This is a genomic window from Vibrio sp. 10N.261.51.F11 (genome assembly GCF_041471665.1).
In the GTDB taxonomy this organism is placed as follows: Bacteria; Pseudomonadota; Gammaproteobacteria; order Enterobacterales; family Vibrionaceae; genus Vibrio; species Vibrio crassostreae_C.
On sequence record NZ_JBFROW010000037.1, the window covers coordinates 115343 to 173013 of the forward strand.

Below are 57671 nucleotides of genomic sequence, written 5' to 3' on the forward strand. Positions count from 1 at the left end.
GTCAATCCGTCCTCGTCAATTTGAGAAAAACGACCAACATTTGGGCTATCAATATCAAGAACGCCCGCGATTTTTCCGCCAATCGAGAACGGAATAACGATTTCTGAGTTACTTGCAGCGTCACAAGCGATGTGACCTTCGAACTCATGAACATCATGAATGCGCTGAACTGTATTCGTCGCAACCGCAGTTCCACACACACCACGCCCGACCGGAATTCGCACACAAGCAGGTTGACCTTGGAAAGGGCCCAGTACAAGTTCGTCTTTTTCCTTAGCTTGGTCCTGCTTCATTAAATAGAAACCCGCCCAATTCAAGTCATCCAATTCCATGAATAATAATGAACTGATATTAGCAAGATTAGCAGTTAGATCGGTTTCTGATTCAATTAATGCAACGGCTTGTTTGGTTAAGCGTTGGTAATGTTCTATTTTCATATTAACTTCCAATTAAATTGAGACTTCCATTATCAAGAGAACGCAGTAGAATGCGGCCATCAAACTAAATAGGACTTATTCTCATTACAATGAACAGTTCAGAAGACACTATTAGCCGTTCTTGGTTAATAACTCAAGTAAAAAAACACAAGTCCAAATTACTGTTTGCTAACATTATTGCCATATTTGCAACTCTCATTAGTGTCCCTATCCCGTTGCTCATGCCATTAATGGTTGATGAAGTATTACTCGATAAGCCCGCTTCAGGCTTAGAGATGATGAACCACCTACTTCCATCTTCATTACAAACACCGACTGGCTATATAGCACTAACTTTGTTGTTAGTGATTATCATGCGCTCCGTTAGCCAAGCGTTGAACATTCTGCAAGGGCGTCAGTTTACGCTTGTGTCCAAAACAATTACCTATCAAATGCGCAGCAAGATGATAGATAAGCTTGGCCGCATCAGTATTCGACAATACGAAACCAAAGGCAGTGGCGGTATTAACGCCCACCTAATAACAGACATAGAGACAATAGATAAGTTCATTGGCTCGACTCTTTCTAAATTTATCATCAGCTTCCTGACCGTGTTCGGGACAGCGATCGTGCTGTTGTGGTTAGAGTGGCGTTTAGGATTGTTCATTTTATTGGTCAATCCTGTTGTAATTTATTTCTCCCGTAAACTAGGCAGCAGGGTCAAACACCTTAAGAAATACGAAAACCAATCTTTCGAGCGCTTTCAAAACCGTTTGGTGGAAACCTTAGACGGCATTTACCAACTGCGTGCGGCGAATAAAGAACGTATCTTTCTCGATGAACTTAAGGTTCAAGCAAACCAAGTAAGAATCGATGCAGACAAATACGCTTGGCAATCTGAAGCTGCTGGCCGTGTTTCGTTTCTGCTGTTCTTACTAGGTTTCGAGCTTTTCCGTGCCGTCGCTATGCTAATGGTGTTATTCAGTGACTTAACCATTGGTCAGATTTTCGCGGTATTTGGCTACTTGTGGTTCATGTTAGGCCCGGTCCAAGAGCTACTAGGGATTCAATTCTCTTGGTATAGCGCGAAAGCGGCACTACAACGCATCAACGATCTTCTTCAGTTAGAAGAAGAGAAGCGCCCTATCAGTAAAGTGAACCCATTTACTGAAGATCAAGAAGTGACAGTTGACATCGAAGACGTTACATTCTCTTACACATTAGAAAACACTGTTTTAAATAGGCTATCGCTGCACATCCCTGCAGGTAAAAAAGTCGCTTTGGTCGGTGCGAGTGGAGGGGGTAAATCTACGTTAATCCAGTTGCTGATTGGGGTTTACCAAGCAGACTCAGGTTGCATTCGCTATAACGGTGAAACAACCGACGACATCAGTTTTGATGTAATACGCAATCAAATTGCCGTTGTTTTACAACAACCTATACTCTTTAACGATACATTAAGGCATAATCTGACCCTTGGTGCTGAATACGACGAAATGTCGTTGTGGCGTGCGCTTGAAGTCGCTCAAATGCAAGATGTCATCAAGCAACTGAGCAATGGCTTAGATACACAAATTGGTAGGAATGGCGTTCGACTGTCTGGTGGTCAACGACAACGCTTAGCAATAGCTCGTATGGTGCTGAGCAATCCTAAGTTTGTTATTCTTGATGAAGCGACATCTGCACTCGATACAGCAACAGAGTCAGCACTGCATAAAGCGTTGAGCGAGTTTTTGAAAGATCGCACAACTTTGATAGTGGCTCATCGATTATCAGCGGTGAAACAAGCCGATCTAATCTATGTTTTAGAAGATGGACAAGTCACACAGACGGGAACACATGGTGAATTGGTTGAACAACAAGGACTCTATCAAACACTCTACGGCAGTGTGCAATCGCACGCCTGATGTTTGTGGCTCTGAGTCTTTAAGTCGGGTTGCTAACCTAACTTACGTTTCAACTTGGGAGGTCGCGTGACCTCCCCATCCGTAACCAACCCTTTATCAACAAAACACCAATGCGACAGCAGCTCAGTGCGTCTTTGCCAGGGCTGCGAACTTCCCGTAGATAAAATGGACATCCCTTTAGGGAAATCAGCTTACTGCCCAAGATGCGGAACTCAGCTTTATAGAGGCGGTACCCCTAGCCTCTCTGGAAACCTAGCAATCGCAATTACCTGCTTATTGCTGTTTATCCCATCGCACTTTTTTGAATTCATCAGTATTCGCCTGATTGGCGTCATGATACCCGCGACGTTACCATCGGGTGTTTTTACCTTAATGGGCGAAGGCTTTCCTCTACTTGGTTTGCTGATCCTGTTCTGCAGTTCGATCGCTCCGTTGCTCGTGTGCACCTCGGTACTCATCACTCATGCATCACTGCGTCTTAAGATCTTCACACCCTTTCGTTATGCATTAGCCATTATTCAGACTCTCAAACATTGGATGATGTTGGATGTGTTTCTGGTAAGTTTGGCGGTCTCATGTTTCAAACTGCAAGATTACTCTGACATTTTCGTCGGCCCTGGTTTGATTGGCCTGATTCTTCTGCAGCTTTTCAGCGTATTACTAGTAAGCCGTATCAGTGTACGTCGCTACTGGGAAGCTTGGGCAAAAGAATCCGAATACTCTTTTGCTGAGAGTAAGAACGTACACTGTCACAACTGTCACCTATCTCAGCCTGACGGTCATACTTGTGTGCGTTGTCACCATGACTTATACCACCGCAAGCCCTACTCTATACAGAAAACTTGGGCTCTGCTATTTGCCGCATCCGTGGCTATCGTGCCAGCCAATGTCATTCCTATTTCTATTCTTATTACCAACGGTCAAAGGCTAGAAGACACCATCATTTCCGGTGTGGCTTCGCTGATTAATAGCGATATGTATGGCATCGCTGCGATCATTTTCATTGCCAGTATCGTCGTGCCAGTCGCGAAAATACTGGGCCTCGCGTACATCTTAATCTGTATCAAGATGAAGCGCGCCGTTTACCACAGGCAACGTATGACCATCTATTTCATCGTGAAATGGGTGGGGAAATGGTCGGTAATGGATCTGTTCGTTATTTCGATCATGATGACCTTGGTCGACCGCGGACAAATTTTAAACTTTACACCAGGTTATGGTGCAGTCGCTTTTGGCGTCGTAGTTGTTCTCACGATGCTAGCAGCGGAAAGCTTAGATCCTAGGCTAATTTGGGATAACTACACCTCTAAAGATGAGTCAGTGAATGAACAACGATAACCAATCACAAACGTCATATTCACCAGAAGTAAGGAAAAACAAAGGCATCTCACCTTTGTGGATTCTGCCGATATTAACCGTCGCCTTAGCCGGTTGGTTGGTCATGAAATCGATACACGATGCTGGACAACGTGTGCAGATATACTTCTCAGATGCCGCAGGTTTAGTCGCAGGTCGAACAACGATTCGTTACCAAGGCTTAGAGGTGGGTATGGTGCGTGACATCACTTTATCCAAAGATCTATCGAGCATCTATGTCGATGCTGACATCTACCCAGAAGCGAAGAAGCTACTCTCAAAAGGCACACGGTTTTGGCTTGTAAAACCGACAGCAAGTTTGTCGGGTATCTCAGGATTAGACGCACTTGTTTCAGGTAACTATATTGCTATCCACCCGAGCGAAACCAAACAAGACCCAGAAACCGTTTTCCAAGCGTTAGAATCCTCCCCTTCTGACTTACTGGCTTCTGAAGGTTTGAACATTTCACTGACGACCAAAGATCTGGGCGGCGTGTCTGTTGGCTCTCAAATCGTTTACCGTAAAATCCCAATTGGTGAGGTTTACAACTACCAGTTAAACGACAACGCGAAATCCGTTACGATTCAAGCGTCGATTAAAGATGAATACAGCCATATCATTACCGACCAAAGCCGTTTTTGGAATGTCAGTGGCTTAGGTGCCAGTATTGGCTTTTCTGGTGTTGATGTTCGCTTAGAGAGCCTAAGTGCATTGCTTGGCGGTTCAATTGCGGTCGACTCTCCAGGAGAAGGCCAACCGGTTGAGATGAATACTAAGTTCAAACTCTACCCAGATCTGAAAACAGCGGGTCGAGGTATCTCTATCAAGATTGCCGTTCCCGATGATAATAAAATCAGTGCAACGGGTGCTCCGATCATGTATCGCGGCATTGAAATCGGTCAAATCACTGATTTATCGCTAAGTGAAGGGCGTGAAAACGTCGTTGCATCTGCCGCTATCCAACCGGCATTCAGTGACTTTTTAAACAGCGGCAGTAAATTCGTTCTAGAAGAGGCTGAACTGTCGCTTACTGGCATGAAAAACATTGCCAATTTAGTGACAGGTAACTTTTTAACCTTGGTACCGGGTGAAGGTGAAAAGGCGCGTCGATTTACTGCAATCCGCAAAAATGAATTCAGTCAGGAACAAGAGAAATCCGTTGCGATTCGCTTAACGTCGAACAATTCGTTCGGGTTAGATGTCGGTACACAACTTCTCTACAAAGGCATTGCCGTTGGCTCTATCATCCATGTGGGATTAGTTGATGGTGTTGGTACGGGCTCTGATAAACACGAAGTCTTCATGGATGCACTTATCGATAATGAGTACGCGCACCTTATCAAAAGCCACAACCGTTTCTTTGTGACAGGTAGTGCGACTGCAGAGCTAACCGAATCAGGCTTGAGTGTTACGGTCCCACCAGCAAAACAGCTTCTTACCGGCTCGATTAGCTTTGTGAGTGAAGGTAAATCTGAAGCTCGAGCGGACTACCAACTTTTCCAAAGTAAGTCGTTAGCAGAAATTGCTAAGTTTAATCAGTCTGGTTCAAAAACACTTTCTTTGTTTGCCAGTGAGTTACCTTCAATTTCTAAAGGCAGTCCACTCCTCTACCGCAACCTACAAGTGGGTAGTATTTCTGATTTTCAGCTTGCCGACGGTGGCGTAAGAATCAAAGTCACAATCGAAAATCGTTACACGCACTTACTCAACAAGCACACTGTTTTCTGGAACCGATCAGGCGTTGAGGTTGATGCGTCGCTATCGGGTATCAGCATTAAAGCGGCACCAGTTAAAACCCTTATCCAAGGCGGTATTGCTTTTGACTCTCTGCCGGGAATCGACAACAAACTTGGTGACGTGTGGAAGCTTTACAAAGATTCAAAATCTGCTCGAAAATTTGGCCGCGCGATTACTATCACCTCTTCTGGCGATCAAGAAGTCAACAAGGGCATGGCGATCAAATATCAAGGTGTCACTGTTGGTGAGGTTACTTTGGTGATTCCGAACTTCAACAAGGGCGGCATTGAAATTACTGCGCGTATTTTACCTGAGTACGTCGACAAGATTGCCGTGACGAACAGTCACTTCTGGTTGGCAGAACCTGAGATTGGCCTTAATGGCATCAAAAACGTCTCTGCGCTGCTCTCTAAACACATCAACGTAGACCCGGGCAAAGGTGAAAGAAACACGAAATTTGAGCTTAGCAAAGGACCGGTGCAGCCTGAAGGCAAGATATTCCAACTGCAAAGCGAAACGCGCGGCTCAGTATCTGAAGGTACACCTATCCTATTCCGTGAACTAGAAATTGGCAGTGTTATAGATGTTCAGCTGGGCGAGTTTGCTGATCGCATCATATCTACGATTCAAATAGAACCTGACTACGCGTATCTAATCCGCGCAAACACCGTGTTCTGGAACGTGTCGGGCGTCGATGTCTCTATCGGCCTGTCAGGCGCAAACATCAAAGCCGGAACGGTAGACAGCTTGTTAAGAGGTGGTATTACATTCTCAACGCCACCGACAAATGAACTTCAACCAGTAGCAAGCGAAGATCAGTCTTTCTACCTCTATCCTCAAGCCGAAGATGAGTGGAAATCATGGAGAACCGCAATTCCTCGTCCATAGAGTGAACTCTCTGACGTTTCTGGAAGATTAATTCTTCATCAAAATGCAGCCATTAGGCTGCATTTTTGTTGTTTGCTGCAAATATGGTTTAGGACGGCCTCATTTTGCTTTAAACTCCCCGCATTAATGCAATAAATCGAGATACTCTTTTGCACGCTAACGTATATATTCCTGAAGAATTCCTAACGCACATCGAAGCAATCATGCCTAGTCATCTAGATATGGCTTCTTTTGTTGCGTCATGCCAAAAACCACTTCGTAAAAGTATTCGAATCAACACATTGAAAATCAGTGTTGAAGACTTCCTAGTACGAGCAAAAGAGAAAGGCTGGGAACTGGAACCTGTACCTTGGTGTGAAACGGGCTTTTGGATTACAGCGGACGAAAGTGAAGCGCCACTAGGTAATACGGCAGAACACATGTCTGGTCTTTTCTACATCCAAGAAGCCAGCTCGATGATGCCACCCTCGGCACTTTTCCAAGGCGAAGCTGATTACCAAGCGGTGCTAGACACTGCGGCTGCACCCGGCTCTAAAACAACGCAAATCGCTGCGCTAATGAATAATCGCGGTGTATTGGTTGCCAATGAGTATGCAGCAAGCCGTGTGAAAGTCCTTCACGCCAACATCGAACGTTGTGGCGTTCGTAATGCCGCTCTAAGTAACTTTGACGGTCGAGTTTTTGGTGGTTGGTTACCAGAACAGTTTGATGCTGTGTTGCTAGACGCACCCTGCTCTGGCGAAGGCACCATTCGTAAAGATGCCGATGCGATGAAGAACTGGACGTATCAATCAGTGGTCGACATTGCCGACACGCAAAAAGATCTGATTGAAAGTGCATTCCATGCTCTTAAACCTAATGGTGTTTTGGTTTACTCAACGTGTACGCTTAGCACCGAAGAGAACCAACAAGTGTGTCATCACCTAAAAGAAACCTTTGGTGATGCGGTTGAATTCGAATCTCTGGAATCACTATTCGACAACGCAAAAGCAACCACGACAGAAGAAGGCTTTCTTCACATCTTCCCACAGGTCTATGACTCTGAAGGTTTCTTTGTTGCACGTATCCGTAAACTAGCGTCTGTTACTCCACCAGAAGTTAAAAAACGTATGGGTAAATTCCCATTTGAAAAAGCATCAAAGAAAACTCAGCAAGAAGTCGCTGAACAACTAATGAGTACTCTCGATATCGAATTGCCAAGCGATACTCAGGTTTGGATTCGCGACAAAGACGTTTGGCTATTCCCAGAAGCGCTAGAGCCGATGATCGGTGAGTTCCGTTTTTCTCGCATGGGAATCAAGATCGCTGAAACCCATAAAAAAGGTTACCGCTGGCAGCACCAAGTAGCGACAACGCTCGCAACAGGTAATGAAGCTAATGTTGTAGAGCTTAGTATTGAAGATGCTCGTGAATGGTTCATGGGCCGCGATGTTCGCCCTGAAAACTTGTCAGGAAAAGGTGAAGTACTAGTGAAGTACAATGGTGCAATCATCGGCCTTGGTAAGTGGGTTGGCAACCGAGTGAAGAACGGTTTACCACGCGAACTCGTGCGCGATAAGAACCTTTTCTAAAAGCGTTCGCACTGAATACACCTTAATAAACAAAAAGCCCAAACAACGTTAATTGTTTGGGCTTTTTCTATTCTATCGGCCATATAAGTCAGTGTGCGAGCGCTTGTAAATCAACAGCTAATTATATAAATATCAATTCAAGTCACTATTTCCAAAAAGAAAAATCGCACTTTAGAGAATCTAAACTAGACTTCAATCTAACAGTCAAAAGATTAAAACGATTAGCGTAGGCTCTTCGGAGCCCTTTCCCCTAAGCCCAAACAGGAAGGTTTGGGCTTTTTTTTGACCGAAAGGACCGCTTACTTAACTAAGCTGATACCTTCTTTGTCGATAGTGATCTTGCCAGATTTGTATAGACCACCAATTGTCTTCTTGAACGTACCTTTGCTGGTTCTGAATGCAGAGAAAATAACTTCAGGAGAAGACTTATCATTCAAAGGCAGGTAACCGCCTTTCTTCTCAAGCAGGTCAAGAACCTTAGTGCTTAGGTCATCCATCTTAGCCACACCAACCTTCTGAAGAGACAAATCAATCTTACCATCTTCTTCACGAACGTTTTTAATGTAGCCTTTTAGTGTTTTACCAATGAACAGCTTACCGATGATGTCAGATGGGAAAATCATACCCCAGTGTTCACCGTTCACGATCGCTTTGTAACCTAACTGGCTGCGCTCAGCGATAATGAGATCGACTTGCTCATTTTGCTTATAAGTCGCAGGCGTGTTGTCTAACCATTTGTTGAACTTCGTTGTACCAACGATACGGCTCGATGCTTTATCGATATACACATATACTAAGATTGACTGACCTTCGTTTAAACGGCCACGCTGCTCGCTGAAAGGAACAAGAAGGTCTTTACCTTTCACGCCCCAGCTCATGAATGCACCAGTGCTGTTAACACCTTCAACCGTCATCAAACCAAACTGGCCTACTTGAGCTATTGGTTTTTCAGTCGTTGCAGCGATCTGGTTGTCAGAATCTATGTATAAGAAAACATCTAGCTTTTGACCAATTTCAACACCTTCAGGAGTAAATCGTTTCGGCAGCAACACGGTTCCATAGTCGCTCGCGTCAAGGAATACACCGAAGTCTGCTTGTTTTACTACTTCTAAGTTGTTTATTTGACCAATATTAATCATCAAGGTTGTCTCTACTTTAAATTTGGCGGAGATTATACGTGATCTCTGATATGCTTTCGCTAGTTTCATTCATATTTTTACATTCTAGGAGACATCGTTGATCACCGTTGATAAACAAGATGCGATAACACTTAAAATTAACCATGCCATGGCTAAGACCAAAAAGCTCGACATGGACGTTTATCTATTCATTCCCGGTGAACTTGGACTGACTCCTGAAGTGCTTTCTGAAAGTGCCTTTTTCTACAGCTCAATCACTCAAAAACGTGCCTACTATAGTGACAAAACACTTTTACCTTTGGTACACAGTCGCTTGGCAAAACGTGGACGCTTATCTACAACACAGTATCGTGTCAGTTTGAGTCTGTTTGCCTACCAATATGTTATCGCGTTAGATAAAGCAGTCAGCAGCTTAAATAAAACTGATAGTGACGACGTAACGGCTGATGAAGTAGATGAAGTCATTGAATTGGCTTTAGATATCTTGAAGAAGCTACGCCGAAGCATCCCTTACGAAGAAAATCTCAAGCGCTACTACGCTAATATCGATAACTACCTATCTTGGTATACCGAGCAAAAGTTCCTATCGCTAGTTTCACACATGCCACGAGGTAGTGAGTATTCAACGATTAAAGAACGACTCTTAACGCTTTGTGATAAAGAGACCGCGCACCGTAAACTGAACCGCTACAACTCAGCAAGAGTTCGAGAGGACGTTACCCGCTTGAGTAACAAGATGCGTTTGCTGCGTCGTTTGATTGAACACCCTATCGTGCTTAAAGAAAAGACAACGTCGATGGGTAAGAACGTTAAGCGTGCCGTGAAAGGCATCGCGACCGGTTTGGTGATGGTTGTCGTGACCACTACTGTGATCTTGGCTCGTGACTTTCTTGGTGAGATTACCGCCTCTTTCATCGTGGCAATGTCTTTCATTTACGCACTGCGTGAGATCTTTAAAGATGACTTGAGAGACATCCTTTGGCGCTGGCTGCGTAAAGGCAAGCCAAAATGGAAGCGTCGTTACTATGATCCAACGACCAACAAGTCAGTAGGCCATAAACTGGAATGGTTGGACTACGCAAATTTTTCTAAGCTTGCAGATCGCATTCAGTCGATCCGTAAAAAGCGTGTGGTACAACGTGAAGAGCAAATCTTGCATTACCGCTCTCATACTGAGATGTCGACATCGACCTTTATGAGTGGTTATGAGGAGACTCGTGAAACGTTATCGATCAGCCTCAGAGCGCTGACACGGTTGATGGATAAAGGCTCAAACAAGATCTACCGCTTGAATGAAGGACAAGTGAGCCGCGAATCAGTAGAAAAGCGTCATCTTCTCAACCTGATCATTAAAGAGAACAACCATGATAACGAACCAACCTACTACCGTTGGAAGATCGTTATGAACCGTTCAAAAATAGTTGATATTGAGCAGATCACTCAAGAGTCATAGAGCCGTTATAAAGTTCTCTATAACGGTATGTGGAAACCATTCACATACCGTTGTTTTATCTCTTCAACGTTACCCATGACTTCTAAACCAAAATCTATTATTTAATCGCTATTTTCTTGAAGGGACTTTCTTAATTGAAAGCGTAAGCGTGAACTCCGCCATCGGCTCGTCACCATGTAAAGATGGGCAAGTCGCGATAATGGTTACGGGTTGATTGACCCGTTCTCCGGTCGACATGGTTTCTGCCAGCATAGTGTTGATCAGCTCACCGTCGTTACAAGTGAAATGCACATCACCTTCAGGGCGCTTCAAAAAGTTACCCGTCACCTCTTTAAATGCCAACGAGATCTTTTCACCTTGCTGCTGAGATTTGCTCATCGCAAGAAACCCACCCGCGACATCCGCACCTACAGCCAAAACGCCAAAGTACATACTGTTAAGGTGATTCTTAGTACGCCTTCTAAGCGGGATTTTCACTTCAACATGTTGGTTGTCCAACGCGAGTAGTTTTGGTCGGCACAACCAGATAAGTGGGACTTTGAAAAAGCCAAACATGCTTAAGTAGAAATTTGCTTTTTGTAGAGGGGTCAACATTCGGATTACCTAGTCAAATCAGTCATCAGACCAGTTAATCGATTAGCGATAGAGATGTCAAAAAAATGTTACAAAAAAGAGATATCATCGCATAATGATATCTCTTTCATTCTCAAAGCTTTAGCGCTTCAAATAAACGGATAGAGCCAGTTGACTTACTAAGACAACAAACCGATTTATGCAGTCACGACCGTTTCTACGCCTTCAAGATCAGCTATGTAACCTTGTAGACGTGGGTAATCCACTAAGCCTTGAGTTACTAGCAGCACTGGCTTCTTCGCGTTCAGGGTTGCTTTAACAATCATATCCAACAAAGTAATGACCGCCTCATTTTGTGGATCAAAAGCGTGTTGCTGAGCTTCATTGTGTTTGTCTACGCCTAAAGTGAAAGACGCTAAGCTATCAACGTTTACCACTACACCATCGAAGTAATGCAGTAAACGTTCGCTCAGTAGCACTGCAGACGGCACATCGCACGAGAACAGTACTTTCAAACCGTTAAGGCCGCGTGGTAGCCCTTGCTCGGCAAGCAGGTCAATAATCTTAGCGGCATCGCTTAACGCACGAACGTAAGGCACAACTACTTCAACGTTGATGCCCTGCTCACGTAATGCCTTAATAACCTGACATTCTAAAGCGAAAGCCTTGCTGTATTCTGGTGTCGCGTAACGAGCAACGCCACGAACACCTAGTGCAGGGTTAATCTCTTCTGCTTCACAGTTCCCGCCAAGCAGCGAACGGAATCCATAGCTGTCTGCACTGCTTAATGCGATACGAACAGAAGTGTGATTTGGCTGAACGGCAGCTTGAATGGCAATCACTAAGGTCGAAACAAAATGCTCATCGACTGTTTTATCGCCAAGGATCGCTTCTAAAGACGTTTTTTCAATATCAGTCAAAGTATCTAAGTGACTCTCGATACTTGGGTGGTAGAAGACACGATCCATCACTAATTCTGATAATGAAACGTATAAGTGGTTAGAATTATTATTATCGTTGTAAGAAGGCAGCACATCACCTAAGACGAGTTCTGGGTGCAAAGTGCTTTGATTTTCTTGAGTCATTGCTGCTCCAGCATTTTTATGTTGTGTTCAAACGAAAATACCGATAGCTGCCTGTTAATACAAGTGAAATTCCCTTATTTGACGCTGGCCTGCTGATAAAAATAAGAATATTAGCAATAACTGAGATAACTTTGACTCAATAGAGTTTATTCCTCTGTTCAATTCCGTTATCTTAACCACTTCGCAATAGAATAAAAAAGCTATCACATGCCATTAAAAACTGATGAGTTGAGAACCCAAGCTCTGGGTCCTATGCCAACTCCTGCCGAACTAGGCAATACACACCCTATTACTGACGACGTTGCTGAGCGCATTAAAAATTCTCGCCGCCAAATCGAAGATATCCTAACTGGTCGTGATAACCGCCTATTAGTTATCGTAGGCCCTTGCTCTGTTCACGATACAGATGCGGCACTTGATTACGCTGAGCGCCTAAGCAAAATTCAAGACCAGTACAAAGATGAACTGTTCGTTGTAATGAGAACCTACTTCGAGAAGCCTCGTACTGTTGTAGGTTGGAAGGGTTTGATTACAGATCCTAACCTTGATGGTTCATACGCACTTGAAACAGGCTTGAACAAAGCTCGTAAGCTTCTGCTAGATATCAACAAGCTTGGCCTAGCTACCGCGACTGAATTCCTTGATATGATCACAGGTCAGTACATTGCAGACCTTATCACTTGGGGTGCGATTGGCGCTCGTACAACTGAATCTCAGATTCACCGTGAAATGGCTTCTGCACTGTCTTGCCCTGTTGGCTTCAAGAACGCGACCAACGGCAACATCAAGATTGCTATCGATGCAATTCGTGCAGCACATGCTTCACACTACTTCTACTCTCCAGATAAGAACGGCCGCATGACGGTTTACCGTACTTCTGGCAACCCATACGGTCACGTTATTCTACGTGGTGGTGATAAAGGCCCTAACTTCGACGCTGAATCTGTAGATACTGCATGTAAGCAACTGGCTGAATTCGATCTACCTCAACGTTTGGTTGTAGACTTTAGCCACGCTAACTGTCAGAAGCAACACCGTAAGCAGTTAGAAGTTGCACAAGACATTTGTGAGCAAATTAAATCTAACAAGAACCAAATTGCAGGCATTATGGCAGAGAGCTTCATTATTGAAGGCAACCAGCCAATGACAGACATTAACAACCTAGAATATGGCAAGTCGATTACTGACCCATGCCTAAGCTGGGAAGATACTGCAACAATGCTAGACATGCTTGCAACAGCAATTAAAGATAGAAACTTAGCTTAAGGAAACAACACAATGCCATCATTTGACATTATCTCTGAAGTAGAAGCAGTAGAACTGCGTAACGCAGTAGACAACGCAAACCGTGAACTATCGACTCGTTTCGATTTCCGCGGCGTTGACGCAAGCTTTGATTACAAAGATGAATCAGTAAAATTGACTGCTCAAGACGATTTTCAACTGAAGCAAATGCGCGATATCCTTCGCAGCAACCTAACGAAGCGTAATGTTGATCCTAACGCGATGGAAGCGAAAGCGGCAGACCAAACAGGTCGCACTTGGCACCAAACGGTTATCTTTAAGCAAGGCATTGAAACTGATGTCGCTAAGAAGATCGTTAAGCTAATCAAAGACAACAAAGTTAAAGTTCAAGCTTCTATCCAAGGCGACAAAGTTCGTGTTACTGGTAAGAAGCGTGATGACCTACAAACTGTTATGGCTCTAGTTCGCGGCGGTGAACTTGGTCAACCTTTCCAGTTTGACAACTTCCGCGACTAATTTTTGAGTTTGAGTGACCGCCTATTTGGGTTGCTCATTCATCAGCACAATGTCGTGTTTGAAATAGCAAAAAGCCACTTCTTTTGAAGTGGCTTTTTATTTATCTGGTCCAGCTTTAGTTTTATTCCGAGCCTCTAGCCGATTTCAAACAACCAGAAAGCTCTCATTTCAACTAGAAGCAATTACCTCAACTGAGTACTTGGGCTGCTGACAATTTTAGGTCTTTGCCGACCAACAGATTAAACTCTACGCTTGCTGGTGGAATAAACACACACACTCGTAATTTCTCTGCTCTTGCTTGCTCAAGCTTTGTTGATAGCTCTCCGCTGTTGGCGTAGCTCTCTCTTTCTGCATCTCGGCGGCACAGGTCGATAAATTCAAATGGACAATCGCTCGGTGAAAGTACGAGCTCTGCCTCCTGCATCAAACGTAAAGCCTTCATAGACAACAGCTCGACATCTTGCTCGAATTCAATCCAAGTGACCTGCCCTTCGCTATCAATGCCTTCGGTTAGCGCTTGCTGGTAGTAAGACTCTAACTGCTCTCTGTCATTCACCTGCTCGATAAAGCTGGATGACAAGAAACGCTCCCAAAATTTACGACGCTCGTCGACGGTTGGGAATGACTCTTTGATTGAATTGCGTTTTGATGCACCGAAGTCTGCTATCAAACCTATGTTTTGTGGCAATACCGTTTCGAGTTTTTCTCTGATATTTCTTACTAAAACAGGTGATGCCCCGCCACTAGAGATGGCAATTTGGATTCTGCCGCGATTTATCATCGAAGGTGTGATGAAGTCGCAGTAAGGAAGATCGTCAACCACATTGACTAAAATGCCCAGTTTTTTCGCATCATTATACACTTGGTGATTCAAGCTTGGGTTGTCTGTTGTGGCCCAAACCTGCAAGTAATTTTTCGATATGATCTGTGACGAGTAAAAGTTTTGAACCCAGTGAAGCTTGTTCTCGTCCACAAGCTGCTTTAAGTAAGGCGCTACCTTGGGAGACACCAAAGTCACATCCGCTCCCGCTCGTAGTAAGCTATCGACTTTACGGCAAGCAACCTCACCCCCACCAACAACTAAGATTGGCTTATTTTCTACATCCAAAAACATTGGGAAATAACGCATGTTCTTCCTTGAGACTACTTCAATAACTATTCAGCCATGCTACCAAATTTGGAGCATATTCATAACTATCGAAGTGTAATAAAAATATTTATTGACCAAATTTCAACATTTCTTAAGTTTAATATTTCATCATTGTGATGTTGATTCAGAATATTTATCTAGTCGATTATCAATATAAAAATCTAAATCTCGTTGCACCAACAGTGTGAACCGTTGCACTATTTACATTCACTTAACATTTGGTCATTCTAATTGTGTTCGGATTTGTGATTTCATTCAAAATTCTTTTTAAATTATACATTTGTGAAACTACGGATCCTTTCCTAACCTTATAAACAGTTGTTTAAATCGCACACAGTTTCATTTGCAAAATGCAACTCGTTTAATTTGAACAACAAGGTCATAGAAAACACAACACATAAGAGAAACTCAAACGAGCACGAGTATCAGGTGTCACCTGGTTAACAAGGAAGGATACAAATGACAAATAAACTAACACTTCTTGCTTCAGTAGTAGCTGCATCAACTGCGATGATGGCAACATCGGCATCAGCGGCAGAAAGCACTCTGGACAAAGTCACATCTCAAGGTTTTCTAACTTGTGGTGTAAGTACCGGTCTTCCAGGGTTCTCTAACCCTAACTCAAAAGGTGAATGGGAAGGAATTGATGTTGAGTATTGTCAAGCTCTTGCAGCGGCTGTACTCGGTGACAAGACTAAAGTTAAGTATGTACCTCTAACAGCAAAAGAGCGTTTTACTGCGCTTCAATCTGGCGAAATCGACGTACTATCTCGTAACACAACATGGACATTACATCGTGACACTGCTCTAGGTCTGAACTTCGTAGGCGTTAACTACTACGATGGTCAAGGCTTCATGGTTAAGAAAGAACTTGGCCTAACAAGTGCTCAAGAGCTTGATGGCGCTTCTGTATGTGTTCAATCAGGTACAACAACTGAACTTAATCTAGCCGATTACTTCCGTAACAGTGGCATGTCTTACAAGCCAGTGGTATTCGATACGGCAGCACAAACATCGAAAGGTTTCGACGCAGGTCGTTGTGACGTACTAACAACTGACCAATCTGGTCTATACGCACTTCGCCTAAACCTAGCTGATCCTAAATCTGCAGAAGTACTTCCTGAAATCATCTCTAAAGAGCCTCTAGGCCCTGTTGTTCGTCAAGATGATGATCAATGGTTTAACGTTGCTAAGTGGACACTTTCAGCAATGATTAACGCGGAAGAATACGGCATCTCCTCTAAAAATGCAGACGAAATGCTTAAGTCAAAAGATCCAAACATCAAACGTATTCTTGGTGTAGACGGTCCTAAAGGTAAAGGCCTTGGCATTCGCGACGACTGGGGTTACCAAGTAATTAAGCAAGTTGGTAACTACGGTGAGAGTTTTGAGCGTACTGTTGGTACAGGTTCTCCACTTCAAATCTCTCGTGGTGTAAATGCATTATGGAATGCGGGCGGCTTTATGTACGCTCCACCAATCCGTTAATAAATTTTCAAGCATCAATTAGGGCGGAGTTTTCCGCCCTATTTATTAAATGGATTTGAGGTTATAGTAGTATGAAACCTAATGAAACTATTTCTCCAGCTCAGGCAAAGCCACAGCCCAAAAGTGCCAACTTATTTTACAACCCCACTTTTCGCTCCATCATTTTCCAAATTATCGCCGTCGGGGCGCTTTGTGCTTTCTTTTACACGATTGTAAATAATGCACTCACAAACTTAGATTCCCGTGGTATCACCACTGGTTTTGATTTTCTCTCACAAGAAGCTGGTTTTGGTATCGGCTTAACACTGATTGAATACGACGAGACCTACTCATACGGTCGTACATTCTTTATCGGTCTTCTCAATACCGCTTTGGTTTCAGTACTCGGCATCATGCTAGCTACAGTGCTGGGCTTTAGTATGGGTATCGCTAGGCTCTCTTCAAACTGGCTAGTTAGCCGATTTGCAGCTGTCTACATTGAGATATTCCGAAATATCCCTCTGCTATTACAAATCTTTTTCTGGTATTTCGCCGTTCTACAAGCCTTGCCTTCTGCTCGTCAAAGTATGAGTCTAGGTGAAGCAATTTTCTTGAACGTACGCGGGTTGTACTTCCCTGCTCCAGTCTTTGAGCAAGGCAGTAGCATTGTCATCGCATCATTGATTGTCGGTATTATCGCTACGTTTATTATCAACATCTGGGCTAAGAACAGACAGAAACTGACCGGCCAACAAACACCGATGTTGCGAATTGCAGCTGCGTTGATTTTAGGCTTACCGTTGATAACTTACTTTGTTATGGGCATGCCTATCTCTGCAGATTACCCTGTGTTGAAAGGGTTTAACTTCAAGGGTGGTGTTACGATAATCCCTGAGCTTGCTGCATTGATGCTCGCTTTAAGTATCTATACAGCAGCGTTCATTGCTGAGATTGTTCGTTCAGGTATTAACGCGGTAAACCATGGGCAAACTGAGGCTGCGATGTCTCTAGGCATCCCACGTTCTAGAACTCTAAAGCTTGTCATTATTCCACAAGCATTAAGAATCATTATCCCACCACTAACCAGTCAGTATCTAAACCTGACCAAAAACTCATCACTTGCGATGGCCATTGGTTATCCTGATCTTGTCTCTGTATTTGCAGGAACAACACTTAACCAAACTGGACAAGCTATCGAAGTAATCGCGATGACAATGGGCGTCTACCTAACCTTGAGCCTATTAACGTCCGCTCTAATGAACATATACAACCGCAAAGTAGCATTGGTGGAGAGATAAGATGAGTACACATCAATTTCAACCTGATCTTCCGCCTCCAGCGAATACCGTTGGGCCAGTCGGTTGGTTAAGAAAAAATCTATTTAATGGACCTGTTAACAGCGTCGTCACTGTGATTCTTGCTTACTTTGCTTTCACCCTATTATGGGCAATAGCGGATTGGGCATTCATCAGTGCCGACTGGATAGGAACCACACGTGATGCCTGTACTAGCGAAGGCGCTTGTTGGGTTTTTATCAGCGTTCGTTGGGACCAATTCATGTATGGCTTCTACCCAGAAGCTGAACTGTGGCGACCTCGCCTCTTCTATGCAACGTTGGCCATTTTTGTAGCCTTACTGGCTTATGAAAAAACACCTAAACGTACGTGGATTTGGTTGTTCTTCGTCAACATCTACCCATTTATCATTGCTGGCTTGCTATACGGTGGCGTCTTTGGGTTAGAAGTTGTTGATACCCATAAATGGGGCGGCCTACTGGTTACACTGGTCATCGCACTTGTTGGTATTGTAGTGTCACTCCCTATTGGTGTTGCACTTGCTCTTGGGCGCCGCTCAGAGATGCCGATCATTCGCAGTATGTGTACCGTATACATCGAAATTTGGCGTGGCGTACCGCTCATTACAGTTCTATTCATGGCTTCAGTAATGCTGCCACTCTTTTTATCAGAAGGGACAGAAACCGATAAGCTCATTCGAGCACTTGTAGGGGTAGTTCTATTCAGTGCAGCCTACATGGCCGAAGTAATTCGAGGTGGTCTACAAGCAATACCAAAAGGCCAATACGAAGCAGCTGATGCTCTGGGGTTAAGCTACTGGAAAAAGACTGGGCTTATCATTCTACCTCAAGCTCTTAAAATCACGATTCCTTCAATTGTGAACACCTTCATTGGTTTGTTTAAAGATACCAGTCTTGTTTTGATTATTGGTATGTTTGATGTACTAGGAATTGGCCAAGCCGCGAATACCGACCCTGAATGGCTTGGGTATTCAACAGAAAGTTATGTATTTGTCGCGTTAGTGTTCTGGGTGTTTTGTTTTGGCATGTCGAGATATTCGATATGGCTAGAAAACAGACTTCACACCGGTCACAAACGATAATTAACAAGATCAAGGACGTATTATGACGCAGCAGACAGAAAACAACTCTCAAGGTCTTATGATCGAGTTGAAAGACATGAACAAGTGGTACGGTGAATTCCACGTACTTAAGAACATCAATTTAGAAGTTAAAAAAGGCGAGAAAATCGTTATCTGTGGCCCTTCAGGCTCTGGTAAATCAACGATGATCCGCTGCATCAACCGATTAGAAGAGCACCAAAAAGGTCATATCTTCGTTTCAGGTAATGAATTAACGGAAGACCTAAAGAACATCGAAGCCGTGCGTAGAGATGTCGGCATGTGTTTCCAACACTTCAATCTGTTTCCACATCTGACGGTATTAGAGAACTGTACTCTGGCTCCAATCTGGGTCAAAAAGATGCCAAAAGAAGAAGCCGAAGCGATTGCAATGAAGTACCTAGAGCGCGTAAAAATCCCTGAGCAAGCGGACAAGTTCCCAGGTCAGCTTTCAGGTGGTCAACAGCAGCGTGTAGCTATCGCTCGCTCTTTGTGTATGAACCCTCAAGTGATGCTGTTTGATGAGCCAACGTCGGCGCTCGATCCAGAAATGGTTCGTGAGGTGTTAGACGTAATGGTTGAGCTTGCAGAAGAAGGCATGACGATGCTTTGTGTAACGCACGAGATGGGCTTTGCTAAAGAGGTCGCGGATCGCGTTATCTTCATGGATGCCGGTGAAATCATAGAAGAGAACAACCCTGTCGATTTCTTTGAAAATCCACAATCAGACAGAACGCAGAACTTCTTAAGCCAAATCTTACACCACTAATGTGTTATGATGCATAAACTACAGAGGCGGCTTAGGTCGCCTCTTTGTTTTCAGTGTTATAATTAGTTTTTCAAGATTATAAACAGCGATTCAGTGCGATTAAAATTGAACAACGAACCTTAACTGCACTTTAAGAAATGCTTTGTTACACCTTCAGAAACACTTAACCGACTATTTTGATTATTATTTTACGTATACAAGAGGAATGAGAGACTTGATTTTTCGAACTTTCACCCCCATAAATGTACTAATAACTATTGAAGTCACCTTACGAGGAAGATTATGAACAGCCCTATGTTTTCACGCACAGCATCTCAAGAAAGTGCTCTGCAAACCAATAAAGTGTTGCGTAACACCTACGCATTACTGTCTATGACACTACTTTGGTCTGCTGTTGTAGCAGGCGTATCCATGGCGATGAACCTTCCTCGCCCGAGTCTTATTATCATGCTAGTTGGCTTCTACGGCCTACTTTTCCTAACAGAAAAGAACCGTGACAACAGCATGGGTCTAGTCTTCACATTCCTATTTACAGGTTTCTTAGGCTACACCATCGGTCCAATCTTAAACATGTACGTTGGCGCAGGCATGGGTGATGTCATCCTAACTGCACTTGGCGGTACAGCACTGGCGTTTATGGGCGCATCAGCTTACGCACTAACAACTAAGCGTGACCTGTCGTTCCTTAATGGCATGCTATTAGCGGGTTTCGTAGTACTACTTGTAGGTATGGTTGCAAACATCTTCCTACAAATGCCTCTACTATCATTGGCAATGAGCGGTATGTTCATCCTGTTCTCGACTGGTGTTATCTTGCTTACAACGCAAAACATCATTCGTGGCGGTGAAACAAACTACATCTCTGCAACGATCAGCTTGTACGTATCGATCTACAACATCTTCATCAGCCTACTAAGCATCCTAGGCATCATGGGCAGCGACGACTAATCGTTCCCATCATTGAAGAATATCTAGCCCAAGAGCCTACCTCTTGGGCTTTTTTGTATCTATAAGTACGATATTTCATTGGATAGCTACAATTTCTGTTGAGAAAGACAAACTTGGTCATGTACCCTATCCGCATAGTTAATTGGATTCTGGATTAAACATGTTTGAATATAACGGCAAGCAAATCGAAACCGACGCTCAAGGCTACCTATTGGATTACACGCAATGGGAAGAAGGCATGATTGAAATTCTTGCTCAAGACGAGGCGATTGAACTTACAGATGCACACTTAGAAGTCGTACATTTTGTAAGGAGCTTTTACGAAGAGTTCAACACCTCACCAGCGGTTCGCATGCTCGTTAAAGCAATGGAAAAAGCTCACGGCCCAGAAAAAGGCAATAGTAAGTACCTTTTCAAGTTATTCAAAAAAGGCCCTGCAAAACAAGCGACCAAGCTCGCCGGTTTACCTAAACCAGCAAAGTGCTTGTAAAACCTAACCCGCTTTAGGTCATTAAGTTACGTTCAATATAAAATACTGTAGTGCTACAACTACAGTATTTTAAACGCCCCTATGCGTACGTCTTGGCGCTCACTATCTTTAACTTGATGCATCACAACGTTGTCTACTGTTGCGCTCGAAGGGCCAATATAGAGCCAAGCATGTAACTTCTCAATTTGCTGACTCTCTCCGACAACTAACACTTCAACTCGACCATCATTTAAGTTCTTTGCATAACCTGAGAGACCCATAGCTTGCGCCTGCCTACTGGTGTGGTAACGGAACCCAACACATTGAACTACGCCTGACACGACAAAAATATATTGTGAACTTTCCATAACGTTGCCTCATAAATTATATGAATGATATAGTCGAGTTTCTATTCATTCACCGCTTATTGGTGGACTTACTTCGAGTATAACGATTATGAAAGAAATCCCATTTCGTTGGATTGACAAATATCTCATTCACCTAAAAATCCAAGAAAAGTTCTATCTACTCTTCTTATTGCCTCTTCTCGCCCTGGTTATATTAACTCTCGTTTTAGATAGTGCCGCGGACTCTTTACTTGCTCACCTTTATCAAGAAGAAATGCTCTTGATGAAAGGGCTTATCGAAGCGGGTCAACTCACTAAAGATCAAGTAGCTCAGCTTGTCAGCAGCTCTGAAACCATCTCTTTAGGCTACGGTGCTGGTTCTGTTTCAGTGATGAATGGAGCGTTCAGCCTAGTTGCTAACCATGACCAAAACCTTTGGTCTGCTCTATCGACGACTCAGGTTTCTATCATCGCTGTAACCCTAACGCTTATCGCACTAGGTGTTTACTACATCATGACTTTCATTGGCGGCGCGATGTTCTCTATGAACAAAGCTTTGAACACCCTAGCGAATGGCGACTTAACTTGCCGTATGAACTACTTCTTAGTTCGTGACGAGTTTAGTGAAATCGCGATTACAATCGATAAAGTCGCTGAACGTGAACAAAACATGGTTCTATCAATCCAAGAGTCTGTCGCTCTCATGCAGCAAATCAGCTCGGACTTGAACCAGTCAACACAACAAAGTTCAGACATCTCAGGTAACCAACAGGAACACCTGAATAGCTTGGCAAGTGCAACGGAACAAATGGCGGCTACCATTCGTGAAGTCGCTACCCTTGCTCATGAGTCTAGTTCACAAACGATGGACGCTCGCGGCGTTGCTCAGAGCGGTCAAGTCAAGGTTTCAAATACACTGGAGTCTATCTCTAGCCTATCTCAAGAGATCCAGTCCGCTTCACAAGCAGTAGAAGAACTGGATGCCAACGCAGCGCAGATCGATGAAGTAGTCACAACCATCAACGGTATTTCTGAACAGACTAACCTGTTGGCGTTGAACGCCGCTATCGAAGCCGCACGTGCTGGCGAGCAAGGTCGTGGATTTGCTGTTGTTGCCGATGAAGTTCGTGCCCTTGCCGGTCGTACTCAGCAAGCAACGGTTGAAATCCAAAGCATGATTGAATCATTACAACGTAACAGCCAATCACTGACCAAGCTGATGGAAGTCACGGTGAACAATGCTAATGAAGGCCAAACACTGATGTCAGAAGTGAACGTCGAGATCGGTTCATTAGCGGAAAAGAACCAGTCTATTTCAGATAGCAGCACTCAAATTGCTACCGCAGCTGAAGAACAAGGCGTAGTTGCTGACAACATTGCACAAAGTGTTGAAGAGATTCGCCATCAATCAGACAGCATCTGCGAGATGATCAGTAAGAGTAATTCCAATGTTGACCAACTTCGTAAACAAAGCGATACGATGGAAGGTTTACTGACAGGTCTTAAAGCTTAATACTGTTCTCCAACCACAATGTGTTGATTAATCATTACTAGGGCTGCTTTTGCAGCCCTTTCTTATTTGCTTTTCACCTGTACTTCCCCGACAATACATCTCCTTCAAATTCAACAAACAGAGTAAATTATGACTCCTTCAATTCATCTAGCTAAAGGCCGAGATAAATCACTACGCCGCAAACACCCTTGGGTATTTTCACGCGGTATCGATAAGGTCGAAGGCGAACCAAAACAAGGTGAAACTGTAGACGTATATGCTCAAAATGGTCAGTGGCTTGCAAAAGCGGCTTACTCACCAGAATCTCAAATTCGAGCTCGTGTTTGGACATTTGAAAAAGAAGAGATCAACAAGGCGTTCTTCGTAAAACGAATTCAAGACGCACAGTCTTTACGTGAGGACATTATCGAACGTGATGGTCTAACGGGCTACCGCCTAACGGCCGCAGAATCTGATGGCTTGCCAGGTATCACAATCGACAAATACCAAGACTTCCTAGTTTGCCAACTGCTAAGTGCTGGCGCTGAATATAACAAAAGCGTATTGGTTGAAGCGTTAATCGAGTGCTTCACAGACTGCAACATTTACGAACGCTCTGACGTAGCAGTTCGTAAAAAAGAAGGTCTAGAACAAGTTGTCGGTGTACTGCACGGTGAAGAACCACCGAAGTCTATCGTGATTGAAGAAAACGGCGTTAAGATCAGCGTGAACATTATGGAAGGCCACAAAACAGGCTTTTACATGGACCAGCGTGATAGCCGCAAAGAATCGATGAAGTACGTTAAAGGCAAAGATGTCCTTAACTGTTTCTCATATACAGGTGGTTTTGGCCTTTACGCACTGAAAGGCGACGCAAAGCGTGTTATCAACGCTGATGTATCTCAACTTGCTCTTGATACAGCTAAGCTCAACGCTGAACTTAATGAGTTTGATATCTCGAAAAAGCGCGCTGTGTTCCTAAACGCTGACGTTTTCAAACTGCTTCGTGAATACCGTGACCAAGGCACTAAGTTTGACGTAGTGATCATGGACCCACCAAAGTTTGTTTCAAGTAAGAACAACCTAACTTCAGGCGCTAACGGCTACAAAGACGTTAACATGCTTGCGATGCAAATCCTGAAACCAGGTGGCACTCTACTCACCTACTCTTGCTCTGGCTTAATGGGTACTGATTTGTTCCAAAAAATCATTGCTGATGCAGCATTAGATGCAGGCCGCACTGTTAAGTTCGTAGAACGCTTCGAGCAAGCAGCCGACCACCTAACAGACACTGCCTACCCAGAAGGTTTCTACCTGAAAGGTTTTGCTTGTAAGGTTCTTTAAATACAAATTACCAGTCTAAGAAACAGCGTTACAGTTCATAAAAAACCGAGATTCTTCAATCTCGGTTTTTTATTAGTATCAGCAAACTCAATCGTCTTTAATAACTAGGATGTCAGACAAACTATTCGTCAAGTCTGCAGCGGAGAGGCCATCAAATTCAATTTTAACTTGCTGCCCATCTTTTTCTACAACCATGGCGGAGTTAACTTCGCCTCCTTCAACCTCGATGTTGTCTAACAACTCAGTGACTTGTTGTTGAGTTGGCGCATCAGCAAATAAGTCAGACAAATCAACCTTATCTCCTTCCGCGATGCTAAAATCGGAGATTCGATCGGTACTTCCATCTAAATCACTATCAACCCACTTGAATATATCAGCGTCATCACCACCAATAAGGATATCGTTTCCGAGACCACCAATCAGCGTATCTTGACCAACTCCACCTTTAAGTGCGTCATCACCACTCCCACCATCTAAGTAGTCATTACCAGTACCACCATCGATAGCGTCGATACCTGCTTGTCCGTAAACTGTATCGTTACCGTCACCAGTGAAAGCAATATCGATGCTGTCATTCTTATTCATACTTGGTCTATAACTATCGCCTTCCGATACAAAATCATCACGCTCAGCCGCACCGTCTTTAGGGTTCTTGGCTAATGACTCACTCCCCCCAAGGTAAACCGTGTCGTTTCCACCTCCTAGTTGAACGTAATCACCACCTTTGCCAACATCAACAAGGTAATCGGTGTTTGTATTATCAAACGTTGATGTTCTCTCATTTTCTGTATTCCCAGCAGAGAATTGATGCTTCTGCCATTGAAGGTCAGCTCCATCTACGGTAATCGTGTCGGTGACATCTCCAGAAGAACTAATCGTGGTTGGTGTTACGGGCTCAGGAACCTCAATTTCTGCAGTTGCCGTAGAGCTTGCAAATTTGTCCGCTCCCGTAACATATTGCTCTTCACTAACTGCTTCAACTGTAATACCAAAATCACGATTTCCAGTATAATCCGCCGGGAATACTAATTGAGCACTTACCGTCCCCACAACTCCAGCTGCATCAACAGCAAGTGCAAGTATGTAATTACTTGTACCATTGACTGGCGTTTGCAGTACTCCATCTACATACAGTTTCGCCCCTGACGGAATACCACTCACCGTAACCGAATCACCTTTAATGATTTCACTGCCATCCGTATCTTGCAAAGAAACCGTTATATCGACAGAGATTTCCTGTTGTTGAACAATACGATAGCTTCCATCTATGTTGTTTAGTTCAACGATAGCATCAGAGAAAATCAATCGTTCAATTTCATATAAGTGGTCTCCATTTTCATCAGAAGGAGTATATTGATCATTAGGTGTATCGGTCCCCTTCGTATCTCGCACTAGCCAGTGGCCGACACCTCCACCATGATCGCCTAGAACTGTGATTATGTACTGAGAAACTGGACCTGAGTAAATTACAGTGTCATACCCATCGACACCTATATCACTGGTAGTTTCATCACCTTCAATTTTGTCATTTCCAGCGCCTGATACGAACCAATCGTTGCCCGCACCACCTATATAGTGGTCCGAGTCCTGACTTTGGTCACCAACATAAAGCTTGTCCTTAGATCCGCCTTGATGTAAGTGCTCATGAATATCCGCGTTAAGTACTCTGCCTTCCTCAAAACCATCTAATTTAAGTTCTGTAAGTAGTGTGTTTTTCTCTGTAGTAGTCAACTGGGAGAACCCAACAAGTTCTTGATATACGTCGATACCGTTGGAAAAGGTAATATCCCCAATGGAAACAGCTACTAATGGGGCATCAGCCACAGGCGTAATATCTACCGTAAGCGTATGCTCTTCTGACGTACCATTCTCGTTTACAGCCTTGAACTTAATTTCAGCGTAGTCATTCGATTTATTGCCTACACCATCAACATTAAAGCCGTCATAACCAGATTCGTTAGCATCTGGATTAAAGCCGATCACGCCTGAAATTAATTGAGCCGATGTAATCTGACTCGAGTTTAGTGGCTGCCAATTTGGCTCTTGAACAGTACCAAGGTTAATCACCAACGCTCCATCGAGTGGTTGATGAGTTATCACTATATCGTTGCCAGACTCAATCCCAAAATCATCAATCGATAGCACTAAAATAGTATCTTCTTGTCCAAAGGCTTCCTTACTCTCAGCATCCGGTCCAACAGACACTGGATGAACAATCAAGTCGAAGGCCCCGTTCGAAATCTCACTGGTATCTCCGACAATCTCGTCTGAAATCGCTTCAATCTTAACGTTATAAGTGCCTGGCTCATCAACCTGAATCATCAGATCAGCGAGCACTGTTTCGGCAGTACCATTTGATGTTAACCAAGCAGATATATCAACTTCACCATCAGCATTAACAACAAGCTCCTGATCTCCAAGTTTAACAATTGAACCTTCAGGCAAACCGGACACGACGAGTCTCAACGTCTCTGAACCATCGGTATCAACAAGCTGCGTAGTTATCTTAGAGACATTGATAAAGGTATCTTCCAGCCCTTCATTAATATCGAACGCTGGGTAATAACCACCCTCTAAGGATTCATGTTCAACCTGTGCCCCGATATTAACTTTATCCTCAAGCGAACTTACATCCGGAACAATATCGAAGTTGTCCGTGTTAAAGTCTACGGGTTCATTACCACCAACTGCGACACTGATAGTGGCATTACCTGGACCAGCCTCGTTGTCGTGGAATGCAGTAATTGTGTACCAACCAGATGCCGATGGTACAAAGGCTGAAGACTCATAGGTACCGCCTCCGCCCCAAGTTTGAGAGGCCATGGTTTCACCACCGACTTCAAGTCTAAATGAATCATCTGCATGACCGCTAAACACGTATGACTCACCAGCAACTAGGAATACCAAACCAGTAAGTTTGCTCGAAATGTTTTCGATAGCTGGAGAGTTCTGAGTGCCAAAGTCTGGCGTCTGTGTAACTTCTGAAGTGTTGGCAACACCTGCAGACTCGATTGCTTGTTCAACAACGTCCGGAGCGACACCGCTACCATTGTTGTAATCAAAGTCTAGGTTCTCCCATTGCTCTAACTTAAAACCTTCATCTAAATCTACATTTGGTGTTTCTACAACTAACTTGGCAAGTGTCGTATCAGGGCGAATATCAATCGACATCGTCGTACTAGAGCTGGTGTTGATGCCATCAGAACTGTGGTAGTTAAACTCCGCATAATCTTGCTGATTATTACCAGTTACTACATTATCTTCATCAAACATTGATGTACTAGATTCATAGCTTACTGGGTTGAATATCAAGAAACCTTGTTCTACCTGCTCTTGGCTTACTGGTACACCTGTACCAATCGTTTCAGTATTTAACAGAACCCATTCATCAGTAGATTCGTTGTACAGATACATATCACCCGCACCTGGAGCACTAGTGATAACAATCGACAATTCGCTGGAATCTGCATCAGAAACGTTGAAATCGGCCCACTTAAACGTAATCGATGAACCTTGGGCTTGTGCCTCATCGCCAATGACATGTGAGTCCTGTGCTTGCGGTGCTTCATCGTTATCAATGATCGTCGCAATACCTTGCTTACCATCCACTTCGAGCGTGAAGTTCTCATTTAACTCATCAATGCCGTCTTCGTTAGTTGGTACCTTGATGTCAAACGACGTTACTCCCGCAGGCACAACAAGCTGACCATTAACAAGCGTCACGCCCTCAGTGAACTCTACGTTGTCGGTGAAATCTTTGTTATCACCGAGCTCGGCAGAACCGGAGTTTAACGACCAGTCGAATCGAGTCTCTTGACTGCTTGTGTTAACTAGGTTCACGGTGAAGACGGCTATATCGCCTTCAATTACTTGTTCATTATTTAGATTAACCGCGTTGCTCACTGTATCGATAATTGGAGCTTCATCGTTATCAGTAATGCTACCCACTGAGGATTCACCATCAACAGTCACGGTGTAGGTTTCAGCGATTTCATGGAGACTGTCATCAATTGTCGGAATCAAGATTGCAAAATCCTTCACTCCAATTGGGACAATCAGTTTGCCGCTTTGCTGATCATAGGTGACGCCATTAGTAAAACGAACCTGACTCAGGTCGAGATCTTTTTCTTCACCCGAATCATTCGCAGCATCCGTGTTCTTACCAAAAGTAACGTCCAACGCAGATTCAACAAGTGCACTTGAATCCAGAGTTACTTTAAAGCCAAGGTCATCACCTTCAACTACTGAGTCTGCTAGCAGGTCTACAGACGCAACACTAGAAGGGGTCGGTAGAGGGTTGACGATAACATTAACTTCAGCACTCGCGATTTGGCCATTATCATCAGTAATCTGATATTTAAACGTTGTTTCACCGACAAAGTCATCGCCAGTTAAATCAAAGTATACGATGCCGTCTTTGATATACGCATTACCTTCCGTTTCACCGTATACATAGGTAATACGTAGATTGTCGCCATCTGAATCGATATCGTTATTTAGAAGCTCAGAACCGATAATGCCAGCAAGCTTCGATGTTGGAATCTCAAGAATGCCGCCTTGATTCACTGCATATGCGCCTTCACTAGAGGCTTTAAAACCAGTTAGGAAGTAATCTGACGCATCATTATCATGCGTTGCTTGGTTGGAATACTCAGTTGCTTCAAATACCACAGTATCAAATGCGATTGGCGTACCATCAGGAGTAAGCGGTGTTATTTCGTAAGTACCTTTATTGTTACCGTCTTCAGCAATAAACGTATCACCTGCAACCGCTACGCCATTGAGGTACGCTACCCAACTGCCTTGTTCATGGTTATCAGTGAAATCACCGTCATTACCTTCGTTTTTAAACAAGTTAGATACTGAAAATGTAAACTGAGTCGCAGGGCTATCTAAATTGATTTCAAACTTCTCAGATTGCTGTTCTGCACGATCATATTCAATCTGAGCACCCAATCCACCCACTTTGCCGGCAACACCAATCTTAATACCGCTGTGTGCAAAGTCTTTATCTTGGCCATTGAAGCTGGCACTCAGCTCTGCACCTTCAGCCGACCATGGAGAGTCGTTGTCTTCACTGAACTCACCCAGTTTAACTTCGAAGCCTTGCGGATCGTTATTCGCATTCAGGTCACCAGACTTATCGATAGTAACTGTCTTAACTTCACTTTCGTTACCATCACTGTCTACCGCTTTATATTCGAATGAATCTGACGCCTTAGCTTCAAGAGAAGTCAGCTCCCAGTTACCTGGTCCTTGTGTGCTTGCTTCCACCGAAACAATCTCAGCACCTTCAGGAGCGACAATCGTGACATTTTGATTATTGTGGGTGTCATCATAAAGGAAGGTTTTGTCTTCTGTGACACCATTACCATAATCAAAGGTGACTGTAATCTCGGCTCTTGATTGAACACTATCATCAGCATTTGGGGCAAACCAGCCACCCAAACCGCTTAGACCAACCGTTACTGAGTCCGCTGGACGAGAAGAGAAATCAATGTTGATTACCTCATCTTGGTGAATACCGCGATTAGTCGATGCAATACCGAAACCCATATGGCCTTGCTGGCTGTTGTTCTGTACTAAAGGCTTGGCGTCAACGTTATTTCGACCTTCCGAGGTAATGGTGACGACATCACCATTATCAAACTTCAGTTCGCGAGTATACGCATCTACTTCATCACCCCAGTTATGAAACTCTGCAGTGCTATGAGGGCCTTTATCTAATGTGGATGTATCATCAACACCTAAGAAGAAGCCTGTTGATTCTTGGTCATCTTCATAAACGATGTTGTTAGGATCTGCATACGTCTGCCCAACTACCACTTCAACCTTGTTATTACCATCGACATAGTAAAGAGTTCCTGAATCAGGTAACTCTGTGATGATCACACCGAGATTTGTATCTGCGTCATTATCGTTATCATCTTCGTCATCAGAAATATGGTCTGTACCATCTCCTTCGATAGCTCCCATTCCGGTATCGAAAATAACTTGCGAAGAGCCATCTGCATTGAGAGAAATAGAGAAGTCTTCAGCTTTTGGCGGGTTATCATGGCTGTCGTCAATAGCTACATTTTTATCAGCGCTAGACGTATCTAGCTTCTCAAATACATCGGTACCATCTTGAGTTACGGATACAACACTAACGTTAAACTCTTGTCCGACTTCGTATTCGTTGTCTTGTTCAGTTTGAATCTCAAAGGTCGCTGTATTTGTATTTGCGTCTACGTTTACAGTTATAACTTCAACAATATCTTCATTGCTCGCGTTTGTGTAAGAGTACTGAAGAGTAACCACACTATCTTCAGGCACTTGCTCACTTAGCGTAATCGTAAATGGGCTTGTCTTATCACCCTCAATAACTGAATCGGGACCAGTCAGCCCAACTGTAACGGTATCTTTATCATTTGTGTCTGTCTCATCGACAATCTTAGCTGTATCTGAGTCCTGTTTGTCATTTTCAACAAACTCGCTAGTTGAGCTAGCTTTTAGGGTTACAGTCTCTTCACCCTCAAGCAATTTATCATCAAGAACCTTGATGAAGACTTCTAAGCTACCCGAGCCGCTAGCAATAATTAGATCGGCAAGCTCCTGCTCTGAAAGCGCTTTATAATCTTGTCCATCTTTAACGTAGATCTTGTCTTCGTAATCGACACCTTTAGTTGCAGTATCCCCTGCCGACCCTAGTGTAAGAGCAAGACCAACGTTCTCAGAGACAAGCTCATCTAGGTTGATTTCAAATGATAAGAAAGCATCTTCTGCTTCTGTCACTGGTTGGCCAGCAGTAACTGTTAGCTCAGCAACAGGTAATACATCAACATTCACTACAACCGTATCTGTACCACCGTTACCGTCCGACACGGCAACAACAAATGAATCATCTCCATCAAACTCGTTGTTCGGAGTGTACTTCCACTCGCCCGTTTCAGGGTCGATCTCAACACTACCGTTTGTAGGTTGGCTCACCGTGTAAGTCAGGTCAGTGTCGTCAATATCGGTTGCAGTAACCTTACCAGATACAGAGTTATCCTCTTTAGTCGATACACTTATTTGATCAGTATCGCCAATCGGCACTCCATCTTTGACAAATATTGGAGCATCATTTTCTGGAGTGACATTAATCGTAACCACGGCGGAATCAGTACCACCTTTACCGTCAGAAACTGTGTAAGTAAACGTAGCGATACCATTGAAGTCATCCGCTGGAGTGTAACGAACGGTCTGAGAACCATCTTGTAGCTCAACTAACTCAACCTGACCGTATGTTGGATCAATCACTAAACTATCTAAAATGATTAACGTATCACCATCAACATCAGAGTCATTCGAAAGTAACTCGCTACTAGGTATATCGAGAGTTACATCTTCTTGTGTCTGAAGATTTTTAATCACTTCTTGAAATTTGATATTGTCTAGATAAGTCCCACTCTTGTCGCCTTCAGTGCCAACTTCTCTAAATGAAAGGGTATTTGAACCATCTCCACTCCCACCTAATAATTCCAATAACTGGGTTTGCATTATGTTACTTTCAGGGGTGATCGTAGCAACAACTTCGCCGTTCCAAATGACCTCAAGCTCAGCACTCGGCAATCTTTCGTACATTGCCGTATCAAAAGACAGTTGGTATAAGGTACCGCTTTCTACACCTTGAATTTGTTGAGTAAGGGTTACATTGTCACCATTACCTTCCATATCAATCATACGATCGCCGTCTGTTTCATCAACAGCATAGCCTTCTTGAACTGAATCTAAAGCACCAGTTCTTGCATCGTAGGACCAACCATCTAGTTGGTCGATTCGAGAACCCCAACCGGCATTTGATACCGATTCATAGTCTTCAAAGCTACCATTGACGATCAGGTTATCACCTAACGCTCTTGAATCATCGTTCGCGATAGGGTCATCATTTACTGGTGTGACATTAACGGTCACTGTCGTAGTGCTTTTTTCACCATGAGTATCAACAATGGTGTATTCGAAAGTCGCTTCACCATTGAAGTCTTGGTTAGGTTCAAACACGACATTGCCATCTATCAGCAGAACAGAACCGTTTGTAGCATCGGTTGCGTTGACAGAAAAAATGGTTATGTCATCCCCATCAACATCGAAATCATTGGCTAACAGCTCACTACCACTAATAGTAAGAGCCTGATCTTCTTCCGTTATGAGTTTGGGTGCATCTATTCCGGTAACTGTAATGTTATCGATAAACGCACCAAGCGAATCAGATTCACCCGCACCAGCAAAAGCGATTAAAGTAGCATCACTACTAACATCAAACTCAGCATTTACTTGATACCAACCTTTGTTATCCGGACCATCTAGTGTTACAGAAATGCCTTCTGGAGCAGTCACTGTTCCATCCGCATGCAGCGTAATAGTTGTATTCCCAACAGTAAAAGTCATATCAGACGACGAGTTGCCGTCTTGGCGAGGGTTATAATCGAACTCTACCCTTAAAGAGTCTTGATCCGACGTATCAATTGATGTCGTCATCACCGTATTTTTATGTGGGTCTAGCTCTGCGTAAAAATCACCGTCGGTAGCATCAACAATTAAGCCGTCTCGCTCAATCTCTATACCATTAGTAAAGTCCCATACCTCTGATGGGTCTTTAGAAACAACCGTCCAACCCGCTGGGTTTGCCATATTTTCAAATGACTCGGTAAGCAATATGGTTTCTTGAACGTTTTTGTAAGAATCACTAATGGCTACAGGCGCATCGTTGACTGGCGTCACCGTCAAGTTGAACGTGCTGTCTACCGGTGTGCTGCCATCTTCGTTGCCGTCTTCAACGTTAATATCGAAAGACGCCGACGTGGTTTCGCTGCCGTCATGTTTAAACGTCACTTTACCCGCCGCCAACTGCGCCACCGTAAAGCTGCTCGACGCGACGCCGTTCACTAAGATTGTGCCGTTACTCACGTTGCTGACCGTGAAGCTCACGCCTGTGTCCGTATCGTCAACGTCCGTGTAGCCAAGATCTGCCGCCGTGATGGTGTAGCTGCCTGCTTCATCCATTTCACCCAACAGATCGCCTGTCAGCTCCGGCGCATCATTCACTGGCGTAACCGTCAAGTTGAACGTGCTGTCTACCGGTGTGCTGCCATCTTCGTTGCCGTCTTCAACATTCACATCGAACGACGCCGACTTGGTTTCGCTGCCGTCATGTTTGAACGTCACTTCACCCGCTGCCAACTGCGCCACAGTGAAATGGTTCGACGGAACACCGCCGACTAAAATTGTGCCGTTGCTCGCGTTGCCGACAGTGAAGTTCACACCTGTGACAGTATCATCAACGTCCGTGTAGCCCAGATCCTCAGCCGTAATGGTATAGCTGCCTTCTTCATCCACTTCACCCAACAGATCGCCTGTCAGCACTGGTGCATCGTTCACAGGAGTGATATTAAGCGTAACTTCTGCTTCATCTTCCCCACCGTTCCCATCGGTCACTTTATATTTAAAAGTTGCCTCACCGTTATAGTCGGTATCCGGTGTGAATGTAATTGTATTGTCTGTGTAGTCGACAAACAGTTCACCATTAGCCGCGGAGGTAATTGAACCGACAACAATTGAGAGCTCATCACCATCAATGTCAGTATCATTCGCCAACAACTCATCAAAAGAAATCGTGATAGACGTGTCTTCAGCAGTAACAAGTTTAGATTGATTAATACCTGTCACTGTAATGTTATCTAACAACGCACCATAGCTATCTGAAGCTCCAGCACCTGCAAATGTAAGGTCCGTAACGTCCCCTTGGACTTCGAACTCAGCCGTGATCTTATACCAACCATTTGCGTCAGGTTGCCCTATTTGGACATTAAGTCCGTCGGCACCCGATAGAGATCCATCGGCGTGAACAGTAACTAACGTGTCACCGACTTTAAACGTCATGTCAGAAGATGAATTACCGTCTCGTCGAGGGTTGTAATCAAATTCAACACGCACGCTATCTTGGTCTGACGTATTAATATTTGTTGTGATCGCGGTGTTTTGATGAGCATCAAGCTCAGCGAGGTAGTCACCGTCTGTCGCTTCAGCTATGAGACCGTCACGCTGAATCTCTAGACCATTTGTTGCTTCCCAATCATCTAGTTCGTCGCCAGTTACTACAGTCCAACGACCTGTGTTTGTCATGTTTTCAAAGGACTCAGAGAAGAGCAGCGTCTCACTATGAGTTTCATATGTGTCATCAATCGCTACTGGACCGTCGTTGGTGCCTGTCACGGTAATGGTTAAGGTATTGGTTTGATTGACCGTGCCATCGCTTGCGGTGTAGGTGAACACCACGTCCGCGGTCGCTCCTGTGGCCAACGCTTGAGAATCGCTGCCGTCCGCCACAAAGCTGTAGCTGCCATCGCCACGAATGGTCAATGTGCCGTAATCATTGCTTATCACTGTGTCGCCACTGTCTGCCACGGCGGTTGCGGTGCCCGTAGTACCGTTCAAAATACCCGTGACGTTCAATGAGTCGCCATCGACATCGCTGTCATTGGCCAACACGCCGTCTTCTGCACTGACCGTTAAGGTCGCGTCTTCATTCACCTCGCCCACATCGGCGGTTAACTGAGGCGCATCGTTGGTGCCTGTCACGGTAATGGTTAAGGTATTGGTTTGGTTGACCGTGCCATCGCTTGCGGTGTAGCTGAACACCACGTCCGCGGTCGCTCCTGTGGCCAACGCTTGAGAATCGCTGCCGTCCGCCACAAAGCTATAGCTGCCATCGGCACGAATGGTCAATGTGCCGTAATCATTGCTGATCAACGTATCGCCACTCTCTGCCACTGCGGTCGCGGTGCCCGTGGTACCGTTCAAAATACCCGTGACGTTCAATGAGTCACCATCGACATCGGAGTCATTGGCCAAAACGCCTTGTTCTGCACTGACCGTTAAGGTCGCGTCTTCATTCACCGCGCCCACATCGGCGGTTAACTGAGGCGCATCGTTGGTGCCTGTCACGGTAATGGTTAAGGTATTGGTTTGGTTGACCGTGCCGTCGCTCGCGGTGTAGGTGAACACCACTTCCGCGGTCGCTTCTGTTGCCAACGCTTGAGAATCACTGCCGTCCGCCACAAAGCTGTAACTACCGTCAGCACGAATGGTCAATGTGCCGTAATCATTGCTGATCACCGTGTCGCCACTCTCTGCCACGGCGGTCGCGGTGCCCGTGATGCCGTTCAAAATGCCCGTGACGTTCAATGAGTCGCCATCGACATCGGAGTCATTGGATAGTAAACCGTTACCAGCACCAACGGTTAAAGTTGCGTCTTCACCAACCTCGCCGGTATCGACATTGAGTTCGGGCGCGTCGTTTACAGGTGTGATATTTAATGTCACTGTCGCTTGGTCTTCGCCACCATTTCCATCAGTGACTGTATATTGGAATGTGGCCTCACCGTTGTAGTCTTGATCTGGTGTGAATGTGATCGTTTCGTTTACATAGTCAACCGATAATGTGCCATTGACCTCAGACGTTATTGAACCAACAACAATTGAAAGAACATCACCATCGATATCAGTATCATTCGCTAACAACTCTGCGAATGGGATCGTAATAGGCTCATCTTCACGCGTAACGAGCTCAGGTTGGTTGATCCCCGTTACAATAACGTTGTCAATCAAAGCCCCAAGACTATCTGAAGCACCATCTCCTGCAAATGCTAACTCCGTACTATCAGCTTGCACCTCCAGCTCGGCGGTAACACGGTACCAACCATTAGCATCTGGTAGGCTTATTTGAATATCAAGTCCATTAGCACCGGAAAGGGTCCCATCCGCATGTACCGTGACCGAGGTGTCACCGATTTTAAAGACCATATCAGAAGACGAGTTACCATCTTGGCGAGGGTTATAGTCAAATTCAACCCGAATACTATCTTGACCTGAAGTGTCTATAATCGTTGAAATTTCAGTGTTTTTGTGAGCGTCGAGTTCAGCAAGATAGTCACCATGAGTTGCATCAGCAATTAGACCATCACGCTGAACCTCTAGCCCGTTGGTCGCATTCCAGTCGCCAAGATCATCACCAGTCACAACTGTCCATCTGCCAGTGTTTATCATTTGTTCAAATGACTCGGAGAAAAGTAACGTCTCGCTACTTTCGTTGTAACTATCATCAGTTGCTTTTGGTCCATCATTTGTGCCAGTGACCGTAATAGTTAAGGTCGCAGTATCCATCCCCCCCTTACCATCACTTATCGTATAAGTGAACGTTTCAGACACCTGCTCACCAGCTTTTAAGCTATCCGCATTATCAGCAACGTAGTTGTAACTACCGTCTTCGTTAACAATCAGAGTACCAAAGCTACCGGTTAATCCAGATCCTACAGTTCCAGCTGTGCTATTTGATGCATTTTCAGCACCTGTCCGAATACCAATGACTTCGAGGTTATCGCCATCAATATCGCTATCATTTTTCAGTAACCCTATTGATGCATCTACTGCTAAAGTCGCATCCTCGTTAATAGACCCACTGTCATTGCGAGCGATTGGCCTGTCGTTAGTACCGGTGACAGTAATAGTCGCGGTCGATGTGATCGGCTCGCCACTTTCATCGCTCATCGTGTACGTCACCACGACTTGCTCTGTTACACCTACTGGCAGGTGATCAAAATCTTCGCCAGTCGCTTCAAACACTAGTTTATTATCAACGATGGTCACCAGACCTTTGTCCGAGCTCACATTGTCTAAGGTAAAGGTCGCACCATCGTCTAAATCGGTGTCGTTAGCCAACACATCTACGGTTACTGTGCTGTTTTCTTCCACTGCACTAGTGTCGGCGTTTGCGATTGGAAGGTCATTAGTGCCTGTGACTGTGATAATTAACGTTGTTGTATCAGTTGCACCTTGGTCATCAGTTACTGTGACTGGTACTTCAATCTTTAGTTCTTCACCTTCGGATAGATAACCATAAGAAGACGCATCGAATTCATAACTACCGTCTTCGTTTAAAGTTAGACCTTCAACTAAGGTGTCCGTAGTAAACACTAGTGGTTCACCTACAGGTTGATCTACATCCGTAGCATTGATGCTACCGCTAATAACCTGGTCCTCTAATAAGGAACGGTCCTTAGGCTCTGCTACTGGCGCATCATTCACTGGCGTAACATCAATTGTGACAGTTAACGTGTCTGTCAGACCAGTTTCATCCGTCACGATAACTTGGAAGCTATCTGGACCGTTATAGTTTGCATCTGGAGTGTATTGCCAAGAGCCATCTTCATTTAGGGTAAGGCTACCGTTAGAAGGGCCCGATTCAACTGAGAAGGTAAGAAGGTCATTATTTGCATCGGTCGCAGTTAACTGGCCGCTTAACAAAGTATCTTCTGGAACAGATGCACTTAGTGCATCTTCAAGCGCGCTAAAAGAAAGGTCTACAAAGATTGGCTCTTGTTGTGCGAAACGGAATTGCTCTAGAAGGCTCAGGCTTTGAGTTCGCGACATGCCCAGCGCTTCAAATCCCGTTGTTATAAATTCGGTTGCTGGGATCGTTTCTTCACCGTCTCGCTCTACAGTCCCACTAGTTGCCAAGCTAGAACCATTTTGACCAGCAGCGGTAGCGAACTCATCTCCTAACTCAGTAGGGTCTTCACCTTCTTCTAATGCGGCAAAAATATTTGCGATATCCTGGTCTAGTTCAACTTCACCGTCTTCAGGTGAAAAACGCTTAACTGATACCTGAGGTTCATTAGGTCCATTTTGAGATTCAAGAGTTACATCTCCAGCCTGTAGAGGCTCTCCCTCTTCGAGTACTCTAACCGTGCCATCAACTGAAATAACCATGCGCTGACCCAATGCAAGAGCACCGGTCAAATTCAATGCTGTAATGTCCATATCAACCCCTAAAAACCATTTTCGCTTGTCACGTCAACTTTGTGACATCTTATTTATAATATTAGCCGAAATATAACATTTAACATCACATAATTCCTAGTTATGAATCGTGCATTTAACATACCGAGTGACAAGGTAATGACGCTGATCACATCACACAATAATGAAAGTGCTCACACTATCAATATAAGTTATTGTGTTTGCGAAAAATAACAGAGCTAAAAACGTAAAATTGACGTTCTCAAAATCATCATAAAACGCACAGCAAACTGTTAACAACTTTACAACCATTTACGGTAGCTTCTCGAGCGAACGTTATTTTTTTGGCGGTTCATCTAAATTTCGTATCTAGCACATTAAAAAGCGTAGGTTTAGATGCAGTCCAATTTGGAGAGATGGAAATTGAATTACATTCAAACGACAACATTAGGGTTAGCTATAGCGCTAAGTTTGCCGACAACAGCACAAACCTTAGAGCAAGCCGTTGCGTTTACATTAGAAAGCAACCCTGAAATCAAAAGTGCTTATAACGAATATATCAGTAAGCGTTATCTTAACGACGCTTCTGGTGGTGCTTATCGACCAAGTATAGACTTAGATGGTGGGATTGGTTATGAACATACTGATCTAGCAACCAACCAAGACACTACCGATCTGACTAGAAAAGAAGCAACGATCACCTTGACCCAGTTAATATGGGATGGCGCTAATACATCCAATGATATTGACCGTACTGCGGCTGATGCAGAGTCCGTGCGCTATCAACTACTATCTAACGCGCAAGACATCGCTTTAGAAGTAACAAAGGTTTATCTTGATGCAGTGAAAGCCTATGAAGTGCTTTCTCTTTCGGAAAGTAACTTAGCGACGCACAAAGAGATATATAACGATATTCGTAAGCGCGTGGAATCAGGTATTGGTTCAACCGCAGATATGTCACAAGTTGAAGCTCGTATTGCGAAAGCGCACGGGAATTTGCTTGCTGCTCAAAACAACCTTTTTGATACGCATACTCAGTTTAAAAGACTTGTTGGTCAATCTCCTTTAGGGTTAACTTTCCCTCGCGCAGATGCGGGTGCAATTCCTTATACCGTTGATGGTGCGTTGGCAAAAGCGTTTAACCAGCATCCAGTCATTAAGATTGCACAAGCCGATGTTGACTCAGCGAAGTTCCAATACAAACAATCTAAGAGTACCAACTACCCGACTGTTTCTTTTGAAGCCGCTCAAACTTGGCGTGATGACGCCGGTGGTACAGAAGGCAGCAGCGATGAGTTTTCTGCCATGGTTCGTTTAAGATACAACCTTTACAATGGTGGTTCGGATCAAGACCGCACAGAAAGTGCAGCCTACCAACTCAACAAAGCCAAGGACCTTCGCGAAAGTACTTACCGCAATGTAGAAGAGAGTCTACGTCTATCATGGAGCGCACTTGATTTAACGGTTCAGCAAAAAGAGTTCCTATCTGACCACGTAGACTCGGCATCAGACACGGTAATCTCATATGAGAAACAATACCGTATCGGTAAACGTACCCTTCTCGACTTACTTAACACTGAGAATGAATTATTCGAAGCTCGTAAAGGCTATTTAGATGCTAAGTATGACGAGCAATACGCAAAATATCGCGTAATGAACGCAACTGGTAACCTACTCATCGGTTTACGAGTTGAGATCCCAGAAGAATGGAATGAAAAGGTGGAATATTAATGAAGCTTACCAACACAGTATTATCGCTTTGCTTCATGGTTGTATCTGCCAATGTTTTAGCTGAAAACAACGAAGATGAATTCGAATATCGCGCTCTACCGCCGGCCACTCAAATTTACGATCTTCAAGATGATGACAATGACGGTGTAATAAACGCGCGAGATTTATGTCCCGATACACAAATTGGTGCCGAGATCGATAACGACGGTTGTGGATCATATTTCGAGTCATCGGAAAAGAAAGAGCTGCATATACTCTTCGCTAATAATTCAACGGAAATAAACCCTGTCTTTCTAGGGCAGATACGCCAAATGGCGGCATTTTTAAAGCGCTACGAAAGTACCAGCATTGAATTGCAAGGTTATGCCAGCAAAGTAGGTAACGCGGAACATAACCTAAAGCTTTCGAAAGAACGTGCATCACATGTAAGACGAGCGCTAATTAGCAACGGTATTCAGCCATCTAGAGTCAGCATCGTAGGTCATGGTGATTCTGAATTCAGCAGTGATGACACCCAAATCAATCACGCACTACATCGAAAAGTTGTTGCTTCCGTTGTTGGATTTAAGGGTAATATCAAAGAAGAATGGCACATCTTCACCAAAATTAAAAAGTAGGCGTACCCAGCTTTTACCATACTGAAACGTTATCTTAAGTTAACGTTTCAGTATGGTGATAATTCCTTGAATAGCATATACCTAAGCCGTCTATAATGTTAATCTTGCCACGTTATCAACATAGAGAATTAATCCATGAGCAAACTAACAGCTGATACTCAAGCAAATCTAGAACTTTTCGTTTCTGAAACACAAGAAACTAAACTGGTATGGGGCCTTCGCAACGAAGAAGGTTGGCTAGCATGTGACTCAAGTGAATTCGAAAACAGCGAAGTGATGCCATTCTGGTCTTCAAAAGAAGATGCTCAAACTCACAACGTTGAAGAGTGGGCTGACTTCGAAGTATTAGAAATTCCACTAGATATCTTTGTAGAAGATTGGTTACTGACTCTTGCTGAAGACGGCGTTCTTGTTGGTACTAACTGGAATGCAACATTAGAAGGCAAAGAACTTGAGCCTTCTGACCTAGCGAAATTATACATCTAATTTCCGATATCGGTCGCACGATTCGCGCGACCGATATACCTCTGATTAGTATCAATAAATCAGAGACCTACCTCGCATAACCACGTAGTCGCACCATTCAAAATTTGAAGCAACATCAAACTAATAATAGAATATCGTTCTTTATCTGATTGATCGTCTCTTGTGAATCACTTCGTTTTTGTTACCTTTCTACTATTCATTAGCTTTTGTTCTTATAGCCAAGTATCAACATCAGATCGTGACCACAATTCACCAGTCTATACCTCCAATCTAAGCTCTACTCCAAATGCTGATTGGAACGCGCTTTATCTCTCTACTTTAAACCACTCTCCTGAGCGCGCATTAAACATGCTGCAAACACGCTACATCGGCTCAACGGTTTATGGAGATAAGCTTTACCTTGCGTCTCTTCTGTATCAATACATGAGCCACCGAGATCAGCCATTCTACGGAATCGCTTCAAACGACAATGACTACCAAGCGATAGAAACAGCGTTTATTTCTGCTCTGAGGAAAGACGGCAAAGGCCAATATGAACAAGCACAACAAGGCTTTCTAACACTTTTGGCGAAAATGCAATCTCGCAGTGATTTAACTGGTAAAGCCTTACTAAAGTACCAGCTATGCCGATCGCTTAACGAGCAAGCTAAATACCATCAAGCGAACTATTACTGCTCTGCCCTTCAGTCAGATTTACATGACATCGCTGACCCTGTATTACCAAAATTCGGGACTTATCGAGTCATCGCGAACAATCATCATTTCCGCAGTGACTATCAAGCTGCACTAGACACCTACCTATCACTAATAAACGTGTTTCCACAAGGGCATGATATTTCAGGGGTTTACAACGATGTGGGTAACTTGCTCAAAGAATTAAAGCAATATGAAAAATCGGCGGAGTATCTAGAGCAAGCTCTCATTCTCAGAGTAAACGCTTCAGATTTAATGAAAGCACAAGTGCATCACAGCCTTGCGAATCTCTACCTTAACCAAGAGCAAAGTGAACTAGCAATTCACCACTTTCAGACAGCAAGAACACTGCTGAGCTCAACGTCGCATAGCTACGGTATTGCACTCACAAGTCTTGGCTTAGGAAAAGCGTACACTCAAACGAAAAACTATGATGTGGCGAGAACCTACCTAATTGAGTCTCTTTCAGCTTCGAGCGAACTGAGCAATGATGTCATTCGCATCAATGCTTACTTGGCGATCAGCGATATGTTCGAAGAACAGAAACTGCCAACGGAAGCACTCAACTATGCTCAACAAGCGCTAGAATTAGCTGAACAAGTCACAAGGCATAAATACATCGCGCAGTCACTTCTTCAGCTTTCTGATATTCATCAATCACTCAGCGATTACCAACAAGCTTTCTATTTCTACCAGCGATACTCGTCAATACAAATGGAAGCTAGAGATATCGACAATCGACTCGCACTCGAAGCGCTCGGCCTGACGCACGCCAAATATGAACAAGAACTAGAAAGCTCTTTCCTGACACATCAGACGAAACTCGACCGCGTTCAAATTGAAAAAATGGAACATCAAAGATGGATGTACAACATCGTTGTTATTCTGTTGCTTTGCGCTGCAAGCTTCACGGTATTGATAAACAAAACGGTTCGCGCAAAAGCAGCAATTGATGGCTTAACGAAAGCATATAGCCGAACTGAGATAATTCGAAGAATCAAAAGAGTGAAACGCTGCAAAGGGACGGACAAACAGCATGTGCTCGTGCTGCTCGATCTAGATAAGTTTAAGAAGATTAATGATGAGCATGGGCACCCTACTGGTGATCGGGCACTGGTCCATATTAGTGATCAAATTAGAAAACACTTAGTGAATGGTGAATTGTTTGGTCGCTTAGGGGGTGAAGAATTTGTCATCATATTAACCGATACCCCACCAGCAGAGGTACGAGAACGCGTTGAAGAGTTGCACTACGCCATTTCAAGCACTGTCTTTTTATCAGAAAGCAAAAAGTCACTTAATGTGACCGCGAGTTTTGCTTATCTAGCAACCTCAAACGCATTAAGTGACTTTGATGACTTGTATTCAGTGCTCGACCAAGCACTCTATCAAGCCAAAAGCAACGGCCGAAACTGCATCATTGATGCTTACAACGAACCAATTGATTGACCTGAGGTTATTTATTCTCAGTCTGTTTGCGAACCAACTCAGCCATAATACCTTCACGATCACCTAGGTAATCGTTAAGGCCAACTTTACGCAGTTCACACGCTGGGCAATCGCCACAACCATCCCCGACAATGCCATTGTAACAAGTCAGTGTTTTATTTCGAACAAGCTCAAGTGCTGAGTACTGGTCGGCCAACGCCCATGTTTCAGCTTTGTTGAGCCACATTAACGGTGTTTTAATATCAAGCGGCTTGTCCATACCTTGTACAAGCGCAGAGTTCATCGCTTTCACAAAGTCATTACGACAATCAGGGTAGCCTGAGAAATCAGTTTCACACACGCCCGTGATTACGGTATTTGCACCGATTTGGTAAGCGTAAATACCCGCTAGAGTCAGAAATAGAATATTACGACCAGGAACGAATGAATTCGGCAGCCCATTCTCTTGCAGCTCATGAGACACAGGAATATCGTCACGAGTCAAAGAGCTGATAGCCAGTTCATTCAACAGAGTCACATCCATCACTTTGTGCGCTTTCACACCAAGCTCTTTCGACAATGACTCAGCAACTTCAATCTCGAGTCTATGGCGCTGACCATAATCAAACGTAATCGCATGAACTTCATCATACTTTTTTAATGCTTGAACAAGACACGTTGTTGAGTCTTGACCACCACTGAATACTACCACTGCTTTTTTCATCTTAAATCCTTACGAGAACCTTCTACTAGCGACTTATCTTGCCCAGTAAAAATACAACCTATGCGATGCTCAAATATTTGTGAGTTTGTATTGATAAGCGCCAATTGCGCTCAATGCAGGTATCAATACAAAGCTGAGTAGCGCGGTCTTTTTGGCTGATTGGTTGCAGAGCGATAACAGTGTCGTTAGGAACTGCTGCTCGCTCCAATAAACCGTCAAGTTGTTCGATGTCTTTGCTTGTACCTACTGGATGCTTAATTTCGTTAGCACGTTGCAAGGCGCTATCTAAGATTTCCAGTTTCGCTTTCATCGCCACTTTCGGTGACACCGTAACCCAAGTGTCCGGTGTGGCTTTAACTTCTGATGTTCCGCTAGTCTCAATCTGACAGCGACAACCGTGCTGCTCAAACGCTTCAGTAAGAGGAACAAGATCATAAATGCATGGCTCACCACCAGTAATCACAATGTGCTTAGCAGTGTAACCTTGCTTGATATATTCATTCACGATTCCTTGAGCATCGATTGCTGACCAAGTAGGTGAATCTTCTGTCTTAACCATAATATCGCCAAGGCTGGTTTCCTCTTCTGGCAACGCTTCCCAGGTCTGCTTGGTATCACACCAAGAACAGCCCACTGGGCAAATTTGCAGACGAACAAAAACAGCGGGAACGCCAGTAAACACGCCCTCACCCTGAATGGTTTCAAACATTTCATTAATCTTGTACAACTTTCCCTCAGCTCAATCATTTGATGAAATTAATCAACCGCAGACCTTAAAGCACTTCCCCCTTTTGGTCAAACAAATGAGTACTGATAAATGAGTTGATCAAAGCCCTAGCCTGAACTTTCAAGTTCCCTTATCCTTTCGCCCATAGATTTCGTTAGCTTTTAATTTTTTAGTAAGGAACAACATGTACAAACTGATTGCTCTTGATATGGATGGCACACTACTCAACAGTGAAAAAGTGATTTCTCAAGAGAACAAAGACGCAATCGCCAAAGCACGAGCTGCAGGTGTGAAAGTAGTTCTCGCTTCTGGTCGCCCTTTAGAAGGCATGCAAAGCAAATTAGATGAGCTTTCGATTGACGGCGAAGATGACTTTGTACTCTTCTACAACGGCTCTATGGTTCAGAACGTATCGACAAAAGAGATCATTCACAGTGAGATCAGCAACGGTAAAGCCGCAAAAGAGATTGCTGCCCTCGCTGAACAGCTTGGTGGTTATGTCCATGCTTTCAGCAAGATCCACGGCTTAATCACACCTGAGAACAATGAGTACACTGGTATTGAAGCGCGTATTAATTGCTTAGATATAACCGAGTTCGACTTTTCTCAACTAGAAGATGACCACGAAATCATCAAAACTATGATTGTCGCTGAACCAAGCAAGCTGACTGAAATCATCGGTAAGTTGCCACAAGAGCTTAAGACTCAGTTTACTATCGTACAAAGTGCACCATTCTTCTTAGAGTTCCTAAACCCGAAATCAAACAAGGGTGTCGGTATTGAAGCGATAGCGAAACACTTAGGCATTAAAGCGGAAGAAGTCATCTGCATGGGTGATGCTGAAAACGATCACCATATGCTTGAATACGCAGGCCTTGGCATTGCAATGGAAAACGCAATGGAAGAAACCAAGAAACTGGCGGATCACATCACAGCTAGCAACGACGACCATGGTGTAGCGGTCGCGATTGAGAAGTTTATCTTCAACTCATAAACGCTCAACAGGTTCTAATAAGAATTACTTTTTGCTTGTTTCAGAAATGACAAAGGCTGTGCACTGCACAGCCTTTTTGATTTTGTGTTAGTCGAGTCGCTTACTCTCTTTTCCATGGCAGACGAAATGCCACCACACCAAACAGAATCAAGATTGGGAAACGTAACGTTTCAACAATAAATGAAGCAATACCGCTGAAAGAGACAAAGCTTCCAGCCCAGCTAATCAGCAGATTTCCCGCTAACAACATCGCCATCACTCCAAGAACGATCTTGAATGAGAACTGACCAACCAAAGGTTTCGAGTCTGTTAACGTCACTAGGCATGCAATCGTCATCAAAATCGCCACCCAGAATGAGAATGTTGGCAGTGGCCATATCACCGTCAGAACAATCGACAGTAAGCACAATGCCCACCAAACACCTTTAGAACTCAATAAGGCGCTAATATCAACATCCGGTTTCGCGTCTAATCTCACGATATGCCACGTCGTTAAAGCGCCTAATACGCCACCCATTAATACATCACTAAAAAACGCACTACCTGAATAAGACTTAAATAGCATGATCCACAGCAGGCCAGCGAGCACTACCAGAATGGCTTTTTGCTCCAAGAGGCGCTTTAGTTTCCAAAAGACTAACAAGGTTAAACTGACCCACAAGGCAGCCAACAGACTTGGAAAACTATACCCACTGCTCATCACCAGTTTCAATGTTGGCAAGTAAGCGTGTGGACGTGGAAAACCAAAACCTTGGTGCGCGATTAAAGTAAGTAGTGTCACCGAGATCAAAGTGAAGCCAAACTTCAACGCGAAGTTACGGCCAAAGTACCAAGCAATTAACGGCAATATCACAATGAAGACCCATGGCTTGGCCAACAAGTCAGTTAAAAGCACAGTATTCGCAAATACGCTTGGCATCTTATCGAACGTGTTTTGAAGTGACACAATCCAATTTAATTCAACTTGATGGACTTTCGGTGCCGCGCCCACCAGCTCAGTCACATACGTCACAGGTTGATCTGTCGCGGATAGGAAGAATTCGTTAATCTCAGACCATTGCTCTGGGTAACGGTATTGATTGGCTTGCAACTCCGTAGGTGGTAATAACATCGCTCGGCTGACTTCCACACCATAATGAGGAGCAAACCAGATTGGTAGCTCAAAGCCACCTAACTCATTTCGAGCTTTGTAACTGATCACTTCAGAGTCAGAGACACAATCATACACAACGGCACTGTCGGTATATCCCAACACATCACCGACCGTTACCGACAACCCCGCCTCTTCCCAAGTTTCTCGTTGCGCCGCGACCGATGGCGGTTCACCAGAAACCACAGTGCCTCCCGGTAGAGACAATTGACCTGTAATCAACTCATCAACCAACACGATTTGGTTATCAGCACGTACTACACACAAGGCGCCCGCGATATGATCGGGCAAAGTGTCGTTTGCCCAAGCGGAAGTAGTACTCAAAAGAGACAGTATGAAAACTAATAAATATCGAATAACCAACGAGTTTACCTAAAAAATAATAGAAGAATATTGAAGACTGCTTTTGCAGTTGAACTATTGTAATCAAAGCCACACAAAATCGCTGTCTACGTTTTGTGCAAAGCCTTCCTCATCCATTGAATGTGAGGTGTGAACCCCATTTTTTGATAGAAGTCCTTGGCAGGCGAGTTAAAGTCCCAAACCTCTACAAAGACTTGTTCAACCCCATAATCATCAAAAGTACTTTCAACTTTGTTAAACAACTTTTCAGCAATCGATTCTTTTCGATAATCAGGCAAGACAAACAGTTCATCGACACTTCCCATCGGCACTGGTTTGCTGACCGTTGAGATAAGCTCACAAAAATGCCCAGAGATAAAGCCAACAATGAGCTCTCCTTTTAATGCCACATAAACCAAACATTCAGGGTCATCCAAGTATCGTGCAATGCTTTTTTCCTGCTCAATCTCTTCTGCCGTTTTAAAGTGCTCTGGGCTAGCAAGGTGGTGGTGATGGTGGAGATCGAACATTAACTCGTTAAGTTGTTCTAAATCCGCGTGCTTTGCGGCCCTTAAGGTGACATTCATGACTATTGCGCTTCTCAAACCAAATTAATATCTAAACTGAGTCTAGTTTACTTGGCGTGAGTATCTATACAAGTTATTGAATTAATTCATTGTTTGAAGTGTGTATTTTAGATACAAAAACGGCCACATTACGTGGCCATTCTGTTTGAATGATTTTGAATTAAACGAATATCGAAGCTATGGTTTTTGCTGTGGCTTTTGCTGTAGCTTCAGCTTTATGCACCGTTATCTTCTTTCTCTTCTTTGAGATCAGCAAGCTGTTGTTCCAGTTCAATAAGCTTAATTTCCGCCTCTACTTCCGCAACTCGCTTTTCTGCATCAGTGCGATTGTCTTGCGCTAGACCATCAGCAGTAACTTGGGTTCGTTGTGCGTTTCTTGCATCGTCCGTATCTTTCATTGAACCCGCAACACCACCGGTCACACCACCTAATGCAGCGCCCTTAACGGCTAAACTCGCATCTCCAGTTAGAGCGCCGGCTGTTGCTCCTAATAAAGCACCACCTACCGCACCACGATTACGTGCGGCATTCTCATTTTCGTTATCCATTGCTGGTGATGCGCAACCAGAAAGAGTCACAATCAGTGTCGCTAAAAGAAAAGGTTTAGTGAATTTCATAGGAGTCTCGCTTAGTTCTTCGTTTTGAGTAGAACCATCTTAAGCAGAGCCGTTAATAAGATAAATAAAGCCACGTTTAGACGATACATCATGTTCAGCTATGTATTATTCAGCCATCGCATAACTGATTAATGATATATAGCTTTGAGCTCGCTTTATCCTCACCAACAAAAAAGGCGACCAATAAGGTCGCCTCAATCGCGCTTTCTCTATAATTCTTGCCTTTCACATATCTCTTAGCCTTTAGACCAAAAGTTTTGCATGTTTGCTACGCTAGGTGGTGGCCTAACACCACAATCTCGATAATGATTTTTATCGCCGATCCCCAGTATCTTGCCATTTTCGTCATCAATCATAGCCGCAACTTTAACACCGTCTCCCACATGGCGAGTTAACACGACAATTTCACCAGCTCTTTCAGACCTTACTGCGCCTAAGATTTGATATTCGTAGCGGCCTTTCCTTGAATTAACGATCATCTTCGAGTTAATAGGGTCGGCTTCATATCCCACACCAATATCAAAAACCGCTTGATAGAGATCGACGCCAGTCTTTGATACACATTTAAATACCTTGGGATGACTCAAAGGTTCTAACAACGCTCTACTCGCTTCATCCTTTGAAATACTGGCACTAGCAGCACCACTGACCAATAAAGCAATCAACAAAAAGTAAGCTCGCATAAAAAGACCTCAATATGTGGGATTCATAATGAGGTCATAGTAAACGCAATGGATAAGCGGATGAATAAAGTAGAGTTTAGGTAAACCATCACGCCGGATTATGTATAAATCAACAAGCCGAAGGTGAGATTACCTAAACTGCGACGTCTATTTGCCGAGCTTTTCAGCAATTTCAGTTAAGCTGGTAGGGTCGTCAATAGTTGAAGGCACCACATATTGTTCACCTTCTGCGATCTGCCGGATCGTTCTACGTAAGATCTTACCTGAGCGTGTCTTAGGTAACCTCTCAACAACCAAGGCTTGCTTAAAACAAGCTACCGCGCCGATCTCATTACGAACCTTGCCAACCAATTCCCTTTGCAACTCAATGCCATCGACTTTTACGCCATCTTTTAACACAACTAGACCTAAAGGAAGTTGTCCTTTCAAGTCATCGTGAATCCCGACTACCGCACATTCTGCAATGGCTGGGTGACCACCCACGATCTCTTCCATTTCTCCAGTCGACAGACGGTGTCCCGCTACGTTTATCACATCGTCGATACGGCCCATAATAAATAGATACCCATCTTCATCGAGATAGCCACCGTCCCCAGAAACATAATAGCCTGGGAATTGGCTCAGATAGCCAGATTCAAACCGATCATGATTGCGCCATACCGTGGGTAAACAACCAGGCGGCAATGGTCGTTTAAGTGCCACAAACCCTTGTTGATTCGTTTGTGCGATTTCACCCAATTCATTGAGGATCTCCACTTGGTAACCGGGTACTGGCTTGGTTGAAGAACCCGCTTTTACAGGCAAAGATTCAAGCCCTGTTGGATTGGCAGAAATAGCCCAACCCGTTTCGGTTTGCCACCAGTGGTCAATAACCGGTTTATTGGTATGAGACTCAACCCAATCCAATGTTGGCGGGTCCAAACGCTCTCCAGCCATAAAAATCGACTTGAGCGATGATAAGTCATACTTGGTGAGTAACTCGCCTTCAGGATCTTCTTTCTTGATAGCTCTAAATGCCGTTGGCGCAGAAAATAACACATCGACGTTGTACTCTTCACACACACGCCAGAATGCCCCCGGATCTGGCGTTCTAACTGGCTTTCCTTCAAACAAGATGGTTGTGCAACCATGAATCAATGGCGCATACACAATATAGGAATGCCCCACTACCCAGCCGACATCAGAAGCCGCCCAAAACACACCATCTTGCGGCATATCGTAGATAATGCTCATCGAGTATTTCATCGCGACCGCATGACCACCATTATCGCGCACCACGCCTTTTGGCTTACCCGTCGTCCCTGATGTATACAAGATATATAGTGGGTCAGTCGCTAGAACAGGCACACATACGTGAGGCAAAGCATCCTCAACAGCTTGCTGCCAAAGTACATCACGTTCGTTGTTCAATTCGGCTAGAGACTGCTCTCTTTGGAATACCACCACTTTCTCAGGCTTCCATCGGCTGTCCATGATCGCGCGATCGACCATCGGCTTATATGGCAGGACTTTATTTATCTCGACACCGCAGGATGCAGTAATCAACACCTTGGGCTCGGCATCTTCAATTCGAACGGCAAGCTCATGAGGGGCAAAACCACCAAACACCACCGAATGCACCGCACCTAGTCGTGCACAGGCCAACATTGCCATCGCCGCTTCAGGAATCATTGGCATGTAGATCACCACACGATCACCTTTGGTAACGCCTTGCGTGGCTAACATACCAGCGACTTTAGCCACTTGGTTACGCAATTGATTGTAAGTGTACGAGGATTGAGTTCCTGTAACTGGAGAGTCGTAAATCAGTGCGGTATTGTCACCTCGCCCATTTTCACAATGATAATCCAGCGCGAGCCAGCAGGTGTTCATCACCCCATCAGGAAACCAACGCTCAATTCCGTTATCGTCAGTTTGTAATATCGTTTTTGGTGGTTCAAACCAATCTATCGCTTGTGATTGTGTTTCCCAAAACGAATTTGGGTCTTCCCTCGCCCATTGATACTCGGTGATGTAATCTGTTTTTCTAGTCATTCGATTCGTAGCAGACATAGTGCCTCCTCCATGATTTATCCATTAGTCCAAGCGACTAGCTTTTAACAGTTTCACTTGGGTGCACTCTTTTCTCAGCGTTGTATTCGTGAACATTTAACCGTTCACGACAATCGCTTTACTTGGGAAAAGGCACACGAATGGCACCTTCCATGATCACTCGGGCACTACGACTCATAATCGCCCTCTCTATTTTCCAACCGCTTTCCGTTTGAATAGCTTTAGCACCCACTTTTAAGGTTCCTGATGGATGACCAAAGGTCACAAAATCTCGGGAACCCTCACCGACTGCCAAGTTCACTAACGTACCTGGCACACTCGCCGCTGAAGCAATGGCGACCGCTGCCGTACCCATCATGGCGTGATGCAGTTGTCCCATAGACAAAGCACGCACCAGAAGGTCAGTACCTTCGACAGCAACCGATTTGCCACTGGAGGCTTGGTACGCTTGAGGCTTAGCAACAAACGCGACTTTAGGTGTATGTTGACGTGATTCAGCTTGTTCTAAAGAATCAATAAGACCCATTGCTACTGCACCATGTGCTCGTATGGATTCAAACAGAGCCAAGGCTTTGGTATCACTATTGATATCTGATTGAAGTTCAGTGCCTTGGTAGCCAACCGATTCAGCATCAACAAAAATGGTGGGTATCCCAGCATTAATGTATGTCGCTTTGATGCAACCCAGATCGGGAACATCTAAAAAATCGACAACATTCCCTGTTGGGAACATAGAGCCACTCGCATCGGCGGGGTCTAGGAAATCAACTTGGATCTCAGCGGCGGGGAAAGTCACACCGTCGAGTTCAAAATCACCTAACTCTTGAACTTCGCCACCAGCGATAGGTACATGAACAATAATGGTTTTCTCTATGTTCACTTGCCATACTCGCACCTCGACCACACCGTTTTCTGGAATACGATTCGAGTCGACTAGGCCACTATGAATAGCAAATGGGCCCACTGCAGCAGACAGATTGCCGCAGTTACCACTCCAGTCCACAAACGGCTTATCAATGGCAACTTGGCCGAATAGGTAGTCAACATCGTGATCGGCTTTACTACTTTTCGAAACAATCACGGTTTTACTGGTACTGGATGTTGCACCACCCATACCATCGGTTTGTTTGCCATAAGGATCTGGACTACCAATCACGCGCAGAAGTAATGCGTCTCGAGCTTCTCCGGCAACTTGCGCAGCTTCAGGTAAGTCACTTAAGTTGAAAAAAACGCCTTTGCTTGTTCCGCCCCGCATGTAGGTAGCAGGTACTTTTATCTGTTTGATGTTCATAACTAGCTCCTACTGTGAAAGAAAGTCTTTGGCAAAACGCTGCAACACACCACCAGCGCTATACACATTCACTTCATCTGCGGTATCTAATCGACAGGTTACTGGCACATCAAGCTTTTCACCGCTTTTACGAGTGATGACTAGAGCCAAATCAGAACCCGCTTCAATGTCGCCGTAAACGTCGTAAAACTCGGTACCGTCGAGTTGCAAGGTGTTGCGATTAGTTCCCGCTTTAAACTGCAAAGGCAACACGCCCATGCCAACTAAGTTGGTTCTGTGAATTCGTTCAAACCCTTCTGCCACAATTACTTCAACACCCGCTAAGCGCACACCTTTGGCTGCCCAGTCACGTGACGAGCCTTGTCCGTAGTCTGCGCCAGCAACGACAATCAAAGGTTGTTTACGGTTCATGTAGGTTTCTATCGCTTCCCACATTCGCGTAACTTGACCTTCGGGTTCAACCCTTGCTAGTGAACCTTGAACGACTTGTCCTGAGTCCTTCACCATTTCGTTGAACAGTTTAGGGTTGGCGAAGGTTGCTCGTTGGGCGGTTAAGTGATCACCTCGATGGGTCGCGTAAGAGTTAAAGTCCTCTTCCGGCACTTCCATTTTGGTGAGGTATTCACCCGCAGCGCTCGAAGCGAGAATCGCATTTGAAGGGGATAAGTGATCTGTGGTGATGTTGTCACCCAGAATCGCTAAAGGTCTCATACCAGATAGGCTTCGTTCTCCCGCCAAAGCCCCCTCCCAATAAGGTGGTCTGCGAATATAGGTACTTTGAGGTCGCCAGTCATAAAGCGGTTCAGTCGTCACCTGTTCCTCGTCTGGCTGGAACATTTTCACGTAGATTTGTTGGAATTGCTGAGGCTTAACGTGCTCACCGACAACGGCATCGATCTCGGCATCACTCGGCCATAAATCACTTAAGTAGATTGGCTTACCATTGTTGTCGGTGCCTAAGCTGTCTTTCTCGATATCAAAGCGAATCGTGCCAGCCAACGCGTAAGCAACCACCAATGGCGGTGAGGCTAAAAACGCTTGTTTGGCATAAGGATGGATTCGACCATCAAAGTTTCGATTCCCCGATAACACAGCGGTAGAGTACAGGTCGCGGTCGATGATCTCTTGTTGGATAGCAGGATCTAGGGCTCCGCTCATACCATTACAGGTAGTACACGCATAGCCGACGATACCGAAGCCTAGCTTTTCCAGCTCAGGTAGCAAACCTGCCGACTCAAGATAGAGCTTGGCAACTTTAGAGCCCGGCGCAAATGATGTTTTCACCCACGGCTTACGAACTAATCCAAGTTGATTGGCTTTCTTAGCCACCAATGCCGCGGCGACCACGTTTCTTGGATTACTGGTATTGGTACAAGAGGTAATTGCTGCGATGATTACGGCACCATCGGGCATCTGCTCGTCGCTGTACTGCTTAGCATGCTGCTCTTTCCAAGATGCTTGACTGATGCCTTGCTGAGCCAGCTCTCTAGTTGGCAAACGGCGATGAGGATTTGAAGGCCCCGCAAGGTTACGCTCAACTTTAGACAAATCAAACTCAAGCACACGTTCGTATTGAGCGGAATCTAAGTCATCAGCCCAAAGTCCGGTTTGCTTGGCATAGCGTTCGACTAGTTCAACCTGCTCAGGCTCACGGCCAGTGAGTTTTAGGTATTGAATGGTCTGTTCATCGATATAGAACATACCCGCAGTCGCGCCGTATTCTGGCGTCATGTTAGATATAGTCGCGCGGTCACCAATGGTCAGTGCACGAGCCCCTTCACCGAAGAATTCCAAATAGCTTGAGACCACTCTCTCATTGCGAAGGAACTCAGTAATCGCAAGCACAATATCCGTTGCAGTTATCCCTTCTTGTCGTTGACCCGTCAGTTTAACGCCGACAATATCAGGCAATCGCATCATCGACGGACGACCGAGCATCACTGTCTCAGCTTCCAAACCACCTACTCCGATTGCGATGACGCCCAGAGCATCAACGTGCGGTGTATGGCTATCGGTACCAACACAGGTATCTGGGAACGCGATGCCTTCTTTAGATTGAATCACCGGAGACATTTTCTCCAAGTTAATCTGGTGCATGATCCCGTTACCCGCAGGGATCACACTGACGTTTTTAAACGCGGTTTTACACCATTCAATAAAATGAAAACGGTCTTCGTTTCTGCGCTCTTCAATCGCACGGTTTTTATCAAACGCTTCATTATCAAATCCAGCGTGTTCCACAGCCAGAGAGTGATCAACAATCAATTGGGTTTCGACAACGGGATTTACCTTGGCAGGGTCTCCACCTTGGTCAGCAATCGCATCTCGTAAGCCAGCTAAATCTACTAAAGCGGTTTGACCCAAAATGTCATGACACACGACACGTGCTGGATACCAAGGAAAATCTAAGTCGCTCTTACGCTCGATGATCTGTTTTAAGCTATCTTCAAGTGCAGCTGGATCACAACGTCTTACCAATTGTTCCGCCAGCACTCTCGACGTATAAGGCAAGGTTTTATAGCTGCTCGGAGATATCGCATCTACCGCTTCACGAGCGTCGAAATATTCTAAATGGGTACCGGGTAAAGGCTTAAGGTACTGCTTTGGTTCAAATTTCACATCAGACATACATCCACCATTATCTGTTAAATTCTATTCGTTGGTTCTCGAGGTCTTATCACATGAAGATAAAAGTCACCTCGAGATATAAGTCGGCTCGATATAGAGAACTAACGTAAATGGATTGGCAGCCAGTCTTGATGCTCTGGCCCGGTGTAGTCTGCACTTGGGCGAATGATGCGATTATTTTCTCTTTGCTCGAACACGTGTGCTGTCCAGCCTGTAAGGCGACTCATCACAAAGATTGGCGTGAACAGTTTGGTTGGGATGTCCATGAAGTGATAGGCAGAGGCATGGAAGAAATCCGCATTACAGAACAAGCCTTTCTCACGCTTCATGACTGCTTCAACACGCTCTGAAACGGCGTAAAGCTGTTCATCTCCCACCTCTTGAGCAAGCTCTTTTGACCAACGCTTGATTAAGGCATTTCGAGGATCGCTTTCACGATAAATAGCATGACCGAAGCCCATTATTTTGTCTTTGTTAGCAAGCATCTGCATGATGTTAGTTTCGGCTTCATCGGCGGTTTGCCAATCTTGGATCATTTCCATTGCCGCTTCATTCGCACCACCGTGCAGTGGGCCTCTTAGTGTGCCAATCGCAGCCGTTACACAAGAATGAATATCCGACAGTGTTGACGCACAAACACGAGCGGCAAAGGTAGAGGCATTAAACTCATGTTCCGCGTAAAGGGTTAGCGAGCAGTGCATCACCTTCTTATGAACTTCACTAGGCGTTTTGTCAGTCAACATCTTCAAGAAATAGCCACCCAAACATGCTTCGCTTTGATCTTCCGTATCAATGCGCACGCCATCATGGCTAAAGCGATACCAGTAACAAATAATCGCAGGGAAAAGCGCGAGCATTCGTTCAGTCGCAGGCAATTGTTCTGAAAAATCAGATTCTTGCTCTAGATTACCTAGCATCGAACAACCCGTTCTCATCACATCCATTGGGTGAGCGTCTGCTGGGATAAGCTCTAGTGCTGCTTTCAAAGGTTGAGGCAAGCCGCGCAGACCAACCAACAATATTTTATAATCATCGAGCTCTTTTTCAGTGGGTAAGTGACCCCTTAGTAGCAGATGCGCCACTTCTTCGAACTGAGCATGATTAGCAAGGTCGGTAATATCGTAACCACGATAAGTTAAACCCGTTCCTGACTGGCCTACGGTACATAGCGCGGTGGTTCCCGCACTTTGGCCACGTAGACCAGCACCACCGATTGCAGGTGCGCTGGCTATTTTTTCGCTTTGTTGTTGGTTTTCTGTTGAAGCCTTTTCGACAACTGCTTTATCACTCAAAGATACAGACATGGTGAACTCCTTTTCTGTGTTAGCCGCCTGCACTCTTTGGTGCTGCCTGTTTATATGTCCGATGATCTTTATGATCGGTACTGGATATGGCGACTAACCATTTCACGTTATTGGATTAAGTTGATTTTTGATTAATTGAAACTGGTTTACCCTTCACTTGAAAACAACTGATCAAGCTTGTTTTCGTAGTCGTGGTAATTCAGGTGTTCGTAAAGCTCTTTACGGGTTTGCATTGAATCCAACAGAGCTTCTTGATTGCCTTCAACTAACAAGTGCTTGTAAACATTCTCCGCCGCTTTGTTCATCGCACGGAACGCACTCAATGGATAAAGCACCATGTCGACACTTGATTGGGCTAACTCGTTACAGTTATAGAGGGGGGTTTGGCCAAATTCAGTGATGTTCGCAAGAATAGGCACATGTTTACCTGTTGCTGATTTCAAAGCTGCCGAGAACTTCACATATTGGTCGAGTTGATTCATCGCCTCAGGGAAAATCATGTCTGCGCCCGCTTCAACACACGCAATCGCTCGTTCAATCGCGCTATCAATGCCTTCAACCGCCAATGCATCGGTACGCGCCATAATTACGAAGCTCTCATCGGTTCTAGCATCTGTTGCCGCTTTGACTCGATCAACCATCTCTTGCTGGCTTACAATCGCTTTATTGGGACGATGACCACATCGCTTCTGGGCAACTTGATCTTCCATGTGAATAGCAGCAGCACCCGCTTTTTCCATCGCTCGAATGGTTCGTGCAATGTTAAATGCACCACCAAACCCCGTATCGATGTCCACCAGCAAAGGCAGATCACACGCATTGGTAATACGTTCCACATCGACCAACACATCGTTCAATGTAGTAATGCCCAAGTCAGGCAAACCGTAAGACGCATTGGCGATACCTCCGCCAGACAAATAGATCGCCTGATGCCCCAAGTTCTTTGCCATCATCGCGCAATACGGATTCACCGTACCGACGATCTGCAATGGGTCGTTGTCTTGCACAGCTTGTCGGAACTTAGCTCCTGCTGATAACTTCATAATGACGCTCCCTGTTAATTGTTAATTTCTAATCTTTATGACTACTGATGTTTAGCTCTCGCCAGCGAAGAACCGCTAGCAAATACCAGTCGCCAATTAATCAAGATCTTTGGATTGAATTTGTTGCTCTATAAGTAATCGGCTTCCCGAGATGTGTCTTCGCATTAGCATTTCTGCTAGCTCTTCATCACGGTTGCGAATCGCTTGTAGGATGTATTTGTGTTCATCGAGCGCCTCTTTGGGCCGAGACTGAGCCCTAGGCGATTGATAGCGGTACATGCGTAATAGGTGATAAAGCTCATCACACAGCAGCGAAATGAGTTTGCTGTTACAACTCGCTTTAATAATGCGGTAATGGAAATCGAAATCCCCATGTTGATGAAAGTAAGAAGAACCTTCGACTTCATCGATGTATTTTGAGTGTGTCGACAATAATCCTTCAAGCCCGACAAGCTCTTCTTGTGTGAT

Annotated in this window: 39 protein-coding genes (2 of these 39 running past the window's edge); 20 read left to right on the top strand and 19 right to left on the bottom strand. The window is 44.5% G+C overall.

The genetic code is table 11. The features are described from left to right. A protein-coding gene (locus tag AB4351_RS13185; protein ID WP_017630025.1) for a GAF domain-containing protein crosses the window boundary here: on the bottom strand, nt 1-437 show its 5' portion. 55 nt of this gene lie to the left of the window's left edge; the window shows 437 of its 492 coding nt (coding positions 1-437); the start codon lies at nt 435-437; its stop codon lies beyond the left edge, outside the window. 89 nt (nt 438-526) lie between these two features. Between AB4351_RS13185 and AB4351_RS13190 the strand changes: the two genes are divergently transcribed. The 4 genes from AB4351_RS13190 to rsmF all read left to right on the top strand — a co-directional run bounded on the left by AB4351_RS13190 (nt 527) and on the right by rsmF (nt 7876). Continuing rightward, on the top strand, nt 527-2323 hold the full coding sequence (locus AB4351_RS13190; RefSeq protein WP_372126232.1) for an ABC transporter ATP-binding protein: 1797 nt from the start codon (nt 527-529) through the stop codon (nt 2321-2323). 54 nt (nt 2324-2377) lie between these two features. Then, nucleotides 2378-3661 (top strand): paraquat-inducible protein A, encoded by a 1284-nt coding sequence (locus AB4351_RS13195; protein WP_102321147.1) that lies wholly within the window; start codon nt 2378-2380, stop codon nt 3659-3661. After that, the gene (locus AB4351_RS13200) at nt 3648-6305 is read left to right on the top strand and encodes an MlaD family protein (RefSeq protein ID WP_229647992.1); all 2658 of its coding nucleotides are present in this window, start codon (nt 3648-3650) and stop codon (nt 6303-6305) included. The genes AB4351_RS13195 and AB4351_RS13200 overlap by 14 nt, the downstream gene beginning before the upstream one ends. A gap of 149 nt (nt 6306-6454) precedes the next feature. After that, nucleotides 6455-7876, top strand: a complete 1422-nt coding sequence (gene rsmF / locus AB4351_RS13205) for a 16S rRNA (cytosine(1407)-C(5))-methyltransferase RsmF (protein ID WP_017063836.1) — start codon at nt 6455-6457, stop codon at nt 7874-7876. Between the two features lie 299 nt (nt 7877-8175). Here the strand turns inward: rsmF and AB4351_RS13210 are convergent, their stop codons facing one another. Then, complete coding sequence (locus AB4351_RS13210) at nt 8176-9084, bottom strand: S1 RNA-binding domain-containing protein (protein WP_017059694.1); 909 nt, start codon at nt 9082-9084, stop codon at nt 8176-8178. 28 nt (nt 9085-9112) lie between these two features. Here AB4351_RS13210 and AB4351_RS13215 point away from each other — a divergent pair, with 28 nt between their 5' ends. Then, entirely contained in the window at nt 9113-10468 is a 1356-nt protein-coding gene (locus AB4351_RS13215) for a hypothetical protein (protein ID WP_017063834.1), read from the top strand. Between the two features lie 108 nt (nt 10469-10576). On the opposite strand, the gene AB4351_RS13220 is transcribed toward AB4351_RS13215, so the two are convergent. Next, on the bottom strand, nt 10577-11062 hold the full coding sequence (locus AB4351_RS13220) for a PaaI family thioesterase (protein ID WP_017059696.1): 486 nt from the start codon (nt 11060-11062) through the stop codon (nt 10577-10579). A 176-nt stretch (nt 11063-11238) separates the two neighbouring features. Continuing rightward, a complete protein-coding gene (locus AB4351_RS13225; RefSeq protein ID WP_017059697.1) occupies nt 11239-12126 on the bottom strand; it encodes a putative PEP-binding protein in 888 nt (295 codons plus the stop codon). Between the two features lie 207 nt (nt 12127-12333). On the opposite strand from AB4351_RS13225, the gene AB4351_RS13230 reads away from it, so the two are divergent. Beyond that, the gene (locus tag AB4351_RS13230; protein WP_372126234.1) at nt 12334-13392 is read left to right on the top strand and encodes a 3-deoxy-7-phosphoheptulonate synthase; all 1059 of its coding nucleotides are present in this window, start codon (nt 12334-12336) and stop codon (nt 13390-13392) included. Between the two features lie 12 nt (nt 13393-13404). Beyond that, entirely contained in the window at nt 13405-13887 is a 483-nt protein-coding gene (locus AB4351_RS13235; protein ID WP_372126236.1) for a YajQ family cyclic di-GMP-binding protein, read from the top strand. A 187-nt stretch (nt 13888-14074) separates the two neighbouring features. Here AB4351_RS13235 and AB4351_RS13240 read toward each other — a convergent pair whose 3' ends face one another. After that, on the bottom strand, nt 14075-15016 hold the full coding sequence (locus AB4351_RS13240) for a bifunctional precorrin-2 dehydrogenase/sirohydrochlorin ferrochelatase (protein WP_017059700.1): 942 nt from the start codon (nt 15014-15016) through the stop codon (nt 14075-14077). A 480-nt stretch (nt 15017-15496) separates the two neighbouring features. Here AB4351_RS13240 and AB4351_RS13245 point away from each other — a divergent pair, with 480 nt between their 5' ends. The 6 genes from AB4351_RS13245 (at nt 15497) to AB4351_RS13270 (ending at nt 21126) form a co-directional block, all read left to right on the top strand. Then, a complete protein-coding gene (locus AB4351_RS13245; RefSeq protein ID WP_017059701.1) occupies nt 15497-16525 on the top strand; it encodes an amino acid ABC transporter substrate-binding protein in 1029 nt (342 codons plus the stop codon). 71 nt (nt 16526-16596) lie between these two features. Then, complete coding sequence (locus AB4351_RS13250) at nt 16597-17802, top strand: amino acid ABC transporter permease (RefSeq protein ID WP_017063829.1); 1206 nt, start codon at nt 16597-16599, stop codon at nt 17800-17802. Between the two features lies 1 nt (nt 17803). Beyond that, a complete protein-coding gene (locus AB4351_RS13255; RefSeq protein ID WP_017066317.1) occupies nt 17804-18901 on the top strand; it encodes an amino acid ABC transporter permease in 1098 nt (365 codons plus the stop codon). Nucleotides 18902-18923: 22 nt separating this feature from the next. Beyond that, entirely contained in the window at nt 18924-19688 is a 765-nt protein-coding gene (locus AB4351_RS13260) for an amino acid ABC transporter ATP-binding protein (RefSeq protein ID WP_017059704.1), read from the top strand. A 282-nt stretch (nt 19689-19970) separates the two neighbouring features. Next, nucleotides 19971-20636 (top strand): Bax inhibitor-1/YccA family protein, encoded by a 666-nt coding sequence (locus AB4351_RS13265; RefSeq protein ID WP_372126238.1) that lies wholly within the window; start codon nt 19971-19973, stop codon nt 20634-20636. A 160-nt stretch (nt 20637-20796) separates the two neighbouring features. Continuing rightward, a complete protein-coding gene (locus tag AB4351_RS13270) occupies nt 20797-21126 on the top strand; it encodes a TusE/DsrC/DsvC family sulfur relay protein (protein WP_017057205.1) in 330 nt (109 codons plus the stop codon). A gap of 59 nt (nt 21127-21185) precedes the next feature. Here AB4351_RS13270 and yccX read toward each other — a convergent pair whose 3' ends face one another. Further along, nucleotides 21186-21473 carry an acylphosphatase gene (gene yccX / locus AB4351_RS13275; RefSeq protein ID WP_017059706.1) on the bottom strand — a complete coding sequence of 96 codons (288 nt, stop codon included), beginning with the start codon at nt 21471-21473 and terminating at the stop codon, nt 21186-21188. Nucleotides 21474-21561: 88 nt separating this feature from the next. Between yccX and AB4351_RS13280 the strand changes: the two genes are divergently transcribed. Beyond that, nucleotides 21562-22965 carry a methyl-accepting chemotaxis protein gene (locus AB4351_RS13280; RefSeq protein ID WP_017068925.1) on the top strand — a complete coding sequence of 468 codons (1404 nt, stop codon included), beginning with the start codon at nt 21562-21564 and terminating at the stop codon, nt 22963-22965. 129 nt (nt 22966-23094) lie between these two features. After that, nucleotides 23095-24288, top strand: a complete 1194-nt coding sequence (locus AB4351_RS13285; RefSeq protein ID WP_372126241.1) for a class I SAM-dependent methyltransferase — start codon at nt 23095-23097, stop codon at nt 24286-24288. Between the two features lie 87 nt (nt 24289-24375). Here the strand turns inward: AB4351_RS13285 and AB4351_RS13290 are convergent, their stop codons facing one another. Continuing rightward, entirely contained in the window at nt 24376-38127 is a 13752-nt protein-coding gene (locus AB4351_RS13290; RefSeq protein WP_372126243.1) for a tandem-95 repeat protein, read from the bottom strand. A gap of 402 nt (nt 38128-38529) precedes the next feature. Between AB4351_RS13290 and AB4351_RS13295 the strand changes: the two genes are divergently transcribed. The 4 genes from AB4351_RS13295 to AB4351_RS13310 all read left to right on the top strand — a co-directional run bounded on the left by AB4351_RS13295 (nt 38530) and on the right by AB4351_RS13310 (nt 43082). Then, nucleotides 38530-39837, top strand: coding sequence for a TolC family outer membrane protein (locus AB4351_RS13295; protein WP_017062307.1), 1308 nt, complete (start codon nt 38530-38532; stop codon nt 39835-39837). Then, complete coding sequence (locus AB4351_RS13300; protein WP_136982597.1) at nt 39837-40454, top strand: OmpA family protein; 618 nt, start codon at nt 39837-39839, stop codon at nt 40452-40454. Before AB4351_RS13295 ends, AB4351_RS13300 begins: the two co-directional genes overlap by 1 nt. A gap of 135 nt (nt 40455-40589) precedes the next feature. Next, nucleotides 40590-40940, top strand: coding sequence for a DUF2750 domain-containing protein (locus AB4351_RS13305; protein WP_017062305.1), 351 nt, complete (start codon nt 40590-40592; stop codon nt 40938-40940). Nucleotides 40941-41102: 162 nt separating this feature from the next. After that, the gene (locus tag AB4351_RS13310) at nt 41103-43082 is read left to right on the top strand and encodes a diguanylate cyclase (RefSeq protein WP_372126246.1); all 1980 of its coding nucleotides are present in this window, start codon (nt 41103-41105) and stop codon (nt 43080-43082) included. 7 nt (nt 43083-43089) lie between these two features. On the opposite strand, the gene queC is transcribed toward AB4351_RS13310, so the two are convergent. Both queC and queE read right to left on the bottom strand, forming a co-directional pair. Next, complete coding sequence (gene queC, locus AB4351_RS13315) at nt 43090-43785, bottom strand: 7-cyano-7-deazaguanine synthase QueC (RefSeq protein ID WP_136974304.1); 696 nt, start codon at nt 43783-43785, stop codon at nt 43090-43092. Nucleotides 43786-43843: 58 nt separating this feature from the next. Then, nucleotides 43844-44512, bottom strand: a complete 669-nt coding sequence (gene queE / locus AB4351_RS13320) for a 7-carboxy-7-deazaguanine synthase QueE (RefSeq protein ID WP_346762947.1) — start codon at nt 44510-44512, stop codon at nt 43844-43846. 184 nt (nt 44513-44696) lie between these two features. On the opposite strand from queE, the gene AB4351_RS13325 reads away from it, so the two are divergent. Next, entirely contained in the window at nt 44697-45506 is an 810-nt protein-coding gene (locus AB4351_RS13325) for a Cof-type HAD-IIB family hydrolase (protein ID WP_017062301.1), read from the top strand. Between the two features lie 100 nt (nt 45507-45606). Here AB4351_RS13325 and AB4351_RS13330 read toward each other — a convergent pair whose 3' ends face one another. The 10 genes from AB4351_RS13330 to AB4351_RS13375 all read right to left on the bottom strand — a co-directional run. Further along, on the bottom strand, nt 45607-47019 hold the full coding sequence (locus AB4351_RS13330) for an NUDIX domain-containing protein (protein WP_372126247.1): 1413 nt from the start codon (nt 47017-47019) through the stop codon (nt 45607-45609). 86 nt (nt 47020-47105) lie between these two features. Then, on the bottom strand, nt 47106-47585 hold the full coding sequence (locus tag AB4351_RS13335) for a GNAT family N-acetyltransferase (RefSeq protein ID WP_009846623.1): 480 nt from the start codon (nt 47583-47585) through the stop codon (nt 47106-47108). Nucleotides 47586-47800: 215 nt separating this feature from the next. Next, on the bottom strand, nt 47801-48202 hold the full coding sequence (locus tag AB4351_RS13340; protein ID WP_017062298.1) for a glycine zipper domain-containing protein: 402 nt from the start codon (nt 48200-48202) through the stop codon (nt 47801-47803). Between the two features lie 236 nt (nt 48203-48438). Next, nucleotides 48439-48885: a hypothetical protein gene (locus tag AB4351_RS13345; RefSeq protein WP_050648228.1), complete on the bottom strand. Its 447-nt coding sequence runs from the start codon at nt 48883-48885 to the stop codon at nt 48439-48441. 147 nt (nt 48886-49032) lie between these two features. Further along, on the bottom strand, nt 49033-50937 hold the full coding sequence (locus tag AB4351_RS13350; protein ID WP_372126249.1) for a propionyl-CoA synthetase: 1905 nt from the start codon (nt 50935-50937) through the stop codon (nt 49033-49035). Between the two features lie 118 nt (nt 50938-51055). After that, nucleotides 51056-52228, bottom strand: a complete 1173-nt coding sequence (gene prpF / locus AB4351_RS13355) for a 2-methylaconitate cis-trans isomerase PrpF (RefSeq protein ID WP_372126251.1) — start codon at nt 52226-52228, stop codon at nt 51056-51058. A gap of 9 nt (nt 52229-52237) precedes the next feature. Further along, nucleotides 52238-54856 (bottom strand): Fe/S-dependent 2-methylisocitrate dehydratase AcnD, encoded by a 2619-nt coding sequence (gene acnD, locus AB4351_RS13360; RefSeq protein ID WP_372126253.1) that lies wholly within the window; start codon nt 54854-54856, stop codon nt 52238-52240. A 101-nt stretch (nt 54857-54957) separates the two neighbouring features. Beyond that, entirely contained in the window at nt 54958-56160 is a 1203-nt protein-coding gene (gene prpC / locus AB4351_RS13365) for a 2-methylcitrate synthase (protein WP_372126256.1), read from the bottom strand. Nucleotides 56161-56306: 146 nt separating this feature from the next. After that, the gene (gene prpB, locus AB4351_RS13370) at nt 56307-57203 is read right to left on the bottom strand and encodes a methylisocitrate lyase (RefSeq protein ID WP_009846616.1); all 897 of its coding nucleotides are present in this window, start codon (nt 57201-57203) and stop codon (nt 56307-56309) included. Between the two features lie 96 nt (nt 57204-57299). Further along, nucleotides 57300-57671: the 3' portion of a GntR family transcriptional regulator gene (locus tag AB4351_RS13375; protein ID WP_372126258.1), read on the bottom strand. 348 nt of this gene lie beyond the right edge of the window; the window shows 372 of its 720 coding nt (coding positions 349-720); its start codon lies beyond the right edge, outside the window — the gene reads right to left on this strand; it ends in the stop codon at nt 57300-57302.

Coding starts and splice junctions, on each gene's coding strand:
- AB4351_RS13190 (WP_372126232.1), top strand. CDS start 527: ATGAACAGTTCAGAAGACACTATTAGCCGTTCTTGGTTAATAACTCAA.
- AB4351_RS13200 (WP_229647992.1), top strand. CDS start 3,648: ATGAACAACGATAACCAATCACAAACGTCATATTCACCAGAAGTAAGG.
- AB4351_RS13210 (WP_017059694.1), bottom strand. CDS start 9,084: ATGAAACTAGCGAAAGCATATCAGAGATCACGTATAATCTCCGCCAAA.
- AB4351_RS13220 (WP_017059696.1), bottom strand. CDS start 11,062: ATGTTGACCCCTCTACAAAAAGCAAATTTCTACTTAAGCATGTTTGGC.
- AB4351_RS13225 (WP_017059697.1), bottom strand. CDS start 12,126: ATGACTCAAGAAAATCAAAGCACTTTGCACCCAGAACTCGTCTTAGGT.
- AB4351_RS13230 (WP_372126234.1), top strand. CDS start 12,334: ATGCCATTAAAAACTGATGAGTTGAGAACCCAAGCTCTGGGTCCTATG.
- AB4351_RS13235 (WP_372126236.1), top strand. CDS start 13,405: ATGCCATCATTTGACATTATCTCTGAAGTAGAAGCAGTAGAACTGCGT.
- AB4351_RS13240 (WP_017059700.1), bottom strand. CDS start 15,016: ATGCGTTATTTCCCAATGTTTTTGGATGTAGAAAATAAGCCAATCTTA.
- AB4351_RS13245 (WP_017059701.1), top strand. CDS start 15,497: ATGACAAATAAACTAACACTTCTTGCTTCAGTAGTAGCTGCATCAACT.
- AB4351_RS13250 (WP_017063829.1), top strand. CDS start 16,597: ATGAAACCTAATGAAACTATTTCTCCAGCTCAGGCAAAGCCACAGCCC.
- AB4351_RS13255 (WP_017066317.1), top strand. CDS start 17,804: ATGAGTACACATCAATTTCAACCTGATCTTCCGCCTCCAGCGAATACC.
- AB4351_RS13260 (WP_017059704.1), top strand. CDS start 18,924: ATGACGCAGCAGACAGAAAACAACTCTCAAGGTCTTATGATCGAGTTG.
- AB4351_RS13265 (WP_372126238.1), top strand. CDS start 19,971: ATGAACAGCCCTATGTTTTCACGCACAGCATCTCAAGAAAGTGCTCTG.
- AB4351_RS13270 (WP_017057205.1), top strand. CDS start 20,797: ATGTTTGAATATAACGGCAAGCAAATCGAAACCGACGCTCAAGGCTAC.
- yccX (WP_017059706.1), bottom strand. CDS start 21,473: ATGGAAAGTTCACAATATATTTTTGTCGTGTCAGGCGTAGTTCAATGT.
- AB4351_RS13280 (WP_017068925.1), top strand. CDS start 21,562: ATGAAAGAAATCCCATTTCGTTGGATTGACAAATATCTCATTCACCTA.
- AB4351_RS13285 (WP_372126241.1), top strand. CDS start 23,095: ATGACTCCTTCAATTCATCTAGCTAAAGGCCGAGATAAATCACTACGC.
- AB4351_RS13290 (WP_372126243.1), bottom strand. CDS start 38,127: ATGGACATTACAGCATTGAATTTGACCGGTGCTCTTGCATTGGGTCAG.
- AB4351_RS13300 (WP_136982597.1), top strand. CDS start 39,837: ATGAAGCTTACCAACACAGTATTATCGCTTTGCTTCATGGTTGTATCT.
- AB4351_RS13305 (WP_017062305.1), top strand. CDS start 40,590: ATGAGCAAACTAACAGCTGATACTCAAGCAAATCTAGAACTTTTCGTT.
- queC (WP_136974304.1), bottom strand. CDS start 43,785: ATGAAAAAAGCAGTGGTAGTATTCAGTGGTGGTCAAGACTCAACAACG.
- AB4351_RS13325 (WP_017062301.1), top strand. CDS start 44,697: ATGTACAAACTGATTGCTCTTGATATGGATGGCACACTACTCAACAGT.
- AB4351_RS13335 (WP_009846623.1), bottom strand. CDS start 47,585: ATGAATGTCACCTTAAGGGCCGCAAAGCACGCGGATTTAGAACAACTT.
- AB4351_RS13340 (WP_017062298.1), bottom strand. CDS start 48,202: ATGAAATTCACTAAACCTTTTCTTTTAGCGACACTGATTGTGACTCTT.
- AB4351_RS13345 (WP_050648228.1), bottom strand. CDS start 48,885: ATGCGAGCTTACTTTTTGTTGATTGCTTTATTGGTCAGTGGTGCTGCT.
- AB4351_RS13350 (WP_372126249.1), bottom strand. CDS start 50,937: ATGTCTGCTACGAATCGAATGACTAGAAAAACAGATTACATCACCGAG.
- prpF (WP_372126251.1), bottom strand. CDS start 52,228: ATGAACATCAAACAGATAAAAGTACCTGCTACCTACATGCGGGGCGGA.
- acnD (WP_372126253.1), bottom strand. CDS start 54,856: ATGTCTGATGTGAAATTTGAACCAAAGCAGTACCTTAAGCCTTTACCC.
- prpC (WP_372126256.1), bottom strand. CDS start 56,160: ATGTCTGTATCTTTGAGTGATAAAGCAGTTGTCGAAAAGGCTTCAACA.
- prpB (WP_009846616.1), bottom strand. CDS start 57,203: ATGAAGTTATCAGCAGGAGCTAAGTTCCGACAAGCTGTGCAAGACAAC.